The organism is Thermoanaerobaculia bacterium (assembly GCA_035593605.1).
Classification (GTDB): Bacteria; Acidobacteriota; Thermoanaerobaculia; order UBA2201; family DAOSWS01; genus DAOSWS01.
Genome location: DAOSWS010000030.1, coordinates 329 through 41,338, shown reverse-complemented (window position 1 = coordinate 41,338; position 41,010 = coordinate 329). Strand labels below are relative to the sequence as shown.

The 41,010-nt window shown below is 54.7% G+C and carries 23 protein-coding genes and 1 tRNA gene; 16 read left to right on the top strand and 8 right to left on the bottom strand.

Annotation, left to right across the window (positions count from 1 at the left end):
* Positions 1–4,245, bottom strand: a 4,245-nt coding sequence (locus tag PLD04_12990; protein HXK69244.1) for a hypothetical protein, incomplete at its 3' end; no start/stop codon positions are given.
* A 287-nt stretch (positions 4,246–4,532) separates the two neighbouring features.
* Between PLD04_12990 and PLD04_12985 the strand changes: the two genes are divergently transcribed.
* Both PLD04_12985 and PLD04_12980 read left to right on the top strand, forming a co-directional pair.
* Positions 4,533–6,206: a formate--tetrahydrofolate ligase gene (locus PLD04_12985; protein HXK69243.1), complete on the top strand. Its 1,674-nt coding sequence runs from the start codon at positions 4,533–4,535 to the stop codon at positions 6,204–6,206.
* A gap of 59 nt (positions 6,207–6,265) precedes the next feature.
* Positions 6,266–9,880 carry an adenylate/guanylate cyclase domain-containing protein gene (locus PLD04_12980; GenBank protein ID HXK69242.1) on the top strand — a complete coding sequence of 1,205 codons (3,615 nt, stop codon included), beginning with the start codon at positions 6,266–6,268 and terminating at the stop codon, positions 9,878–9,880.
* A gap of 33 nt (positions 9,881–9,913) precedes the next feature.
* Here the strand turns inward: PLD04_12980 and PLD04_12975 are convergent, their stop codons facing one another.
* The 3 genes from PLD04_12975 to PLD04_12965 form a co-directional block, all read right to left on the bottom strand.
* Positions 9,914–18,460 carry a proprotein convertase P-domain-containing protein gene (locus PLD04_12975; protein HXK69241.1) on the bottom strand — a complete coding sequence of 2,849 codons (8,547 nt, stop codon included), beginning with the start codon at positions 18,458–18,460 and terminating at the stop codon, positions 9,914–9,916.
* Between the two features lie 194 nt (positions 18,461–18,654).
* Entirely contained in the window at positions 18,655–21,897 is a 3,243-nt protein-coding gene (locus PLD04_12970; protein HXK69240.1) for a S41 family peptidase, read from the bottom strand.
* A gap of 77 nt (positions 21,898–21,974) precedes the next feature.
* Complete coding sequence (locus PLD04_12965; protein ID HXK69239.1) at positions 21,975–22,949, bottom strand: hypothetical protein; 975 nt, start codon at positions 22,947–22,949, stop codon at positions 21,975–21,977.
* Positions 22,950–23,196: 247 nt separating this feature from the next.
* Between PLD04_12965 and PLD04_12960 the strand changes: the two genes are divergently transcribed.
* Both PLD04_12960 and PLD04_12955 read left to right on the top strand, forming a co-directional pair.
* Positions 23,197–23,724, top strand: a complete 528-nt coding sequence (locus PLD04_12960) for a hypothetical protein (GenBank protein HXK69238.1) — start codon at positions 23,197–23,199, stop codon at positions 23,722–23,724.
* Between the two features lie 70 nt (positions 23,725–23,794).
* On the top strand, positions 23,795–24,781 hold the full coding sequence (locus PLD04_12955; GenBank protein HXK69237.1) for a glycosyltransferase: 987 nt from the start codon (positions 23,795–23,797) through the stop codon (positions 24,779–24,781).
* Here PLD04_12955 and PLD04_12950 read toward each other — a convergent pair.
* The 3 genes from PLD04_12950 to PLD04_12940 form a co-directional block, all read right to left on the bottom strand.
* Positions 24,763–25,989, bottom strand: coding sequence for a dicarboxylate/amino acid:cation symporter (locus tag PLD04_12950; GenBank protein ID HXK69236.1), 1,227 nt, complete (start codon positions 25,987–25,989; stop codon positions 24,763–24,765). The genes PLD04_12955 and PLD04_12950 overlap by 19 nt on opposite strands.
* Positions 25,989–26,210 carry a hypothetical protein gene (locus PLD04_12945; GenBank protein HXK69235.1) on the bottom strand — a complete coding sequence of 74 codons (222 nt, stop codon included), beginning with the start codon at positions 26,208–26,210 and terminating at the stop codon, positions 25,989–25,991. The genes PLD04_12950 and PLD04_12945 overlap by 1 nt, the downstream gene beginning before the upstream one ends.
* A gap of 83 nt (positions 26,211–26,293) precedes the next feature.
* A complete protein-coding gene (locus PLD04_12940; GenBank protein HXK69234.1) occupies positions 26,294–27,673 on the bottom strand; it encodes an OmpA family protein in 1,380 nt (459 codons plus the stop codon).
* A gap of 173 nt (positions 27,674–27,846) precedes the next feature.
* Between PLD04_12940 and PLD04_12935 the strand changes: the two genes are divergently transcribed.
* From PLD04_12935 to radA, 12 genes are all read left to right on the top strand, one after another.
* Positions 27,847–28,134 (top strand): HU family DNA-binding protein, encoded by a 288-nt coding sequence (locus PLD04_12935; GenBank protein ID HXK69233.1) that lies wholly within the window; start codon positions 27,847–27,849, stop codon positions 28,132–28,134.
* On the top strand, positions 28,127–28,474 hold the full coding sequence (locus PLD04_12930) for a MerR family transcriptional regulator (protein HXK69232.1): 348 nt from the start codon (positions 28,127–28,129) through the stop codon (positions 28,472–28,474). Before PLD04_12935 ends, PLD04_12930 begins: the two co-directional genes overlap by 8 nt.
* Positions 28,475–28,476: 2 nt before the next feature.
* Positions 28,477–28,553: transfer RNA gene (locus tag PLD04_12925), tRNA-Pro, on the top strand.
* Positions 28,554–28,564: 11 nt separating this feature from the next.
* Complete coding sequence (gene dnaE, locus PLD04_12920; protein ID HXK69231.1) at positions 28,565–32,008, top strand: DNA polymerase III subunit alpha; 3,444 nt, start codon at positions 28,565–28,567, stop codon at positions 32,006–32,008.
* A 13-nt stretch (positions 32,009–32,021) separates the two neighbouring features.
* The gene (locus tag PLD04_12915; protein ID HXK69230.1) at positions 32,022–33,200 is read left to right on the top strand and encodes a class I SAM-dependent rRNA methyltransferase; all 1,179 of its coding nucleotides are present in this window, start codon (positions 32,022–32,024) and stop codon (positions 33,198–33,200) included.
* A 96-nt stretch (positions 33,201–33,296) separates the two neighbouring features.
* Positions 33,297–33,713: a nickel-responsive transcriptional regulator NikR gene (gene nikR, locus PLD04_12910; protein ID HXK69229.1), complete on the top strand. Its 417-nt coding sequence runs from the start codon at positions 33,297–33,299 to the stop codon at positions 33,711–33,713.
* Between the two features lie 2 nt (positions 33,714–33,715).
* Entirely contained in the window at positions 33,716–35,650 is a 1,935-nt protein-coding gene (locus tag PLD04_12905; GenBank protein HXK69228.1) for a TonB-dependent receptor plug domain-containing protein, read from the top strand.
* A complete protein-coding gene (locus PLD04_12900; protein ID HXK69227.1) occupies positions 35,647–36,447 on the top strand; it encodes a metal ABC transporter substrate-binding protein in 801 nt (266 codons plus the stop codon). The genes PLD04_12905 and PLD04_12900 overlap by 4 nt, the downstream gene beginning before the upstream one ends.
* Positions 36,432–37,214: an ABC transporter ATP-binding protein gene (locus tag PLD04_12895; protein ID HXK69226.1), complete on the top strand. Its 783-nt coding sequence runs from the start codon at positions 36,432–36,434 to the stop codon at positions 37,212–37,214. The genes PLD04_12900 and PLD04_12895 overlap by 16 nt, the downstream gene beginning before the upstream one ends.
* Positions 37,211–38,014: a metal ABC transporter permease gene (locus PLD04_12890; GenBank protein ID HXK69225.1), complete on the top strand. Its 804-nt coding sequence runs from the start codon at positions 37,211–37,213 to the stop codon at positions 38,012–38,014. Before PLD04_12895 ends, PLD04_12890 begins: the two co-directional genes overlap by 4 nt.
* Positions 38,007–38,636 carry a class I SAM-dependent methyltransferase gene (locus PLD04_12885; GenBank protein ID HXK69224.1) on the top strand — a complete coding sequence of 210 codons (630 nt, stop codon included), beginning with the start codon at positions 38,007–38,009 and terminating at the stop codon, positions 38,634–38,636. Before PLD04_12890 ends, PLD04_12885 begins: the two co-directional genes overlap by 8 nt.
* Before the next feature lie 4 nt (positions 38,637–38,640).
* Positions 38,641–39,972, top strand: coding sequence for a DNA repair protein RadA (gene radA, locus PLD04_12880; GenBank protein ID HXK69223.1), 1,332 nt, complete (start codon positions 38,641–38,643; stop codon positions 39,970–39,972).
* On the opposite strand, the gene PLD04_12875 is transcribed toward radA, so the two are convergent.
* The gene (locus tag PLD04_12875; GenBank protein HXK69222.1) at positions 39,956–40,849 is read right to left on the bottom strand and encodes an SDR family oxidoreductase; all 894 of its coding nucleotides are present in this window, start codon (positions 40,847–40,849) and stop codon (positions 39,956–39,958) included. The two genes, radA and PLD04_12875, sit on opposite strands and share 17 nt — an antisense overlap.
* Between the last annotated feature and the right edge of the window lie 161 nt (positions 40,850–41,010).

The window sequence follows — 41,010 nt, the reverse complement described above, 5'->3', positions numbered from 1 at the left end:
ATCACTGGTGTCCGAGGCATGGTTCCCCGACTCGTCCCAGACGTCTACCTTGATCTTGGATGTCGCAGAAGGAAACACCTGATTATCGGAAGCCGCTTCATTTAACGTTGGCATCGTCCACCAGAAGGTCTGATCGGTGATTTCAAGCGTATCGGATCCATCAAGGTTCAGAGCAGGACACTCTGCAGGATCATAGGAATCCGCGATGCAGGTCCATGTAGGTCCTACCGCGAAAACGAGATCATCCCGATCGTTAATGTTGTTGGCACTTACCATACAGGGAACTGCCATACCCTTATAACGAATCTGGGCTCGAACAGCCTGAAGAGGAGAAGAGGGAAGCACGAAGCTCCCGGTGAATACTGCTATGCCGGTTGTCGATGGAGTAAAGGAGGCCACAAGAGACCATTCAGGACCAGCGGCATCGGGGGCATGAAAAATATCCACACGGTTCGCACCTGGATCGTTAATCCATGCTGTGACCTCCACGGTTACTGTCTTTCCTTGCATAAAGGGTGACCCGTCCGAAGTGTAGATCCTTATCCGGTCGACGGAAATATCTACATGGTAAGTACCGGATGTACCATCGCTACATCCGTCCAGCGTGTTAGGTTGATTGGTTTCTTTTTTCACAGCAATCGTATCCCGGCTTTCCACAAGGGTCAAAGTGTCACACGAAGAGGGTATGGTAAGGCAGGCGGGAGCACCATAGGTAGCATTGTAGACAGCATTCTGGCTCCCACCCGGATCGCTCTGTGTTGTATAGGAAATCCGCACTCTATCAAGACCAAGGTTGTCCAACGCATTCCATGCCACGAGATGGTTGTGACGGGGAGGAACGTCAGGAGAATAGGTCCACGATTCACCGCCATTGGGAACGATCAGGTTCATGGAAGGGGGAAGGCCATCCACTACCGTTAAGGTAGAATCCTCACAGGACGTGGTTCCGTTGATATCCCTGACCTGCAGACTGACCGGGTATGTGCCGATTTCTGCCATCCCATACGAAGCTAAATCCGATTCCGATAATGGCGCCGGTGATGATCCTTCAAGCTCATGGAAAACGAGTGGATCCGTGCATGCCTGATTTAAAAACCAGAAGTACTCCGACAATGAATCATAGGTGTCCTCGTTTGAAGGATCTGAGTAAGGATTGGATCCTGAAGTGGAAAAAGCCCCATTCAACGTGAGCTCTTCACTGAGCCCCAATCCGAAAGAATGATCTCCACCAATTGAAGTTGAAAGAGACATCGATGCAACAGGATCAGTATCTGTGTAATAGAGTGCCAATCCTCGCGCCGGTTCTCCGCCAACGATAATCATCTCTTTGTTTGTCCAGAGTGCAGTATGTCCCCAACGTTCGGCCGGCTGGTTGTCTGGATCGCCAACAGGTTTCCATAAATCAGAGATGGAAGGGTCGTAACGGCCTCCATCCCCGATGAAGGAATAAAATCCTGCGCTTCCTCCCCAGATGATCATTTCCCTGCCGGTCCAGACAGCACTGTGTCCAAGCCTGGGAGAGGGAGTATCTGGATCTGTGTCGTCGACATCGATCCATGCACCACCGGGAGTGTATCGTCCGCCATTGTTCAGATAGGTGAAACTCATGCCTGCCTGGTCTGCTCCTCCCCAGATAATCATTTCTGATCCTGTCCATACTGCTGTGTGCCCTCTTCGCTGAATGGGAGCATTGGTAGTGGTCATCGTCTGCCACGATCCGGGATTTCCCGGTGTATACCTGCCTCCCGTATTTAAACAGGTGGACCAGTCCCACCCCCCCCAGATCAGCATCTGAGAGCCGGACCAGACGGCGGTATGGCTATCCCGGGCGGAGGGTGTGTTTGCATCCACGGCAACGGGTGACCACTCATCCAGTGATTTTGAATACTTCGCGCCATCCCCCAGTGGAGCCATCCCGCCATTGGATCCTCCCCAGATGATCATTTCAGTACCGCTCCATACACCGGTATGGCTCCAGCGACCCGTTGGAGCATCTGTGGAAGAGAGATCCATCCACCAGGTATTTGAGATGGGGTCATAGGCGCTTCCGCTGTTAAGCCCGGTCGCTCCGGATGCCCCGCCCCAGATCAGCATGTCATCCCCATCCCAGACTGCAATATGCGACACTCTGGCTTCCGGGGTGCTGGTATCCACCGGCATGTCCGTCCATGTATTGGTTGCCGGGTCATAGCGATTCCCTGACTGCAGGGCGCCATTCATTCCCCTTCCTCCCCATACGACCATATAGTTGCCTGTCCATACGGCGGAGCTCGCATAACGGGCTTCTCCGCTGTCTGAAACAGCAGTAGGGGTCCACTGGGCGTTAATAAGATTGTATCTGGCACCCGTGTCAAAACCGAGAGAATATCCGGTACCTCCCCAGACGATCATGTACTTTCCGGTCCAGACCGCAGCATGGCCTTTTCGAGCTTCCGGCGCATTGGTGCTTGAAAGGTTGAACCAGCGGTTTACATTCAGTACGAGACGGTCTCCGTCAGAGAGTTCTCCTGAAATATCTTCCCCGCCCCAGATCAACATCTCGTTGCCCGTCCATACTGTAGAATGTTTGCTGCGCGCCGATGGGATTCCGGTTGCTGGAATTGCTTCCCAGACATCGGATTCAGGATTGTAGAGGCCTCCCGTATTGGTATAGTTGAGACCTCCCGTATTTCCTCCCCAGATGATCATGCGTGTCCCCGTGTAGACAGCACTGTGACCGGTTCTTCCTGCAGGTACGCCGGTTGTGGAGTGTCCCCTCCATGAGTCCAACCCGGGGTCGTAAATGCCGCCGAGTGTAGCAGGGGGATAGATATTGTCGATGCCGCCCCAGATGATCATCTCTCTGCCGGTCCATACCGCAGTGTGCTGCTGTCTGGCTGAGGGTGTGTCCGTATCGGTGCTGTTCATCGGTACCCACGTGCCATAGGGAATATAGCGTCCTCCCGTATCTGTCACCATCTGGTAACCGCCTTCATTGCCGCCCCAGATCAGCATATAGCGGCCGGTCCAGACTGCTGAATGGTACATCCGGGCGGAGGGAAGGTCGGGATCCGAGGTATTGGTTGCCGTCCAGGTGTCATTTACGGGGTCATAGATGCCGCCGGTATTGAAGACTTCATCCGAATCACCTCCGCCCCAGATGACCATTTCGTTGCCTGTCCATATGGCAGTATGGTACGCGCGTGGGGAAGGGGCGTTCACCATGGAAGTGGGGGTCCATGTGTCCGTCGTGGGGTTGTAGCGGGCTCCCGTACCGAAGAAAGAGTCACCACAGCAAAATCCTCCCCAGATAATCATTTCTGTGCCTGTCCATACCGCGGAATGATCGGAGCGGCCCACAGGGACAAAGGATTCCATTCTCCATGAGTCAGGTACTTCCTCTCCGACAATTGGGGATCTGAGTTCCATATCCCCCGCAGAGGTGACCCCCCTGAGTTTTGAGTAATCAAGATAATCGGAATGTCTACTCAGCCACTCTTTGGGGTTGATTTTTGCATATTGTCTCAATTCACTTTCGATTTCTTCATCTGAAATGGAGAGATTCCTCCGGATGATAAAGCGGTCGCGTTTTTCTTCCAGGGTCAATACACCGTCTCTCTGGAGGATCTTTGCTTTAAGTTCGGAAAAAGAGTCGGCCGATACGACAACTCTTCCCGGATAACTCCGATCAGAATCTGCAGAGGACAGTGATCCGTTGAAAATGGTGATCTTCTCATAATCACCATCGATCCAGGTCGGAAAAGAAAGGGGATCGAGCGTGGCGATCTGCCGGTTCAAATCTTCCTTGAGTGAAGCATGAATTCTTTCATCCCAGGCAAACCAGTTGGAGAAAAGACGCTCTGTAAGGATCGGGCGAGCGATACATTCTGCAATGGTGCGAGGATTGTTGTTCAGAGCATCGAACAGATCTTTCAGCATCCGTGGATTGCGGGTCTCCCTGGAAATTCGATTCAGCTCCTGCTGTAAATCCTCCGCTGTTAAGGTATGGTCCCAGAATTCCTGAAGAGCCATGGCTTTCAGAAGGTAATTCTCAACCTTCTGCCTGAGGATATCCTCGGAAACGGCCTTCTCAAAGGAGGGCTTGGGCTCCGGATTATCCTTCGGCCATATCTGATGTTGATAATAGACCCGTTCGATGGCCCTCTGGGCTTCCACCCTTTCATCAAAGGTCAGCTGAAGATCGGCAAATAGGGTACACGTTCCCATCAGTGCCGCCAGGACACTCAGCCACAATCCTCGTCTCATGATCTCCTCCTCATCATGACGGATCAGACCTCCGTCTGCTCCGCGATAAATCTATTATGGCACAAAAATTCCTGTTTCTAATCGGTCTCTTATGTCTCCTGCTGTCACTTGATGTACATCGTACAGTCAGGTTAAGACCCGCAATCTGCAATACATATTCTTTTCGAACATTCATTCCTACCTTATACTATAGGAGAGAGGAAACGAATCCGAGTGATGAGGCTCACAATTTACATTGTCTCCATCCATCCTTTACGAGGATGAAGCTGAAACCAAAGGGGGAGCTTATGACCGAACAATACCTTCAGGAGGCAGCATTAAACCTTACGACCATTCGAAATCTGGCTGATTCCCTCGGCCTGGATCCTCAGTGCCTGAAGTTCTATGGGGAGAAGATGGCCAAGATTCAACTTTCGGGGGAATGTGTCAATCATCCCGTCAGAGGAAAGTTGATCCTGGTTACGGCCATGACCCCGACACCAGCGGGGGAGGGCAAAACGACAATGTCGATCGGTCTGGCTGACGCGCTGAGTCGTCTTGGAAAAAAGACCCTTGTGGCTCTGCGAGAACCTTCCCTCGGCCCGGTTTTCGGGATGAAGGGAGGAGCTACGGGGGGAGGAAAGGCCCGGGTCATTCCCTCCGACGAGATCAATCTCCACTTTACGGGAGATCTCCATGCCATTACATCCGCCCACAATCTTCTTGCCGCCATGGTGGATAACCGGCTCCACTTTGATGGTGCCTGCGGCCTTCTTGATTCCCGGCTTGTGACCTGGAAACGGGTCCTGGACATGGATGACCGGGTCCTCCGAGAAGTTATCGTGGGTGTGGGTGGACCGCTGCGAGGGCTTGCAAGAGAGACGGGATTTGACATAACTGCGGCCTCAGAAGTCATGGCAATTCTCTGTCTATCCACCTCCATATCCGATCTGAAAGAACGTCTCGGCAACATTCTCATAGGCTATTCACCCGATCGGAAGCCTGTGTTTGCCCGTCAGATCAACGCGCACGGCGCCATGGCTGCCCTTCTCAAGGATGCGATCCATCCGAATCTGGTTCAGACTCTGGAGGGAACGCCGGCGATCATTCATGGTGGACCCTTTGCCAATATCGCTCATGGCACCAACTCCATCATCGCGACGAGGACCGCTCTGAGCCTCGGAGAGTTTGTCGTGACAGAATGCGGGTTCGGATCCGATCTCGGTGCGGAAAAATTCTTTGATATCGTCGTGAGGACGGGAAAAATTCCTGCTCCATCAGTCTGTGTTCTCGTGGGGACGGTCCGTGCGATGAAGCTCCATGGAGGTGTCGATCTAAAAGAGCTCGATGAGGAAAATGTGAAGGCTGTAACGAAAGGGTTTGTGAACTTACACAAGCATATCGAAAACATGAGAGGATTTGGCGTACCCGTGGTTGTGGCTCTTAACCGTTTTAACAGCGACACAGAGAACGAAATCCGCACGGCTTTGGAACTTTGCGAAAATGAAAAAATCCCGGCGGCCGTAAGCGAGGTTTTCAGCAGAGGAGGAAAAGGCGCTGAAGCTCTGGCCCGGGAAGTTTTGACTGTCGCGGAAAGGGAAGCCCCATCCATTAACCTTACCTATTCGGATGAAATGTCCCTGTACGAAAAGATTGAAGCTGTGGCGCTGAAAATTTATGGGGCCAAAGGGATCGCCATGGAGGGGAAGATTCGCAGGAAATTGCGTCAATTCGAAGCACAGGGGTTCGGATCGCTTCCGGTATGCATTGCCAAGACCCAGTACTCCCTGTCCGATGATGCTGAACTCCTTGGGAAACCAGAGGGCTTTACATTGATTGTGACCGATGTGTCCGTCAGCGCCGGAGCCGGTTTTGTCGTAGTTTACTGTGGAGACATCATGACGATGCCGGGACTTCCGAAAGTGCCTTCCGCCGAAGGCATCGATGTGGATTCCGACGGAAATATTACTGGACTGTCCTGACGATTGCGGCAGGAGCAGCCAGACCCTGACTTCCTGCTGGCCGGTGTTATAATTTCGCCATGAATATTGCGGAGTTTCTTCCACAGGTTGTAAGCAAGTATGACACGCATACACCGTGGATGAAGTGGGTGCAGGGATCGGTTCTCTTTGCAGATGTCTCAGGCTTTACCCCCATGTCCGAAGCACTGTCAAGCCTTGGAGTCGAGGGCGCAGAAATCCTTACCGATATTTTGAACCGCTATTTTGAAGAGATGATTACTCTGATCCATGATCATGGCGGTCAGGTGATGAAGTTCGGTGGTGATGCCATTCTCTGCTTTTTCCCTGGAAGTCGGACTCTTTGCCGCTGCGCCAGAGTTGCGCACATGATGCAGGAGAAAATGGGGCGGTTTCAGGGGATAAAGACCCCCGTAAAGAAATTCGATTTGAAGATGAAGATCGGGATTGCCTCGGGAGATGTACTTCTGGCTGGAGTTGGCAATCCGGAAATCCGTTGCGATTACGTCTTCGCCGGTGCCCCGGTTGATTTGACCTCCGATGCCGAACATCTCGCAACGGCAGGCGATATTGTTGTATCGGTCCCGGAAAGTGGAACTCTTCCCCCCGCCATATCGATCGAATCTCTCTCCACCGGTTTTGCTCGAATCCTCGAAGTAACGGGGTCAAGTCAAAATTCTGCAAAATATTTCATTCCATTCGCGAAACCGGATCGTGTCCTGCCCTATTTGATTCCCGAGGTCGGGCAGATGGTAAAACAGGGCTTTCAGCGTTATGTGGGAGCCCTTCTGAAAATCGTTCCCGTGTTCATGAAGTTCAGCGGGTTTACCTATACCCGGGAAGCATTCGACCTGGCCCATTTCCATGAGTTCTTCACGACGATCATGGAAATTACCCGAAGGTACGAAGGCCGGTTGAACCGGATATCGATGGGAGATAAGGGAAGTACCTGTTTTCTTCTCTTCGGTGCTCCTCACGCGCTGGAAAAAGCCGAGCAAATGGCCTGTCAGTGGGCTCTCGAGGTCAAGGATACGATGAGGGTACGGTTTCCGGACATCGGCTTCGGGGTGGGTATGAACTCGGGTCAGGTTTTCGCCGGAATCGTCGGTGGAGGAGGCAGGTGGGAATACACGGTCATGGGAGATGCCGTAAACTTTGCCGCCCGGCTGATGCAGGGCGCTGAAAGCGGACAGGTGTGCCTCAGCCGGGAGCTTCAGGAGAAATCAGGAGATCGGTATGCCGCGCGATCGCTGGGAAAGAGAAATTTTAAGGGAAAGCAGGATCCATTGGAAGTCTTCGAGCTTACCGAGCGACGTCTTACAAGACGCGGAGCAAAGAGTAAAACGGAACTGATTGGCCGTCGTGAAGAACTGGATCTTCTCATTCGACATCTCGTCTCTGCAAAGGAAAAAGATCCTTCAATGGTTTTGCTCGAGGGCCCTCCGGGTTCGGGAAAGACGTTCCTGGTAGCCCAGTTCCTGAACCAGGCACGATGGGAAGGATGGAAGGTCGTCCAGGGGCGGGCGGAGATAACGACCCAGAGCCATGCTTATTCAATATGGAAAGAAATTTTATCAGCCCTCTTCTGGAAGGGAAGGAAACCGGATCGTAACGATCTTATTCACCTTCTTTCATCCGTAGATGAACACTATGTAGATTCTCTTTCATGGCACGAAGATTTCTGGGGATTGAAATCCTCTGAAGGGAATGCAGGTGTTGCCGATGAAACCAGAAAAAACCTCTTTCACCACCAGCTATGCCAGTGTCTCCTGCATATGTGCACAGACAGGCCGACGATCCTCTTTCTGGACGACCTTCACTGGTTTGACACACTTTCCCACGATCTCCTGGTCGCCCTGCTGAACCATTTTCGTAATCAGAGAATCTGCCTCATCGTAACGACCCGGGAAGGGTGGGATCCGGAGGAGCTGAAGGGAAGAGCATCCCTGGAAGAAGTACCGATTGCTGACCTGGACCAGGTCGATATGAAATTACTGCTGGAATCCCGGCTGAAGGGGAAAGTCAGAAAGGACCTTGTGGAGTTCATCTTCGAAAGGACGGGCGGAAATCCCTTCTTTACCCAGCAGCTGATCGACTATCTCAAAAAGAACCAGATGTTGGAAAGCCGGATGGGGGAGTGGGCGATTCGCCGGGGGGCGAAGCTTGAAGATTCCCTCACGGGTAGCGACATCGTGATCTCCCAGTTACGACAGCTGCCCATGCCGGAACAGATCCACCTCCGCATGGCTTCCTGCATGGGGCCCACATTTCAAAGAGAGGTTCTCAGGAAATCGCTGGGGCGCACCTTTCAGGCTCCTGTTTTGCATAATCTCATATCCCTTGGGTATTTTCACCCCGTTGGTGAGGAGGGAATGGCCTTTGCCCACACGCTGGTCCAGGAAACGGTCTACCACGCCATTCCAGCAAAGGTGCGCCGCCAGAACCACAGGGTAATCGGCGGCTCAATCGAGAAAATTCTGGGAAGCGAGGATGAGGAGATTGTCCCCAACCTTGCCAACCACTTTATCCTTGCCGATGCAAAGAAGCGGGCCTTTCCCTATGCTCGGCGGGCGGCGGAAACTCTCTTCCGGCAGATGTCCTTTCCGGAATCCAGGAAATATTATTCCTTTTGCTATCAGTACCGTAAACATACCCGTAAACCGGAAAAGTGGGCTATTGCAGGGCGATTAATTGAAACCACCATCCTTTCCGGAGACTTCAAGAAGGCTTCTAATCTTGTCGACGGTATCCTGCGAAACGTCCGCAGAAGCTCGGAACATGAACAATGGCCTCTTTTCTATCTACAGAAAATCGAAGTTCTGCAAAAGATGGGCAATTACGCCTGCACCTCCCGGATTCAACGAATTCTCACTTTGGATCAAAAAGTGGTCAGGAGAATCGCACCCAAGCTCCATTACTTTCTTGGCGTGGCGGAATACCGGCGCGGTCGTTTTGATCGGGCGCTTCCATCTTTTACGATCGCAGCCGGGGATATTGAAGCCAATTGTGAATCAAAAGTACCTCTGACAGTCTTTACTTACATGGCCCACATCGCCATCCATAGAGGTGAGGTTAAAAAAGCCTTTGACTGTATTGATGAGGGAGAAAAATTGGCAATAAAACGTTGTTTTGTTTACGAATATCTAAAACTTGAAAATGCCAGAGCCGCCATGCTGCTGGACTCAGGGAAACATCTCGAAGCGAAAGAAATTTATACTCGATTATTCAATGAAGCTGAATCTTTTGGGGATTATTACCTCCTGGCCACCATCCTGTTGAACCTGGGAAATATTGAAATCGATATGCAGAATTATGAACAAGCCTTCCGCCATCTTGAGGAAGCACTGCTTCATTTTATTAATTATGGAGTGAGGAATGGGGAAGCTGAATGCTATAATCTGATGGGAATCACACAATATTATCTGGGTAATTTCCAATCTGCGTATGATTATTATCTGCAATCGAATGCGATTTACGAAGATACTGGGGAGATGGAACGGGCATGTTACGGGTATTACAATCTCGCTGAAGTTTCGATTGAATTGCATGACGTGGAGAATGCCAGAATGTGGTATGAAAAAGGAATGTCATCTTTCAATGAGAGGGACCATACAGCGTTAGCATCTTTATACAGTAATCTTCATCCCATGCTGAAACAAAAAGAACGGCCCTCCTGAACGGAGGGCCCTTTCGTTAGTTAGCAGTTTCGACTATTGGAACTCATACGCTCCTGATTTTTCTCCATACTGTCCATTGGGATTTGTAACCCGAACAGTACAGGTGGCTGCAGAATGTGCCGGAGTTTTGCAAGTGATTTTCCCTGAGGTTACCACTGTGACGTTGGTAGCCGGATCTCCGCAGAAGGTGACCGTGGCCCCGTTCAGGAAGTTGTCCCCGTACACCGTAACACTGGTCTGGACTAATTCCGGCCCAGTTGAGGGGAGAACCGCAGCGACAATGGGTGCAGGTGTGTCGAGTCCGTAATTCCAGACCTTGTAGAAGTACGTGTCTCCACTGGCTGTATCGTCCAGGTAACACTGCGTTCCCGTAGCCAGGGCGGTTACGAGGGTCTCAGAATCATCGAAGTAGGGATCAGTGGAACGGTAGACCCAGTAGGGACCATCAATGATGTTGTTGTCTCCCATGTTTATATCAAGCGTACAATCCCCGGTGTGGACGGTACCGTTGGGCCATTCGATCAGGTAGTCAAGGTTGTCGGGAGGAACTTTAGAAAAGGTGATGGTGATGTGTTTGTCGTCTCCCTGAATCAGAGGTGATCTTCCATTGTTCAATTCGGAGCCGTCGTTGTCGCCGCCTCCGTCGGTGTCCCCGTCACATGGATTGGTATCATTCTCGAATTCCTGGAGATGGGTCAGGCCGTCCTGGTCAAAATCGATCGAGGCATCCTTGGTTGTGGAATTGACGCAGGAATAGAGATCCTCCCACGGGTCAGGGAGTCCGTCTCCTTCGCCCTCATCGTTGTCTGCAAGGGTAATGTCGAAGGTTTTGCTGTACTCCCAGGTTGACCCATATTTGACTCCATTACTATTCGTATCTTCCCCCGACTCCGTCAATTGACCTATTACACCCACATTGTCTACGGCCTGTATGTAGTAAGTAATGTTGCCCTTCAGGTCGAGGCTTCCTTGCCAGACACCGGTGGATGAATTGTACGTGAGGTCGATGGACTTCCACTTACTTTCCGTGGGGCGGGTGTCATTGTAGGTAACGACAACCCTGTAAACCCCTGAAGGATCGGTAACCGATACGGTGAAGTGGGCCGTCATGCCTTCCAGGGTGTGAAATCCTCCGGCGCCCGGATCGGAAATGACCGGAGCCGTATAGTGGAAGGTGAGGCTCCATTCATCGATCGTTCCTGCTTCCCCCGTAACGCTGTCCACCGCCTTGAGGGTCCAGGTTCCATCCGCGATCTTTCCGTCAAAGGCCGTCAGGGAATTGTCTGGCTGGAAGGTCCCCATGTAGGGAGTCGTTCCGTCGTCCAGTGCCGTCGATGCTTCGTCACTCAGGACCGTCTCGGTAAAATTCGATCCTGAAACGTCAGTTCCATCGCTGAGAATGATCTCTGTGGAATCGGGGCCGATCAGGGAAATCTGGAGATCACTGACCCTGGGGTGGGTGATCGCCATCTCTATATCAACATCCTCAATTAATGAAATTCCGCTTTCTGAGACAAGGATCGAAGAAGTCCCGCCGGAGGGATCATCGTCCGGAATGGCAACGGGTGCTCCTGTCGAAGGAAATGGTGTTCCCTCCAGATCTTTGTGGTAGTAGACGACAAAGGACATCTTGTCGAATTTGCTCTCTATTCCCGTATCCCCGTTGTAGTAAGCCGTATGAGTCACGAGGTTCAGATAGGCGCTGTCCTCAGATCGAAGCCCGGAAACAGATTTTGTGTCCTGTGAGGATGTTAATCCTGGTAGAAATGCGCTCTTAGCGGGTAATGGCCCGGCACCCGAATTGGGGTCGGTCGCCGTGGATTTGGGAACTGCCGCGAGGGGGGCAAAACTCTCCGTTGTGTAAGTTCCGCCCGTAAAGAGGACACCGTGGTCGTTTGTTCCCGACAGGTAGGAGTCGTAGACGAACTTGGGCTGGATGGCGTCGCCCGTTTCCCCTGAGGCAACGCCGTTGAGTTCGTAGTAATCTCCTTCACTCGGGATCGAAATAAGCTCGTAGGTACCCGCTCCAAACGTGAAGTTCAATTCCAGCTCGGTGACCTTGTCGGGTAAATCAAAGAGGGAGGGGTCACTTTTGAGTGTCTTTTCCACACAGATTCCCTTTGCGCATCCGCGGTCCGGTCCCATGGCTCCCGGGAGTTCCCCGTCCGATCGTTCTGTCCGGGCAGTTCCGGTGACGATCAGATAGTTGGGAATTCCGAAAAGGGTCATCTCATGCATGACCTTCTCGTCAAAGACGTCGTAACGCTTTTCCTCCAGGTAATAGGTCCGCTTGGCGTTGGCCAGGGCTTTTCCGATTTCGATGGAATTGTTATCAAGAAGTTCATCGGTGAAAAGCTGCATGAGCCTTTCCGTAAGCCCCCGTCCGAACTTGATCGCCCACGCATATCCCGTATTCCCGATGTATCCGACAACTCCCTTGTTCGCCATGATCTCCGGGAGGTCGAGGGGGGTGTCGGGTTCATCGCTGGAGGGAATGGAAAGGCCGCTGTGGCAGCCGGAGGTATAGAGAATGGATGATTTCAGGTTGTTGGCCGAGGATGCGATGTCGCCACCCTGGTAACAGTACGTAGCATCATAGGAGGCGTCGGTGCAATAGAGAACGTCGTCGGATGTTGTATCCCCCCTGGAGGCGGAAAAGGAGTAGTGGTTCGCATGGGTGAGAATGGAATTGATCTTGTGGGGAGCCGCCGGAAGGAATGATGAAGCAAACGTGGACGGCGGATAGGGTTTTTCCGATGTAGGGTCCGTATCCGGTACGTCACAATCGATTGCGGCCGGGTCTTCCGATCGGAGGGGATCGTCCAGGTGGCAGTCCACCGATCCGTTTCCATGCGCGGTCCGGAAGGAGTCCTTGATCTTCTTCGCGGCGTCGTAGATGAAGTCGAAGCCGGTTACCAGGACCTTATCCGAGGGACTGGCGGCATCGAGCTGGCCATTCTGGGCAAGGAAGATGTTGATCGTCTTTTCGATCTGTCCCGGTGTTTCGACAAGACGGCCGATCGAATAGTCGTTCTGGTAGATCCAGTTGTGGGGCTCCGCCATCCCGGATTCTTCAGCATTGTATTCTGAGTAGTAGTTATCGGTCAGGAAATATCCCTGGAGTAGGGCTGATCCCACCGAGCTGGAAGAATTGAGATCAACCTCTTCGATATACTTGCTTTCGGAATAGTTCTTTGCGGGGTCGACATCCACCATCGTCCCGTCGGTCATCCGGAAGAAAGGAATCTGCAGATCGTCCCCGACAAGCATGATGTACTCGGTGTTGGTATAGGTTTTGCTGATCTGCCCGTTTGCTCCGTAGAGGTAAGAACGGATCGCCTGAGCGACGGCATTGGCCATCACCTGGTCGGTCGGATCGCTGTCCCAGGCTGTATACGCCGTCTTTACGGCGGGAATGTTGGCCAGGTCCAGGACCTTCCCTGTCACCTTCAGGTGCTCAGCAAGCTCTTCCAGCTTGTAATCCAGCTCCTGGGTGGTGTCACAGGTTGTACCGAAAATATCGGCACAGCTGCAGCCCGGTGTCGTATCGTGCTGTTCGCACATCCGCTCCGAGTTCCAGAGGATTAATGTCTTTACCGATGTTGTCGTGGGCTGAACGATGTAAAAGTTATATTCGGACATGTCGGTGGAGTCCACAATATCGTGATTCCCGGCTTCATCCCAGACTTCCACTTTGACCCGGCACTCCGCCGAGGGAAAGGTCTGACCCGCGGCAGCCGCTTCTGACTGGGTGGGTAGGCTCCACCAGAAGGAATTGTCGTATTCATAGGTGAATTTCAAGTTCCAGGAATTTAATGTTCCTGTTTCCCCGGCCCAACCATCATCGATCACCTTCAGCGTCCAGGTTCCATTGACACTCGTGAAGTCGAGATCACTCAGGGGTTGTTCCGGCCAGAAATTACCAGTGAAGGGCGGTACTCCCCAGAAAATCGGGAAGGGTGCTTCGTCATCAAAGGTGGTATTCGTGTAATTGTCTCCGCTGCCTCCGTTATTCGAAGAGAGGGTGATCTCCGTTGCGTCGGGAGCGATCAGAATGATCGTCAGATCCGAATCATGGGTGTGCGTGATGTCGACCGTGACATTGATGTCCTGGATTCGCTGTGTATCCGTTACGACAATGGTGGAAGTCGCACCGTTCGGATCGTCATCGGGAATGGCAACGGGCGTCGTGTTGGAGAAATCCTTATTCGTATCGGTAATCATGGTCCAGGTTGTCCCGGCATCGGTCGAATAGGAGAGCCTGTACCGGGACAGGATAAAGTTGTCCTGGGCGTCCCAGACGATAAGTTGGGATTTCCGGTTGTCCGATGTCGGCGAGTAGGGCCAGGATTCCCCGCCGTCGGGAACCCATAGGTCGACATTATTGGGTGCCACACCGTCTTCTATATTCAGCCATGTATCGATGCAGTTCTGTTTACCCAGCTCGTCCGTTACACGCAGCCAGATCGGGTAGGGGCCCGGATGGTCCACAATGTAATCGAAATCCGATTCCTGCAGGGAAACCCTTGATCCAATCCAGTCCACACCGCTGACGGCGGCGAGACAGGAATCCTTCGTAAAGGTCTCTTCCGGATGCTTGATGAACCACTCGAACCCGTCCGGGTCGGGGATGGAGTCGTAGGAATCTTCATACGGAGGCCACGTTTTTGGGTTGGATCCTGTCATCGAATTGAGACCATCCAGAATCAGGTTCGAGGTTTGACCCAGGACGAAGTTCGGGGCCTGGAAAAAGGTGCTGACCGTAAAGACCAGATCATCCCGTTCATATGAATCCCCCCACACAATATCCTGAACACACGGTGAATCGGGAACCAGGGACCCCGTCGTTCGGAGTTGTAGACGGATGGCGCGACTGTCTGATTCTCCCGTTTCCCCTCCGTTCGGGATCGTGTAATAGAAAGACAGGGTCTGCAATCCGTACCGATCCGGCATTAGAGTTTCGACATAATCCCAGGTTGGAGTCGGGGTTGGATCGTAGGTGTGATAGAGGTCAAGGTACGCATTGGTCCAGTTATTGGGGGCCCAGATCGTAACATCAATGCGGACGTCGCTTCCAACGCTCATCACGGATCCATCTAAAGTCGAAATTCGGATCCGATCGATCGACTCCTCCTGATGATAGGTGCCGATATCTCCATCCGTACATCCATCGAGGGTATTGGGTGTATTGGGCTCCGGGTGGGGATTCATATAGTTATCGGTTATGTCATCTCTGCTGTCAACGAGGGAAGTTGTGAGAGTCTGTGTATCGCAAAAGCTCTGGGGTACCGTACAGGCAGGTGTGCCATATCCGGGATCATACTGAGCCAGATCGTTGGCCAACATGGGGAAAGGTGTCGGTTTTGTGTTGGGGTAGTAGATGCCGCCCGATTGAGTCATCGGTAAACCGCCCCAGATTATAATCCCTCCGTCCGCCCAGACCGCTGTATAGCGGGATCGCCCTGTCGGGTTGTTGTAATCGTACACGGCTTCCCAGGTGTCGGAACCGGGATCGTACATCCTCCCATCGTTCAGGTAGAGGGTTTCATCAAAGAGACCTTTCCTCTCTCCTCCCCAGATAAACATTTCCGTGCCCGTCCACAGGGCGGAATGATTTTTTCGAGCATCCGGAGCATAGCAGGGGTAGGTGGAGGTCACGCATGGAATTGTCCAGGAATGGGTCGAGAGATCATACAGTCCGCCATCGTTCAACCATGTTTCCCCTGTGCATCCGGACATGAAGCTTGCACAGTTCCGTCCACCCCATACGATGACACTTTCCCGTTTCACATCTCCAAAATCGTCATATTCTTCCGCAAATACAGCCGTATGGAGGCTCCTCGGACCCGGGGCTCCCGTGCCGTTCATAGTCGTCCATGATCCCCCGTCCCCGGCTCCTGTTCCCGGTGTGTAGAGCATTCCATCATTCAGAATCGACGAAGCATCGCGACCTCCCCAGATTGCCATGGCCTGGGTTGATCCGCCGGCCCATGCCGCGGCATGCTCCTCCCTGGCGGTTGGACAATCGTCCGTCGTGGTCGGTTCCCACGTATCGGTAAACAAATCGTATTGTCCGCCGGAATTTAAAAGACCCCAGGTTGTGCAGGTAGGAGGATCAATGCATCCGTTTCCTCCCCAGATGATCATCTTGTCCCCCGTCCAGACCGCAGTATGGTAATACCGCTGAGCCGGGCTCATATAGTCATTGGTTTTGACCCAGCAGTCCGAACCCGGGCCGAAATCACTGAGCGGGTAATACCGTCCCCCATCACCGAGGTGCATTCCTCCACCACCATTTCCACCCCAGACAATCATTTCGTCTCCGGTCCAGACGGCCGTATGGAATCCACGGGGTGAAGGTGTTTCCGGATCCGTGTAGTCAATTGCGTACCAGGAATCGTATACGGGCTCATATCGGCTTCCGGAATTCGTGGCGCTTTGCTGCATCGTAACTTCAAACCCGCCCCATACGATCATCTCCCACCCGTCCCAGACGGCGGTGTTTTCCTGGCGAGCTGAGGGAACAACGGACATGACGGAGGGAGCCGTATCCAGCCAGGAATCCATGTTTTGATCCTGAAGGCTTGGGTTGTATCGTCCCCCTGAGCTGAAAAAGTTGCTCATCGTATCCTGACCGCCCCAGACGATCATCTCCGTCCCCGTCCAGATTGCCGTGTGACCCTCTCGAGCGGTGGGGGCTCCTGTTGTATCCATGACTGTCCAGCCCCAATTTGTCGGATCCCAGCGGGAGCCGGTATCGGTGTCCCCCGATCCGGTATAACCTCCCCAGATAATCATATTGGTTCCAGTCCAGACCGCTGTGTGGTAGGCCCGGGCCGTTGGGGCCCCGGTGGTATCAATCGACCCCCACCAGTTTCCCGAAGGATGGTAGTCGCCGCCCGTGTTCAACGGGCTGCTGTACGTGCAGGCGGGAGGATCGGCACACCCATAGCCTCCCCATATCAACATCGATGTTCCTGTCCAGACGGCCGTGTGGTGAAACCGCTTCGAGGGAGACCAGTCATCATAGTAGGTGTCCGTCCACGGAGTGATCCCCTCATCCTGATAGGTCGGATTGTACCTGGATCCCGTGTTGAGATAGTCCTGGCCGGAACATGTAGCATCGGTGCATCCATAGCCTCCCCAGACAATCATCTGGTCACCCGTCCATACGGCCGTGTGGTCTGCGCGGGCAAAGGGAGCGTTACAGGTGGGTTGTGTGTCGCATGTTGAATCCCACGGATCCTGGCCACTGCCGTCTTTCGTCGGGTCATAACGGGAGCCGGTGCGCAGGAAATTTAATCCGTCATATCCTCCCCAGATAATCATCTCCCGTCCGGTCCAAACGGCGGTGTGGCGGTGCCTGCCTGAAGGTGCAAAGGTTTCGTCGGTCGGGATCCATGAGTCCGTTGTTGGGTTGTATCGTCCCCCGGAATTCAGATAGTTGAACGCCCTCTCGCCACCCCAGATTATCATTTCACGCCCGGTCCAGACGGCCGTATGCTTGGCTCGACCTTCCGGGCAGTCCTCCAGGTTGAGGCTTGTCCAGGTCCAGGAAGATATATCCGGAGAGTAGCGGCCGCCACTGTTGAGATAAGCCCAGTCCGTCCCCAGTCCTCCCCAGATGATCATTTCATTACCGGTCCAGATGGCGGTGTGATTGATTCGGGGTTCGGGAATGTACCAGAGCGGTTTCCACATGTTGGGGGTCGTGACAGGCACAAACCTCTGTCCGGTATCGTTGATAACAGGCAGAGTATATGCATGGGAAGGCTCGATAACATATGGAGAGAGTTTTTGTGTCACCTCTTCCAGAAACCATTGGGAATAGGGCTTTTTGAGGATACGAATCACTCCGCCCGTCAGAAAATCCTCACCCCGCGTTTCGGTTTTGTAAATCACAAAGGCTTCCGGTGTTTCGATAACCTGCGAAATCGTGGATGAAGTTGGAAAGGGTTCCGTCAATAGTTTAAAATCGTCCGGCTTCAGGCGGATGGTGTTGTTTCCCGCGGCAATGGAAGACATTTCTCGTACCACATGAACAGGTACATATCGATCACTACCAAGGGAAGAAAAATTCTCAGGAGTCAGACGGGCCAGCAGGGCTTCGGCATCTCTTCGGGCTGATGCATGCATCGAGTCATCCGTCGCATAGTAGTGATGAATAAGACGCTCTGCGAGGGCCGGACGGGCGATGCATTCAGCGATCAATGTGGGGTCATTCCCCAGGGCGGAGAAGAGATCCTGCAATCCCTTCGGATCCTTGGTATCCCGGACCATGCGTTCGATCTCCGCCTGGAGCTGTTGACCGGTCAGGGGACGGCCCCAGAAGTAGTCCAGGGCGCGGCTTTTCAGCAGATAAACCTCGACTTTCTTTTCCAGGAGGGAATCGGGAACGGCCTCCTCGAAGGTCGGCCTGGGGAATTTATTCTCCTTCGGCCAGACCATTCTGGAATATCGGATTCTCTCAATATTTTTCTGCACCTCGATGCGCTGCTCCATTGTGAGAGACGTATCTGAATACAGAATTGAAGAAAGAAGGAAGATTGTGGAAAGAATGAAGAGAGTTGCACGCCTCATAGCCCACCTCCTGATTGAATGGCGCCCGCATATGCCTGTTCGCGGGATAAAACGTTTCTCGATTACTCTGATTTTATTATTACACGATTCCGAGGTTTTTTCCTGTGAGACAGATCACATTTTTTCAGGAGACTTTTCCCATAAGAAAAGGCCGGGAAAAATCCCGGCCTTGTAAACTTTTCTCTTTCAGGATTCTATTTAACAGGAAAGGGTGGTGGGACGAGTTTTACGGGCGGATTTTCCTTTACCTGCTTCTGAATCAGGCTGATGGCATAGTCAAGTTGAGGATCCTCATCCTTGAGGATCGCTTCGGGGGACATTTCCACGGCGATGTCGGGTTCGGCACCGTGGTTTTCCACGACCCAGGATCCCCGCAGGTTGGCAAACCCCACGTTGGACTGAGTCACCATGCCTCCATCCAGAAGGGGAACCATATTGATGATTCCGATAAGTCCGCCCCAGGTTCGGGTTCCGACGACGGTACCCAGGCCGGCCTCCTTAAAGTGCTCCGTGAAGACCTCACCGTCGGATCCGGTTCCCTCGTTGCAAAGAACAACGATGGGCCCACGCCTGGTTCCATGAGGGTAATACATCGGGGCAAAGTCCCGGGTCTGCGCCAGGAAATGGACCAGACGTTCCAGCTTGTCAATCATGAACCATGAGACGAATCCACCGCCGTTGTATCGAACATCGATGATCAGACCGTCTTTGTACCGAAGGGCGCGGAAGGCCTCTTCAAACTGGCTCAATCCCTCTTCGTCCATGTCCGAGAGGTGCATATAACCGATTCTGTCATCGGTTGCTTTCCTGACCCGTTCAATATTTCTCTGGATGGAATCCCAGTATCGGAGCGCATACTCGGAACGAAGCGTTTCCAGAGTAATCGTTCGAGCATCTTTGATTTCGGGTTTTTTATTGACCGTCATCGTGATTTCTTTGCCCGATTTCCCTTCGAGGTAAGACCAGAAATTTCTGTTCGGGAGGACATCCTCCCCATCGATACGAAGGATGTAAAACCCTTCCACGTTTCCGATGTCCGGAGCCTGGAGGGGGGAACGGTACTCATCCCTGTCGGAACGTCCCTGGAGAACGCGCGTGATCCGATAGAGCCGCGCCTCCTTGTCCAGCTCTATGGATGCGCCGAGGAGGCCGGCCCGGACACGATCAAAGGAAGTTCGCTGCGGTCCGCCGTCACCGATGATGTATTCGTGGGACGCCGTGAGTTCCCCGATCATCTCGCCGATCAGGTAGTTGATATCTTCACGCGTTGCCACAAAGGGAACGAGTTCGGCATATTTGGCATAGATGCCCGGCCAGTTCTTCCCGTGAATGTTGGGATCGTAGAAAAAGTCCCGGATCTGTCTCCACACATCCCTGAAAATCTGCGCATACTCGGCGGAGGTGTTGACGGTATAGTCGGTTCCATACCATTGCACCTTTCCGTCACCGACCTTTCCTCCCGTGGCGGCATCAACAATTCCGGTGGTTTTTCCCGCCATGTAGGCAATGTTGGATCGATCGGCAGAAAGTTCGAAGAAGCCAATGCCGTCAAGGACATCCTTACCATCCTTCTCCTTCATGTCATACGATTTCAGGGTGTAGTCCCTTACGGATTTGGGGTGGAAGAACTCTTCTATCCCGGGAAATCCAAAGGATTCCTTGGACAGGTACCAGACTTGCAGCGAACCGGCCTTCAGGGACTTGTAGGTCCCCGGTTCCACGGGTGTGGAGAAGATTCTTTGGCTCAGGCCCTCAAAATCGATGGACACAGTGACGGGATCGGCGGGTTTCCATTCATCCAGAAAGGCCTTCCATCGGAGCGTAAAGGGATAGGGCTCGCCATTCTGAAGCTGGACCATCATGACCCGGGTCATATCGATGTTGACGTTGTTGTCCATGAAGGGATCGAGCAGGGGCTTGAAATGGCGGTTGGAAAGGAAATAGAGGTAACGTCCGTTTGTATCGAACGCGGGAGAGTAGTCGTCGTAATACCCATTTGTAAGCGGGTGCTTTTCCCCGGTGGTGGTGTCATAAAGAGTAATGGCGTTATTCATGTTTTCCACGGGTAGGGAGTAGGCAATATAACGGGAATCGGGAGACCACGTGTAATCAGATACTTCCCAGAAGATTTCGTTGTCCTTCAGATATCGTCCATCGTCCACGATTACGCCCTGGCCGGTATCCACACTGATATAGGTCAGGGTGTAATTCTTGTCCCCGAAGAGAATCTTCTTGCCATCGGGAGACCATTGAATATGGTAATAAAAGGTCCTGGATCCCTGGGTCAGCTGTTTCCACTCCGCACCCCGTTTGGCATCCATGACGTAAAGTTCAAATTCTCCCGTTTTGTCCGAGAAAAAGGCGATCCGTGATCCGTCCGGAGACAGGGCAGGCTCCAGTTCCCTGGACCCGGATGTTGCGGTGAGGTTCACGGTTTTTTCCTTCTCGTCATCGATCAGGAAGATATCTCCCCTGGACTCAACCACATGGATAAGATCCTTCGATCCGGGAGATACACTGTGAATATAGTCAGCAGGGTCCACGGAAAAATCACGCATCTGCCATCGGTCCGTCGGGATGGTGATAGGGACGACGCGGCTTTCCCGGGCTGCAGGATCGTAGATGTTCAATCGGCCGCTTGCGACGTAGACGATGTTGCCCGTAGATTCATCAAGGGACGGCATTTCGACGTCCCAATCCTTCAAAAAGGTAAGGCGGGTAACGGTACCCGAGCTGGTATCCAGAGAATAGAGGTTCATTCTCTTATCTTCCCGATCCGAAGCAAAGGTAATCATTTTTCCAAACCACATGGGGGCCACATCGTATCCTGCCCAGGATGTCATCTTTGTAAAAGTACCCGCGGGAAGATCCGCGACCCAGATATCCTGCTGGCGACCGCCCTTGTAGCCCTTCCAGTTCATCCGATCGGAAGCGAAGCGGTTATAGGCCACCTTGGTTCCATCCGGGGCAAAGGACGCATAACGAACCTGGTCAAGGGGTATGAGTTCAGGGTACCCGCCGCTGACGGGAACCTGGTAGAGCTGCGTAAAAAATTCACGCCGGGAGGTAAAGAGGACATGGGATCCGTCGGAGGAGAATCCCTGGACATAATCACCCGTGGGGTGATAGGTCAGACGAATCGGTTCCCCTCCCGTCGATGGCATAAGGTACACATCGGTTCCCCCGTCGTAGTTTGCAGTGAAGGCGATCCATTTTCCGTCCGGACTGAACTTCGCGTACGACTCATAGCCGGGATGGGACGTAATTCGATCCGCCGTGCCGGTGTTGAGGTCGGCGAGCCAAAGGTCGTCTTCAAAGGTGAAGACCGCCTTGTCCTGATAAAGGTCAGGATGGAAAAAGAGCCGGCCCTCGAGGGCAAAGACTCCCTGAACCGTGAACCCCAGACAGAGAATCCACATTGCAGTTCGTTTCAGCATACGAACCTCCTGAATGTTGATTTCAATGTCAGGGTATACGAGTTTTCGATAAATTAGTTCAGAATCGGTACCAGGCCCTACTTGCCGAACCGGTACCCGAATCCGACCGAATACTGGTCTCCGATCGATTTTCCGGCAGAGTCTGCGGAATCGGGTTCCTGGATTGAGGTCGTCCAGGCAAGGTTGATCCGCAGGCGATCGATGATCTCCATTCCCCAGGCCAGGGTTCCCATCGTAGTGTTTCCGGATGTTCCCGTAACTTCCAGGTACATATCTTCCGTTCCCCAGCTGTAATCACGTTCATCATCCGATACACGGGAGTGGGTGATGCTCGCCAGCACTGTGATCTTCTTGTAAGGATTGATGAAATAGATCAGATCCAGCTTTGAGAGCAATGCATCTCCTCTCCAGTAATTGGCATCATTTTTTCCGCCGGAGAACTTGTAAACCGTTGTCAGCTGGGGTTGCCAGCGCCCCCACCGTTTAAAGAGAGCCGCACCGACGAAGGGATCGTAGGTTCCAGTACCGAGCTGGTATTCGGAAGGGTACAGGCCGTAGTCGTTTTCATAGGTGTACTTTCCCGTCGGGAATGAGGTCCCGGCCATCGCCATGATATGCAGAAAATCCTTGATCGGAAGGAAATTTCCATCGACAGGACAGGGTGTAAACTTTGTTCGGCCGGTGAGATCCGCTGTTACAGCAAATGCTAAATCCCCTACGCCATTTGTGGCATATTCGATTTCGTCCCATGGAAGAGTAACGGTTCCTTCGCTGTCCAGATAGGTGGCGGCCATGTGCAGGCCCAGCCAGTGGTTTAGGTTATATTTCAGGCCAGCGAGAACCTTGGAGGTGTCCTGAGGACCGTAGGATCCTTCCGAATAGGTCAGCGTGATAAAGTTCGCGGGATCCCCCATTCCGGAAGAGAGGGAACCAATGATTCCCAGAGCATTGGATCCGGATTGACCGCTGAATCCGCCACACCCGGGACACCCGGCAAAGAGAGCAGGAATACTTAAAAAGAGTACTAGCAAACTTGACAAGTATTTGATCATGTGGTGTATTATACAGGAATTTCAGGAGGTCCAAATGAAACGATTTTTTATGTTATGTTTGCTTCTTACTTCGTCACTTTACGCCGCAAGGAGGACGCCGATCTTTGAACTGATGGGCTCCCTGGATTGACCGTATTGCAGGACCGGGTTCCGGGCCACCGTTCAGCTTCAAGCAGATTACCCGATTGACAAGTTTGTTTCCATTCTCTGGGTTTCAGATTACAACGCCGCGGTTTACCGCGACATGATGACCTACTACAGTGCCCGTGGAGAACCCACCGGCATGTGGGACGGAGTGGAACGTCGGGAAGGCGCCATGGGTTCTGATGTAGATGCCACCTATAAATACTATTTTGGAGGTTATGTCGGACGAGCGTCCGTTCCCTCCCCCTGTGTAATGGACATTTCCGCATCCATCAATGAGGATCAGTATAGCGGTTCAGTTGTCGTCGGAATTACGCCGGAATCTGCCATGTCCGGAAACTATGAGCTTGTCATTGCTGTCTACCAGAAGCTCTATGAAGACTCCGACCCCGATATTCCGCACCTGGGTCTGAAAAGGATCCACAAAGGGGACATATCCTTTAATGGAACCGACAGGGTAGAAGTTACAGCCGACTATATGGCAGATATCTGGTGGGATATGTCGCGGCTGGGTGTCGTTGCCTTTGTCCGGGATCTCTCCACCAAGGAGATCCAGCAGGGTGTCGCCACGGAAACTTTTGAGGCGCCGCCCGTCCCGACCCGCAGACACGAAAGGCCCTTCTCCAGGTAATTGTCTTTCCGCCAACGCTCATTAAGGCCCCCCGTCCCGGGGGGCCTTTTTTTACGTTACAATCGATGGAATGACGGAGATATCGGTGGTTCTGCCTTTTTTTCAAGACAACCCATCCCTTTTTCGTGAATGTCTCGAAAGCGTTCGAGCTCAGACCTTTCCAGACTGGGAATGCCTCCTGATTGGAGACGGTCCTTCCCCGGAGACGCTTGCGGTTGCGCACGAATTTGCTTTTCGTGATCCCCGGTTCTGTGTCCACGTTAAAGAACATGCCGGGATTGTCTCCGCCTTGAACCGGGGGCTGTCACTTGCCGAGGGCTCCTACATTGCCCGCATGGATGCGGATGATACGGCGCATCCTGACCGCCTCTCCATCCAGCTGGACCTGGCTCACAGGGAGAGGAGAAAGATCCTCGTCGGAGCCAGAGTCCGGATCCGTGGCGGGATGTCCCGTTTTCAACACTGGGTCGATCAGATCACATCAGAGGAACTGGTCCGAGCAGAAGCCTACATTGATTGTGCCTATCCCCATCCGACCTGGTTCGCACAAAAAAGGGATTTCCTTGATCTGGGAGGCTATCTCCACGGGGATATCCCCGAGGATTACGATCTCTTCATGAGGATGGTGGGGGAGGGATGGCATTTTTCAAGGAGCGAAGAGCAACTGGTGACTATGACGCACCATCCGGACCGGCTGACCCTCAGGGATCGCCGTTACCGTCCGGAAGCGTTTCGGGAGTGCAAATGGTCTGCGCTTCGGGCATTCTTTTCCAACGGTACCCCCATCCTGATTGCGGGAGGAGGGAGAACGGCCCGCTGGTGGCTGAAAAGACTCCAGGAACACGAGGTGAAGGTCCTGGGGCTTCTGGATATTCGTCCTTCCCGGATCGGCAAAAAAATTCTCGGGGTTCCCGTTCTTGAGTATGACGCCCTGGATCTGGGGGGAGATGTGCGCTACCTTGTTGCCGTGCCCCGCTGGGAACAGCGCCAGGAAATACGGTCTCATTTCAGGGCTGCCGGCAGGAGGGAAGGCGTGGACTACGTTTGCGTCACCTGAGGGGAATCAGGACGATCCTCTCCGCTGAGCCGCTGAACCACACTGCAGCCCACAGCATCGGACCACACGTTTGTAGCCGTGCGCATCATGTCCAGGAATCGATCCACACCGATAATCAATCCGACTCCCTCCAGGGGGAGCCCCACGGCACGCAGAACCACTGCCATCATGACCAGTCCTGCCATCGGGATGCCCGCGGCACCAATGGAGGCCAGGATCGCCGTGGCAAAGATGGTTACCTGCTGTGTCAGAGAAAGCGAAATTCCATAGGTTTCCGCAATGAATATCGCAGCTACAGCCTCATAGAGAGCCGTTCCGTCCATGTTGATCGTTGCCCCAAGGGGAAGGACAAAGGAAGAAACTCGATTATCAATGTTGGCCCGCTCTTCGACGCACTCCATGGTCAGCGGCAGGGTGGCGGAGGAGGAAGCTGTTGAAAAGGCAGTTGCCAGGGCGGGGAAGAGATTCTTCATGTATGCAAAGGGAGACCGTCGGCTGATGAAGCGGATGATCAGCGGGAGAGAGACGAAGAAATGCAGGCAGAGTGCCAGGCTCACCGTGAGAAAGTACCAGGCGAGAGGACGGATGACCGATGTTCCGGTTTCCGCAAAGACGCGCGTGACCAGGGCCCAGATTCCCAGGGGTGCGGTAAAGAGGATCCATGTCGTCATCTTCATCATGACGCTGAATCCTTCCTCAAAGAGAGAAGTGATCGTTTGAACCTTCTCCGGCTTGAAAGAGAGAAGAACAATTCCCAGGAAGAGTGCAAACATGATGACCGGAAGCACCTGGCCCTGAGCCATGGCGCCGAAGGGATTGTCGGGAATCAGACGGACCAGGATGTCTCCGAGTCCCGCATATTCCAGTTCAGGGACCGTCTGGCTGGACAGGGTAAGAGTCGATCTTATTCCGGGGCGGATCAGGTTGACGGCGATGAGACCGGTCAAAACTGCCAGGGAAGAGGAGAGGAGATAGTACGCCAGCGTGGTTCCCCCCATCTTTCCCAGACGGCGGATATCCTTGATGGAGAGAACCCCGGTCACGAGGCTGGTAAAGATGAGAGGCACGACAATCATCTTCAGTAATCGAAGGAAAAGGTCGGCCGTTAAGACAACAGCGGGATAGACCATCGATTGCGGTGTGAGAAGCAGGCCGCACCCGACACCGGCGAGGATCGAGATCAGAATGTAAAGGGGCAGACGGGACATCAGAGGTCTTTCAGATCGAAATCGTCGATGGAAATAGCATTAACCTCTTCCAGGCGGACAAAGTAGACGTTTCCACCAACATCATCGCCGGTCAGGATTATGGTAGATTTCCGTGATTTGAATCCGGCTTCCAGGGTCGCGGTCAAATCGTCAAGCTGATGTGGTGTGAGGATCCGTTTGAGTACCTGGCCGCTTTTCATGAAAAACGAGATCACTTTCACAGAGGGGATTGTAGCAGACCGAGCAGGCAAAAGATAAGGGGACCCGAAGGTCCCCTTGATTTCATCGAAAGAAGGTAAGGAGATTACTTTACGACTTCAAACTCGGCTCTGCGGTTCAGCTCGCGGCCTTCTTTGGTCGCGTTGTCCGCAGCCGGCTGGTTTTCACCGAATCCGATTGTATCGATACGGTCGGCACCAACACCCTTTTCTACGAGGTATTTCTTCGTGCTTTCCGCACGCTTGAGGGAGAGTTTGTCGTTGTACCACTTGGGTCCAACTGAATCGGTATGTCCCTTGACCAGGAGGCGGATGTTGGCCGCACGGGTCAGGAAGGAGGCGATGTCATCCAGAACCGGAGTCATGTCCGAACGGATCGCAATCTTGTCAAATTCAAAGTACACGATCTTGGAGTTGATGATCTTCTCATAGACGTCACCGGCCGCATTGGGGTCGGTCTGATAGGTCAGGATTTCGTCGCAGTCGTTGAAGCCGTCACCATCGGAATCGGGATTCAGAGGATCGGTTTTGTAGGTATTGACCTCGTCGCCGTCTTTGCATCCGTCGCCGTCCGTGTCAGCCTTCAGAGGATCGGTCTTTGTTTTTTCAATCTCTTCCCTGTCGGAGAGACCGTCGTCGTCCGTATCTGCTTTATTGGGATCGGTCCCGAGTTCCTTTTCTTTGCCATCCAGGAGACCGTCGCCGTCCGTGTCGATGGGGCAGCCTACGGTGTCAACGGGATATCCGGCCGGTGTGTCGGCACACTGATCATCATAGTTGATCACGCCATCAGCATCGTCATCTTCCAGGTAGTCAGGGGTTCCGTCCCCGTCGCTATCCAGGGGACAGCCGCGGGCATCGACCTGAACGCGGGGAGGAGTGTCCCAGCAATAGTCGATGGAATCCCGTACCCCATCCATGTCGCGATCGATGGCTTCGATTCCAGGCTCGGCAGGACGATCTACGCCGCCAATCTGAAAGCCGACGCCCAACTTCATGGCCATTCCGGAATCGAGAACGTCAAGGTCTGTGGAAACGTAACGTACGTCACCGCGGAGGTTGACCGTCCGGTTGAAGGAGTAATCAAATCCCGCTCCTGCACTGAAAAGCAGGCCGTCATCACTCTCTCCCCAGGTCGGGTCATAGTTCGCAGTACCGGCACCGAAGACGAGATAGGGAACGGCACGGCGTTCGGGATTGAAATGATAGAGGAAATCCAGAGTCATCATGTCAAAGTCGCCGTGTTCGATGTCCATGATCCCGTACCCCAGTTCCGCACTCCACAGGTCGGAAAACATGTACCCAAGATTTAGACCAAAGGTGGTATCGCCCATGTCGTCGTCAGAGAAAGTAAGGACATGTCCTAACGTGCCGGTGACGGTCACCGCCCCCTGACGTTGCTGTGCGAATGCACCCGCCGCAAGAACCAGAACGATCAGCAGCGATAAACCGATGATTTTTCGCATAAACCTCTCCTTGTCCAAGAATTGCAAATAGTATAGAGGACAAATCTCAATAAGTCAACCAAAACAGGAAGGATAGCAGGGTTCAGGAACCATGTCATGGTCCCTCTTGGCATCGAATGATCTTTCTGGTAATCTTGTCTTCCAACCTGGGATTTGATAAAGTACTTGAAGAAATGAAACGATCCGATCTTATCCGCGTTATTCAGGAACGTCACGGGGCTTTGAGCCGCAAAGAGGCGGAGTCTATCCTGAATGCCCTGCTTAAGGGAATCGAGGAAAGCCTGGCCCACGGGGAAGATGTGCACATCCAGAATCTGGGAACCTTCGCATCCACGATGCGCAGAGCCTGGGAGGGCCTGAATCCCGCGACGGGGACTCCCCGCCGGTTTTCGTCCCGAAAGATCGCAACATTCAAACCGTCCTCCAACCTCATGAACCTTCTGAACAAGGGCCATGACTGACCAGGAAATTCCCGATCGCTTATATTTCAAGATCGGCGATGTCTGCAGGATCGCCAAGATCCAGCCATACGTTCTCCGTTACTGGGAAACTGAATTTCCCCAGCTTGCACCCTCGAAAAGCAAATCGGGTCAGCGCGTATACAGCCGGGAAGATCTGGACATTATCCTGAAGATTAAGAACCTTCTGTATGAAGAGGGATACACGATCGCAGGAGCGAAAAAACAACTGGAAACGAACCAGGAGGTTGACAAAGTGGAGGGGGAAGATGTACAACAGTTCCGCAACACTCTGGGTCGTGTCTTAAAGCAGTTGATTGAAGTTAAAAAATTAATTTCTTGAGTCGGGACGTAGCGCAGCCTGGTAGCGTACCTGAATGGGGTTCAGGTGGTCGCGAGTTCAAATCTCGCCGTCCCGACCATTTTTTTATTCATGGCCTTTGTCCATCTCCACGTCCATAGCCATCTGAGCCTTCTGGACGGCGTACTCCGGCACGACGAAATCGCCGGATTCGCGGCGGAACATGGCATGCCGGCGGTCGCTTTGACCGACCACGGAAACCTCTTCGGCGTTGTCGATTTCCTCAAGGCCTGTGACGACCATGACATAAAGGGCATCATCGGCTGTGAACTGTACATTACTCCGGGAAACCGTTTCGAGCAGACAAGGGAGGCCGGTCTCTTCCATATCACCGCCCTGGCAATGAACGACCTGGGGTATAAGAACCTGATCAAGCTCGTTTCCCTGGCCTTCCTGGAGGGGTTTTACTACAAACCAAGGATCGATTTCGATCTGCTGGAACGCTACCATGAAGGCCTCGTCCTCCTTTCCGGCTGCCTTCAGGGGCAGGTTCCCTTTCTCCTTCGCATGGGGCGGGAAGATGAAGCCGTCCAGGCCGCGAAGCGCTACCGGGATATTGTGGGGAAGGAGAATTTCTTCCTCGAAATCATGAACCACGGGCTGGAGGATGAAAAGAAAGTCCTCCCCATGCTCGTGGACCTTGCCCGTACCCATGACTTTCCCCTTGTCGCCACCAACGATGTCCACTATCTTCGTCCCTCCGATGCCCATCTGCAGGACATCCTTCTCTGCATCTCCACAGGGAAAAAACTCTCCGATGAACACCGGATGAAGTTTGAGAATACCGAGTTCACCATGAAGACGGAAAAGGAGATGCGCGAAGCATTCTCCGGGCTGGAAGACGCCCTGGACAACACGGTGAAGATAGCGGACCGGGTCCATTTCCGCCTGAAACGGGATCAGTACTTCCTGCCGCACTTTGAGATTCCTGATGGATATTCGAGCATAAACCACTACTTCGAACAGCGGTGCCGGGAGGGGCTGAAGGAGCGCCTGGCCCGTCCGGTCAAGCGGACGCACCCGGACGAGGTGTACAAAAAACGCCTGGATGAGGAGCTGAAGACGATCCTGAGCATGAACTTCCCGGGATACTTCCTGATCGTCTCCGATATCATCAACCACGCCAAGACCCACGACATCCCGGTGGGACCCGGGCGCGGATCCGCAGCGGGATCTCTCGTCTCCTACTCACTGAAAATCACCGATATCGATCCCCTTGAATATTCGCTTCTCTTTGAACGATTCCTGAACAAGGACCGGATTTCCCTGCCCGACATCGACGTCGACTTCAGCCATACAGGCCGGGGAAAGGTGCTGGATTACATCCGGTACAAGTTTGGTGAGCAAAACGTGGCTCAGATCGTGACCTTCAATACGTTGAAGGCAAAAAGTGTCATTCAGGACGTGGCGCGTGTCATTGGCCTCGATTTCCAGGAGACTCTCACGATCACGAAGGAGCTTGCCTTCAACATGTCTCTGAAGGAGAGCCTGGAAAATAAAAACAACCCCACGTTCAAGCAGATGGTGGAGGCCTCCCCCCGCCTGAAAGAGATTGTGGATTTCGGCATTCGCCTGGAGGGGAACGCCCGGAACATCTCGGTCCATGCCGCGGGTGTGGTGATTACACCGGACGAGGTCACGAACTACGTGCCCCTGGCCCGCACGCCGAAGGGTGAAACGGTCACCCAGTATGACAAGGATCGATTGGAGGAACTGGGTCTTCTCAAGATGGACATCCTGGGGCTAAGAACCCTGACCGTCATCCAGGACACGATCCGTTCCATTCGGCTAACCCGTGGTGAAACGATCGATCTCGATACCCTTACATATGATGACCCCGCCGTCTTTGAGCTCTTTGGACGGGGGGAGACCGACGGCGTTTTTCAGTTTGAATCGGATGGAATGAAAAAGATTCTTCGTCAGACCAAGCCGGACCGGATCGAGGATCTCGTTGCCTTGAACGCTCTCTATCGTCCGGGCGCCATCCAGAGCAACATGGTCGAAGAGTTCATCCAGAGAAAGCGAGGACTGAAACCCGTCGAGTACCTCACCCCGGAGCTGAAAGAGCTTCTGTCCGAAACCTACGGCATTATCGTCTACCAGGAGCAGGTCATGCAGATTGCCGTCCGCATCGCCGGCTTCACGATGAGCCAGGCCGACAACCTCCGAAAGGCCATGGGGAAGAAGAAGAAAGAGATCATGGAGAAGGAGAGGGAACCCTTCATCCAGGGATGTGTCAAACAGAAATTCAACAAAAAAATGGCCGGGGAGATCTTTGATTTTATCGCTCCCTTTGCGGGATACGGGTTCAACAAGTCCCACTCGGTGGCCTACGCTGTCCTGGCCTACCAGACCGCTTATCTCAAAACCCATTACCCGACGCACTACATGGCTGCCCTCCTTACGTCGGAAATTCATGACACGAAAAAGGTATCCCAGTACATCGCCGAATGCTCCCGCATGGGAATTGCACTCCTTCCCCCGGACATCAACGAATCCGAAGTGGAGTTCAGTGTCGTGGGAACGGACATCCGGTTCGGCCTGGAAGCGATCAAGGGTGTGGGGAACGCCGCCGCCGAAGACTTCGTCACGATCCGGCAGACCCACGGACGATTCAAGAGCATGGTGGACTTCGTTTCCTGTTTCACGACCCAGACGCTGAACCGTAAATCGATGGAAGCCCTTACGTACGCGGGAGCCTTTGACAGCATCCAGGAAAACCGGGCCTACCTCTTCCACCACCTGGATCGTTTCATGAATCTGGGATCCAAGCTGAAAGAGGACCGCCTGAGCGGGCAGAAATCGTTATTTGGAGAAGCCGCCCTGCTCTCTGACGATCCGCCGCTTGAACCGGTGGAGCCGTGGTCCCGCCATGAGATGCTGAAATACGAGCTGGAAAGCACGGGGATCTACCTTTCCGGCCATCCCCTGGAAGCATTTCGGCAGGATCTTCATAAGTACTCCGATGTCGATCTGGATGAGCTTCCCAATTGCGGGGGCAGGACGGTCCAGGTTGGAGGCATGATTCAGGATATGCAGACGCTCCAGGTGAAAGCCGGCCCCAATGCGGGGAAGCTCTGGGCCCGGTTTACGCTGGAGGGCCTGTCGAGCTCGGTTCCGTGTCTGGTCTTTGCCGATGCATTTACCCGCCTGGGAAGTCAGCTTAAGGAACAATCCGATCAGCCCGTAATCGTCAAGGCCCTCGTCAAGGTCGAAGAACAGAGATCCTCTCTGCTGGTCGATGACATCTATACACTCGCTGATGCCCCCATGAGACACGCCCGGGAGCTTCTCGTCCTGCTCAGTGAACCGCTGGATCGGGACCTGCTGGAAGAAGTGAGGGAAGTCATCTTTCAGAACCGGGGCGAGCTTCCCGTCCGGTTCATCGTGGAGCGTCCGGGAGCCTACCGGGTGACCGTCGAGCCGGGAATCAGCTATCGGGTCGATCCCTCATCGGGTATTATGGATAATCTGGAAACTCTGCTGGGACAGAATACCTGTCGCTATCTCTTTTAAGATTGAGGGAAATATGGTTACGGTTGAAATCAAGAAAACCAGGGAACGCGCCATCCAGAACCGGCATCCGTGGATCTTCTCGGGAGCCGTCCACCGGGCCGACGGAAATGGATCCTTTGCCCAGGTGGTCCAGGCCGACAAGCAAAATGTGGCCTGGGGACTCTACAACCCGAAATCCCAGATCCGAGTCCGGGTCATCGATTTCACACCCATGCCATCCAACCCGGAACGGGTCATTGCCGAACGGATCCGGGACGCAGCTTCCATGCGCCGTGAGTTTCTCCCCGCTGGAACCGATGCCTTTCGCCTGATCAACGGGGAAGGGGACGGTCTCCCCGGCGTAATCGCGGACATTTACGGCGATGTCATGGTGGTCTCCACAACCTGTGAAGGCTGGGAAAGAGAGAGGGAAAAACTCCTCTTTCCTGCACTGAAAAAGGCCTGGGGCGTGCGGGCCGTCTATCTCAAGGACAACGTCGACATTCGAAGCATCGAGGGCCTTTCTTCCCGGGACAAATGGCTTTCGTCCTTTACCGTGCCGATGCCCATCGACATCCACGAATCGGGACTGACCTACCGCGTCCACCTTCTGGAGGGCCAGAAAACCGGGTTTTTCCTCGACCAGAGGGTCAACCGGGTGACCTTTGCCGGGATGGCTCACGGACTCGACATCCTGAATGCCTTTTGCTATACGGGTGCATTTTCCGTGGCGGCCTTAAAGGCCGGTGCCCAGCATGTAACCAATGTTGATTCCTCCCTGCCCGCCCTGGACCTGGCCAAGGACAACCATCGAATCAACGGCATCGATGAGACCGGGTACACCCTGATCCGGGAAAATGCCTTTGAATACCTGCGCTATCTCTATAAGAACGGAAAGAAATTCGATGCGATCATCCTTGATCCGCCCGGGCTCTGCAAATCTCAGAGCCAGGTGGACAAGGCCAGCCGGGCCTACAAGGACGTCAACATGCAGGCTATGAAGCTGCTCCGTCCCGGCGGTCTCCTCATGACCTTTTCCTGCTCCGGCAATATCTCGCCAACCCTCTTTCGTCAGATTATCTTCGGGGCGGCCAAGGACGTCGGAGTCCAGGCCCGGATCCTGGCTCAGCTCGGCGCGGACTGGGACCATCCCATCTCCATCTATTGCCCGGAGAGCGAATACCTGAAGGGACTACTCCTGCGGCTTTCCTGAGATTGACAGGTAAAACAATGAAGCGATAACTTTCCTACGGGGTTGACGGATCGTCTCTGCAGTATTACAATTCTAAAAAACGTAATACGGTGATCCATGACCCAACTGGCACGACTGAGTTTTTCGATTGAGCAGGGCCTCGCGAATCGGCTCGAAGAGCTCGTAAAGACCCGCGGATATACAAACCGTTCCGAATTTATCCGGGACATGATCCGGGACCGCCTCGTAGAGGAGACCTGGGCCGTGGAAGGGGAGGGCGTCGGCGCCATTACGCTGATCTACGACCACCACGGCCGACAGCTGACCGATCGACTTACCCACATCCAGCACCACCACCACGAGGTCATCATGGCCACAACCCATGTCCACCTGGATGAGCATCTCTGCGTCGAGGTCATCCTTGTCAAAGGTCGGGTGGATACGATCCGAAGCCTTGCTGATCAGCTCCGGAAACAGCGGGGTGTTCTCCACGGCGGGCTCTCGATGAGTGCCTCAGGACACGCGTTGAGGTGATCATGCCTACCCTGCGGAAGGTACTTCCGGTTCTTCTTTTTATCGCATCTTGCTTCCTCTTCGGGGACGAACCTTCCACCGATGCCATGGTGGAGGCTGAATTCGAAGAGACGATCACCGTCACGGCTCCCCCGATCCTGGATCGTTCTTCGGTGGACCGCTACGGAAACCTGGTCGGAGAGGTCACGCGAAAGCAGGTGGAGGAACTTAATGCCCACGACGTCGCGGACGCCCTGCGGAACGTTCCCGGCCTGGTGATTTCCCGTTACAACCCGGTGGGATCTTATGGAGGTGCCGACGGAGGTACGCTCTTTATCCGCGGGCACGGGTCGGGAAGGCCGGGTGCGGAGATCCAGATGATGACGGACGGAATTCCCCGCTTCGTGGGGGTCTGGACGCACCCTCTCCTCGACACCCTTACCCTGGATCACGTCGACCGGATCGAAATCTACCGAAGCTCCCAGCCCGTTCTGATGGGAACGATGGGATTTGGGGCCATCAATCTTGTTCCCCGACGTTGGACCGATGCCGGCCCCGGCGGACGGATCTCTCTGTCCGGCGGATCCTTCAATACCTTTATCGGACAGGTCGAGGCGGGAGGGGCATGGGGAAAGACGGACGTCTACCTCTCCGGCGGATCGATGAAGAGCGACGGGCACCGCGACGTGGCCGACGGAGAAGTCGAAGACCTGTACGGCCGGTTCGGTTATCGGATATCGCCTGCCCTGGACTTCACGCTCCAGATTTCCCATAACGATGGTCTGGCCTCCGATCCCGGGAACATAAATCTTCCCCGCACTCCCGTGACTCCCTCGTTTGGTATCGTGGACGATTTCGCCCTGGCCACCCTGTCCTACACGGCCCGCAGGGGCTCGGGTTCCGTCAAGCTATACGGCGATGACGGTTCGATCGACTGGCTGCAATGGGACGGCGCCTCGTCCGCGTCCTTCCGGACCCTGACCGACTATCGGAACTACGGCGTGCGCTGGAGGGAAGCCCTCGACCTTGGAGAACGAAGAGAGCTCATCGTCGGCTACGACTACGACGTTTACGGGGGCATATCTTACGAGGATCACACGAATTCCCGAACAGAGGGGATCGACCTTGACTTCCGCTCCAGTGCCCCCTATTTCATGTTCAGCCAGACCTACGGGGACAGCACGATCACCTGGATCCCTTCCTTCGGGGTCCGATATAACGACTCAAAATACTTCGGCGCAGAGTGGGGCTACCAGGTGGGACTCTCCATTCGCCGAGGACCATCCACGGTCTACACCAACTACGCCCATGCCTTCAACTTGCCCGGTGTCTACGCTGCGGCCCTGTATGGGACGTGGGGTCAGGGAGACGCGTGGAAAGACCTGAACGCGGAATTGCTTGACCATGTCGAACTGGGATACACCGGATCGCTCTCGCAGAAAGTTGATCTCACCGTCTCGATCTACCACGACGAGGTGACCGACGCCCTTCGCTTTGTTCCGCCGCCCCCCCCGCCTCCCAGCTTTGCCAATATCGGTGACTATACGCTGGACGGGATAGAGGCATCCCTCCACGTTCGCCCGAGCGATACAGTCAGCCTCTTCGCAGGTTTGTCCTGGATGAACCCCGATCCGGCCGATGTCCCCAATGCCCCCGAATGGTCCTTCAGCGCTGGGGTCAACTGGATCCCGGCCCGGGGCTGGACCGTCAGCCTGGACGGCCAGTCGGTGAGCGAGTCCTACGTTCTGAACCCGCGCTTCGCGACAAGCCAGGTTGCCGTGGACGGCTATACGCTTCTCCACGTCCGGACCTCGCGTGCCTTCTCCTTCGGTACCCCTGGCTGGATTATGGAGCTCCACCTGGATGGGGAAAACCTCACAGACGAGACCTATGAATTCCGGCCCGGCTACCCCATGCCGGGACGAAGCTGGATGGCCGGAGTGACCCTCACGTTTTGAAACCATTCCTTTGCCTTTTCGGTTTCCTCTTCTTTTCAACGGCTCCCGGGTCCGCCCGGGAGATCCATCCCACCGTCGTCGTCACCACCTCCATGCTGGCTTCCGCTGTCCAGGACGCCATCGGGTCCGCTGGAGATGTGACGATCCTTCAGCTGGTTCCTCCGGGTTCGTGTCCCGGCCACTTTGATCTGAGCCCGCGTTCCGTGGAGGATCTCCGTAACGCCGTGGCTGTGGTTCGTCATGACTACCAGGGGGCGCTGGAAGAGCAGATCGGGGCCCTCCATATTGAAAACCTGGAAGTGATCGCAGTGCCCACCGGTGCGGGCCTGCTTATTCCAGGGAATTACGCGGCGTTCGTATCCGAGGTAAAGAATACGCTGAGCCGGGTTCTCCCGGAGATTGAATCGCAGAGGGAGGGGAAATCCCTGGCCGAAAGGCTTCATGACCTGGGGGAGCAGATCCTGGAGGAGGCAAAGCCTCTGAAGGGTGTACGGGTGGTTGCCTCCAGACACCAGGAAGATTTCTGCCGCTGGCTCGGTCTCGATGTCGTCGGGATCCTGAATCGACCGGAGGAAGTGACCCCCGGGGAGCTGAAGACGCTGATCGATACGAGACCGGACATGGTCGTGGCCAACCTCCAGGAGGGAACCGAGGCGGCAGAAACGCTGGGACAGCGGCTGAAGGTGCCCGTGGCCACCCTTTCCAACTTTCCCGGAGCCCCGGGGTATGGAGAGTCTTACGGGGACGTTGTCCGCTCCAATCTGCAGGTGCTAATACATACATGGAATCCACGCTGATCCGGCTGGATCACATCGAAGTCTACGCGGGAAAGACAAGGCGATTCGGCCCTGTGAGCCTAGCCGTGGAAGCAGGGGAGTGCCTGGGAGTGGCCGGTCCCAACGGGGCGGGGAAATCGACCCTGTTGAACCTGCTTTCCGGCCGTCTCGTGCCCGACCGGGGCAGGGTGACTTCCGCTCCGGAAATCGATGGACGGGACCATCGCCGGCGCCGGGGATACCTGGCTCAGCATCAGGACTACCGGGGTGATCTTCCCCTGACGGTCCTGGACGTGGTCCTTTTCGGGAGGCTTCCCCTCCGGTCCGCGGGACAGCGGTTCCGGGAAGAGGACCGAAAAGCGGCGAGAGCCTCCCTGGATCGACTGGGCCTGAAAAGTCTGGAATCCCGCCTCTTCCGGGAGCTTTCGGGCGGGGAACAGAGAAAGGTGCACATTGCTCGGATTCTCGCCCAGGACCCGCAGGTCCTCTTTCTGGACGAACCCTGTGCCGGCCTCGATCTCCGATGGCAGGAAGAGGTTACCCGCTGTGTGGCCGATCTCCATGGAGAGGGCCGATACACCACCGTCATGGTGACCCATGACCTGGCCCGTCTTCCTGCGACCTGTTCCAGGATTGCCCTGATCCGGGACGGACAGCTCCTGGCTCTTGGAAAACCGGAGGACATCCTGAAGGAGGAAACGTTGGAACCGATGTACGGATGTCCCGTCCGCGTGGAGAAGGAGGGGGGACGCTTCTTTGTTCACCCGGCCGCGGGGGAGAGGCTGTGAGCTTCCTGGAGATCTACGGCCCGATCCTTCTCGCCGCCCTTCTGGGAGGCGGATCCGCCGGGGCCATCGGGGTCTACGTGGTAGGGATGCGGATGCCCTTTATTGCTGTCGTGATGGCCCACGCGGCCATGGCGGGGGCGATCGTGGGAACCCTGACCGGCACCTCCTCCACGATCTGGGCCTTTGGTGGAGCCCTTGCCGCGGCGCTGGGCCTCGGCTATGCCCTGAAGGGACGGACGGTCGATCCAAACCTTGCCCTGGGTTCCCTCTTTTCTCTCATGATGGGGATCTCCTTCCTGGGAATCGGCCTGGTGAAGGGACCCAAAACGGAGGTCCTTGGCCTGCTCTGGGGGAGCATCCTCTTTGTCGATACCACGGGCCTGTGGACGATGGCGGGTATGTGTCTCGTTCTGCTCATCTTTATCGCATTCTTTGAAAAGGAGCTGGCCGTTATCCTCTTTTCCCGCTCCCTGGCTTCGTTGTACATTTCGGAGGCGCTGATCTTCGCGGGTCTCCTCGTACTTGAAGCGGGCGTTATCACCGTGAACCTGAAGACCGTCGGCGGCCTCCTCCTCTTCAGCCTTATCGCCAATCCCGCCGCTGCCGCCCTGCGCCTGGCCCGCTCGATCCGGGGCGCCCTCCTCCTGGCAACGATCCTCGGGGCCCTCAGTGCCGTCGGGGGATTCCTGGCCGCCTATCTCTTCGATCTTCCCGTGGGAGCCTGTATCGTTCTCACCTCCAGCGCCATACTTGCGTTAGCCGTGGTACTGTCGGCTCAAGGAAGGCGATGCCATGCTTGATCCAGTGGATCGCCCGATTGCCGAATTTTTTGACCGCTGTGCCCGCGCGGGAGACATGGCCGGATTCTCACCGGAGGAAGAGGAAAAACTGGCGGGATACCTGAAGGACTGGAATCTCCATCCGGGCCTGCGCGTCCTGGAACCGGGATGCGGGTCGGGTCGACTCACGGAGAGGATTGCTTCCTTCGTGGGCACGCACGGTGAGATTCTTGCCCTGGACCTCTCTCCCGAAATGGTGACCGGGGCACGCAATAGAAACCTCCCGCCCCAGGTCATCGTCCAGGAGGGAAGTGCCCGCTCCATCCCCCGGGAGGACGGCTGGTTCGACGTGATTCTCTGTTTCTGCGTCTTTCCCCACTTCCTGAACCGGGAGGCCTGCATGGCCGAAATGGCCCGGGTTTTGAAACCCGCCGGGGATATCTGGGTAAACCATTTCATGCGCAGGGAAGAGTTGAATGCCTTCCACGGGAATGCCTCGGTGGAACTGATCCGTCATGTCCTTCCCGATCGGGAGAAGATGGTGGAGCTCTTTGACCGGGCCGGGCTGGATGTTCTCGAATGTACAGACGATGCCCGGGGGTACCGGCTTCACGCCCGGAAGCGGGAGGTTGTGCTATCCTGAGTCCATGAAGCGCGGAGTCCTCTACGCCTGTCAAAAATGCGGGATGCAGTCCCCCAAGTGGCTGGGACGATGCCCCGACTGCGGCGCATGGGAGAGCTTCGTCGAGGAAGTCCTTGAATCTCATCAGAAATCGGAGGTTTCCTCCGCCCCCGCTCAAACCCTTCGCCTTGAAGAAGCGTCACATACTGACGTGGAACGGATTCCGTCGGGGATGGAGGGCATGAATCGTCTCCTTGGGGGAGGATGGGTACCCGGATCGGTGGTTCTGATCGGCGGAGAACCGGGGGTAGGAAAGTCCACTCTGATGCTTCAGCTTGCAAGCCAGTTCTCGAGCCGTGGATCGGTCTTTTACATTTCCGGAGAAGAATCCCCCGCTCAGGTCGCCATGCGGGCGCGGCGTCTGGGAGTCCAGAAGGGCATTACCCTCGTGGCCGAAACCGCTCTGGAACCTTTGACGGCATTGCTGGAAAAGGAATCTCCCGCCCTCGTCGTGGTCGATTCGATTCAGACAATCCTGACCGGGGATCTCTCCTCGGCCCCGGGCAGTGTGTCCCAGGTTCGGGCCGTAACGTCCGTCCTTTCCCGGATGGCCAAGGCCCAGAGCTTCATCCTGGTCATCGTGGGGCATGTCACGAAGGAAGGTGCCATTGCCGGCCCTCGAACCCTGGAACACATGGTGGACGTCGTCCTCTACTTTGAGGGAGATCTGGAATACCAGTACCGGATGCTTCGCTCCCACAAGAACCGGTACGGATCGACCTTTGAGCTGGTCGTCTTTGAAATGACCGAGGGCGGACTGAAAGAGCAGGACAACCCGTCCCGGCTCTTCCTGGCCCACCGGGACAAGCCCCCTGTGGGCACCGCCATCACCGCCGTTCTGACCGGAACCCAGCCCCTCCTTCTGGAAGTCCAGGCCCTGACTGTACCGACACCCTACCCTACCCCTCGGCGGACGACGGTGGGCCTTGACATCAACCGGCTCCACCTCCTGACTGCGGTCATGATCCGGCATGGACTTAACCTCGGCAACCTCGATATCTATGCCAACGTTGCCGGGGGATTTCCCATCCGCGAAACGGGTGCCGACCTGGCCCTGGTGGCGGCCGTGGCCTCCTCTCTGCACAACCGGACCCTTCCGGAAAACTGTCTCTTCGTAGGGGAGGTCGGTCTGACGGGGGAGATCCGGCCCGTACCCCGACTGGACATCCGTCTGAAGGAAGCGAAACAGCAGGGATTCACGACCGCCTATACCCCGGCGGTGGACCTCAAGGCCCCCAGGGGCCTCACGCTGAAAAGTGTAGACCACATCAACGCCATTCTCAAGCTTCTTCGGTAAAATCCCGCTTTAGCAGAATCAATTCCTTTGAAAAAGAGGGTGGATCCCACTCGATGCAATTCCTTGCCCGGTCACTCAGGAGAGATACATCCCTGGGCCGGGGTGCTGGCATGGAAACGTCTTTTTGCTTTACACCATGAATTGAGCCAGACGGCAGATTAAAAATTTCGGCGATCCGTGTTCCCATCTCGTACCGGCTCAGCTGTTCCGGTCCTCCCAGGTGGATCGTGCCCGTGATCCCGGCTTCCAGAATGGATAGGATTCCGGTAGCGGCGGTCCCCGCGCTCAGGGGAGTACGGATCTCGTCGGTGAAAAGCGATACAGCAGACCCCTTACGGAGAGAGCGGAGGAGGGGAAGGATCAACCCGCGGATGGCGATGGGATCGATTCCGTAGAGGAGGGGAATGCGGACAACGGCTGACTCTGGATAGAGGGATAACACTGCCTTCTCTGCGGCGGCCTTGTGCTTTCCATAGAAGCTTATCGGATCCGGAGGATCGGATTCCCCATAGGGGGCATGTTCGCCGTCAAAGACAAGGTCGGTGGAAATGAAGAAAAAGGGGATGCCCAGGTCATGAGAAAGAAGTGCCAGGTTCCGGGCCGCCTCAAGGTTGACGGCCCGGGAGCTTTCGGGATCGATTTCACAGGCGTTCGGATCGGAGATCGCCGCGGTGTGGAAAATCGCCGAAGGCCGGATCAAGGAAACGAGATCCGCAGTCTCTTTGTGCCGGGTCAGATCGAGCTGATGGGCGGCAGGGGAGGGATTGGAAGGCATACGGGAATGGAAGATCAAGCGAACTTCATATCGGCCGGCCGCTCTCTGTACGAGATGCCGACCCAGAAATCCACCCGCCCCGGTCACCAGAATCCTCTTCATGCTGTAATTGTATCAATGAGGCTGCATGTTACGGAACGTAACTTGCGTGCCGAATTGATGCCCCCGATGGAGGTTTTATCCGTATCGGAAGGGTACCAATATGTTCGAGGCTGCATGTTACGGAACGTAACTTGCGTGCCGAATTGATGCCCCCGATGGAG

Excerpts from the sequence above, each read along its gene's own strand:
- PLD04_12985 (HXK69243.1), top strand. The coding sequence starts at position 4,533 with ATGACCGAACAATACCTTCAGGAGGCAGCATTAAACCTTACGACCATT.
- PLD04_12980 (HXK69242.1), top strand. The coding sequence starts at position 6,266 with ATGAATATTGCGGAGTTTCTTCCACAGGTTGTAAGCAAGTATGACACG.
- PLD04_12975 (HXK69241.1), bottom strand. The coding sequence starts at position 18,460 with ATGAGGCGTGCAACTCTCTTCATTCTTTCCACAATCTTCCTTCTTTCT.
- PLD04_12970 (HXK69240.1), bottom strand. The coding sequence starts at position 21,897 with ATGCTGAAACGAACTGCAATGTGGATTCTCTGTCTGGGGTTCACGGTT.
- PLD04_12965 (HXK69239.1), bottom strand. The coding sequence starts at position 22,949 with ATGATCAAATACTTGTCAAGTTTGCTAGTACTCTTTTTAAGTATTCCT.
- PLD04_12960 (HXK69238.1), top strand. The coding sequence starts at position 23,197 with ATGACCTACTACAGTGCCCGTGGAGAACCCACCGGCATGTGGGACGGA.
- PLD04_12955 (HXK69237.1), top strand. The coding sequence starts at position 23,795 with ATGACGGAGATATCGGTGGTTCTGCCTTTTTTTCAAGACAACCCATCC.
- PLD04_12950 (HXK69236.1), bottom strand. The coding sequence starts at position 25,989 with ATGTCCCGTCTGCCCCTTTACATTCTGATCTCGATCCTCGCCGGTGTC.
- PLD04_12940 (HXK69234.1), bottom strand. The coding sequence starts at position 27,673 with ATGCGAAAAATCATCGGTTTATCGCTGCTGATCGTTCTGGTTCTTGCG.
- PLD04_12935 (HXK69233.1), top strand. The coding sequence starts at position 27,847 with ATGAAACGATCCGATCTTATCCGCGTTATTCAGGAACGTCACGGGGCT.
- PLD04_12930 (HXK69232.1), top strand. The coding sequence starts at position 28,127 with ATGACTGACCAGGAAATTCCCGATCGCTTATATTTCAAGATCGGCGAT.
- dnaE (HXK69231.1), top strand. The coding sequence starts at position 28,565 with ATGGCCTTTGTCCATCTCCACGTCCATAGCCATCTGAGCCTTCTGGAC.
- PLD04_12915 (HXK69230.1), top strand. The coding sequence starts at position 32,022 with ATGGTTACGGTTGAAATCAAGAAAACCAGGGAACGCGCCATCCAGAAC.
- nikR (HXK69229.1), top strand. The coding sequence starts at position 33,297 with ATGACCCAACTGGCACGACTGAGTTTTTCGATTGAGCAGGGCCTCGCG.
- PLD04_12905 (HXK69228.1), top strand. The coding sequence starts at position 33,716 with ATGCCTACCCTGCGGAAGGTACTTCCGGTTCTTCTTTTTATCGCATCT.
- PLD04_12895 (HXK69226.1), top strand. The coding sequence starts at position 36,432 with ATGGAATCCACGCTGATCCGGCTGGATCACATCGAAGTCTACGCGGGA.
- PLD04_12885 (HXK69224.1), top strand. The coding sequence starts at position 38,007 with ATGCTTGATCCAGTGGATCGCCCGATTGCCGAATTTTTTGACCGCTGT.
- radA (HXK69223.1), top strand. The coding sequence starts at position 38,641 with ATGAAGCGCGGAGTCCTCTACGCCTGTCAAAAATGCGGGATGCAGTCC.
- PLD04_12875 (HXK69222.1), bottom strand. The coding sequence starts at position 40,849 with ATGAAGAGGATTCTGGTGACCGGGGCGGGTGGATTTCTGGGTCGGCAT.